At 69.4% G+C, this 57,671-nt stretch carries 48 protein-coding genes (1 of these 48 running past the window's edge); 20 read left to right on the top strand and 28 right to left on the bottom strand.

What is annotated here, in order from left to right:
- Both H305_RS54775 and H305_RS0114820 read right to left on the bottom strand, forming a co-directional pair.
- Window positions 1-593: the start of an FAD-dependent oxidoreductase gene (locus tag H305_RS54775; RefSeq protein ID WP_037763947.1), read on the bottom strand. The gene continues 1,102 nt to the left of window position 1, outside the view; the window shows 593 of its 1,695 coding nt (coding positions 1-593); it begins with the start codon at window positions 591-593; the stop codon falls past the left edge of the window.
- Window positions 594-648: 55 nt separating this feature from the next.
- Complete coding sequence (locus tag H305_RS0114820; protein ID WP_234020816.1) at window positions 649-3,063, bottom strand: SpoIIE family protein phosphatase; 2,415 nt, start codon at window positions 3,061-3,063, stop codon at window positions 649-651.
- Window positions 3,064-3,311: 248 nt separating this feature from the next.
- Between H305_RS0114820 and H305_RS49385 the strand changes: the two genes are divergently transcribed.
- From H305_RS49385 to H305_RS0114800, 4 genes are all read left to right on the top strand, one after another.
- Window positions 3,312-4,301 carry a helix-turn-helix domain-containing protein gene (locus H305_RS49385; RefSeq protein ID WP_051370590.1) on the top strand — a complete coding sequence of 330 codons (990 nt, stop codon included), beginning with the start codon at window positions 3,312-3,314 and terminating at the stop codon, window positions 4,299-4,301.
- A gap of 284 nt (window positions 4,302-4,585) precedes the next feature.
- Window positions 4,586-5,104 carry a (2Fe-2S)-binding protein gene (locus H305_RS0114810; protein ID WP_078629051.1) on the top strand — a complete coding sequence of 173 codons (519 nt, stop codon included), beginning with the start codon at window positions 4,586-4,588 and terminating at the stop codon, window positions 5,102-5,104.
- Window positions 5,105-5,106: 2 nt separating this feature from the next.
- A complete protein-coding gene (locus H305_RS0114805) occupies window positions 5,107-6,096 on the top strand; it encodes an FAD binding domain-containing protein (RefSeq protein WP_028801074.1) in 990 nt (329 codons plus the stop codon).
- Window positions 6,093-8,303 (top strand): xanthine dehydrogenase family protein molybdopterin-binding subunit, encoded by a 2,211-nt coding sequence (locus H305_RS0114800; RefSeq protein ID WP_028801073.1) that lies wholly within the window; start codon window positions 6,093-6,095, stop codon window positions 8,301-8,303. The genes H305_RS0114805 and H305_RS0114800 overlap by 4 nt, the downstream gene beginning before the upstream one ends.
- A gap of 132 nt (window positions 8,304-8,435) precedes the next feature.
- On the opposite strand, the gene H305_RS49780 is transcribed toward H305_RS0114800, so the two are convergent.
- Both H305_RS49780 and H305_RS45905 read right to left on the bottom strand, forming a co-directional pair.
- Window positions 8,436-10,400, bottom strand: coding sequence for a SpoIIE family protein phosphatase (locus H305_RS49780; RefSeq protein WP_063611333.1), 1,965 nt, complete (start codon window positions 10,398-10,400; stop codon window positions 8,436-8,438).
- A gap of 249 nt (window positions 10,401-10,649) precedes the next feature.
- Complete coding sequence (locus H305_RS45905) at window positions 10,650-11,591, bottom strand: helix-turn-helix transcriptional regulator (RefSeq protein ID WP_051370589.1); 942 nt, start codon at window positions 11,589-11,591, stop codon at window positions 10,650-10,652.
- 485 nt (window positions 11,592-12,076) lie between these two features.
- Here H305_RS45905 and H305_RS45900 point away from each other — a divergent pair, with 485 nt between their 5' ends.
- The gene (locus H305_RS45900) at window positions 12,077-14,554 is read left to right on the top strand and encodes a SpoIIE family protein phosphatase (protein WP_234020812.1); all 2,478 of its coding nucleotides are present in this window, start codon (window positions 12,077-12,079) and stop codon (window positions 14,552-14,554) included.
- Window positions 14,555-14,708: 154 nt separating this feature from the next.
- Here H305_RS45900 and H305_RS0114780 read toward each other — a convergent pair whose 3' ends face one another.
- The 3 genes from H305_RS0114780 to H305_RS0114770 form a co-directional block, all read right to left on the bottom strand.
- A complete protein-coding gene (locus tag H305_RS0114780; protein ID WP_234020809.1) occupies window positions 14,709-15,770 on the bottom strand; it encodes an ATP-binding protein in 1,062 nt (353 codons plus the stop codon).
- Window positions 15,771-16,132: 362 nt separating this feature from the next.
- Window positions 16,133-17,269 carry a serine hydrolase domain-containing protein gene (locus H305_RS0114775; RefSeq protein ID WP_028801071.1) on the bottom strand — a complete coding sequence of 379 codons (1,137 nt, stop codon included), beginning with the start codon at window positions 17,267-17,269 and terminating at the stop codon, window positions 16,133-16,135.
- 4 nt (window positions 17,270-17,273) lie between these two features.
- Window positions 17,274-17,861, bottom strand: coding sequence for a TetR/AcrR family transcriptional regulator (locus H305_RS0114770; protein ID WP_028801070.1), 588 nt, complete (start codon window positions 17,859-17,861; stop codon window positions 17,274-17,276).
- Between the two features lie 414 nt (window positions 17,862-18,275).
- On the opposite strand from H305_RS0114770, the gene H305_RS0114765 reads away from it, so the two are divergent.
- On the top strand, window positions 18,276-18,707 hold the full coding sequence (locus H305_RS0114765; protein WP_028801069.1) for a hypothetical protein: 432 nt from the start codon (window positions 18,276-18,278) through the stop codon (window positions 18,705-18,707).
- Window positions 18,708-18,785: 78 nt separating this feature from the next.
- Here the strand turns inward: H305_RS0114765 and H305_RS45895 are convergent, their stop codons facing one another.
- Together H305_RS45895 and H305_RS0114755 are read right to left on the bottom strand one after the other, a co-directional pair.
- A complete protein-coding gene (locus H305_RS45895) occupies window positions 18,786-19,535 on the bottom strand; it encodes an ABC transporter ATP-binding protein (RefSeq protein WP_051370588.1) in 750 nt (249 codons plus the stop codon).
- Complete coding sequence (locus H305_RS0114755) at window positions 19,532-20,620, bottom strand: ABC transporter permease (RefSeq protein ID WP_028801068.1); 1,089 nt, start codon at window positions 20,618-20,620, stop codon at window positions 19,532-19,534. The genes H305_RS45895 and H305_RS0114755 overlap by 4 nt, the downstream gene beginning before the upstream one ends.
- Window positions 20,621-20,786: 166 nt before the next feature.
- Between H305_RS0114755 and H305_RS0114750 the strand changes: the two genes are divergently transcribed.
- From H305_RS0114750 to H305_RS0114740, 3 genes are all read left to right on the top strand, one after another.
- Window positions 20,787-22,007: a sensor histidine kinase gene (locus H305_RS0114750; RefSeq protein WP_028801067.1), complete on the top strand. Its 1,221-nt coding sequence runs from the start codon at window positions 20,787-20,789 to the stop codon at window positions 22,005-22,007.
- Window positions 22,004-22,639 carry a response regulator gene (locus H305_RS0114745; protein WP_028801066.1) on the top strand — a complete coding sequence of 212 codons (636 nt, stop codon included), beginning with the start codon at window positions 22,004-22,006 and terminating at the stop codon, window positions 22,637-22,639. The genes H305_RS0114750 and H305_RS0114745 overlap by 4 nt, the downstream gene beginning before the upstream one ends.
- Before the next feature lie 337 nt (window positions 22,640-22,976).
- Entirely contained in the window at window positions 22,977-23,255 is a 279-nt protein-coding gene (locus H305_RS0114740; protein ID WP_028801065.1) for a hypothetical protein, read from the top strand.
- Window positions 23,256-23,294: 39 nt separating this feature from the next.
- Here H305_RS0114740 and H305_RS0114735 read toward each other — a convergent pair whose 3' ends face one another.
- Window positions 23,295-23,474, bottom strand: coding sequence for a hypothetical protein (locus tag H305_RS0114735; protein WP_028801064.1), 180 nt, complete (start codon window positions 23,472-23,474; stop codon window positions 23,295-23,297).
- Window positions 23,475-23,651: 177 nt separating this feature from the next.
- Between H305_RS0114735 and H305_RS0114730 the strand changes: the two genes are divergently transcribed.
- Complete coding sequence (locus H305_RS0114730; protein WP_234020806.1) at window positions 23,652-24,107, top strand: hypothetical protein; 456 nt, start codon at window positions 23,652-23,654, stop codon at window positions 24,105-24,107.
- Window positions 24,108-24,243: 136 nt separating this feature from the next.
- Here the strand turns inward: H305_RS0114730 and rph are convergent, their stop codons facing one another.
- The 6 genes from rph to H305_RS0114700 form a co-directional block, all read right to left on the bottom strand.
- Window positions 24,244-26,841, bottom strand: coding sequence for a rifamycin-inactivating phosphotransferase (rph, locus tag H305_RS0114725; RefSeq protein ID WP_028801062.1), 2,598 nt, complete (start codon window positions 26,839-26,841; stop codon window positions 24,244-24,246).
- A 385-nt stretch (window positions 26,842-27,226) separates the two neighbouring features.
- Window positions 27,227-31,501 (bottom strand): discoidin domain-containing protein, encoded by a 4,275-nt coding sequence (locus tag H305_RS0114720; RefSeq protein WP_028801061.1) that lies wholly within the window; start codon window positions 31,499-31,501, stop codon window positions 27,227-27,229.
- Between the two features lie 1,251 nt (window positions 31,502-32,752).
- Window positions 32,753-33,643: an LLM class F420-dependent oxidoreductase gene (locus H305_RS0114715; protein ID WP_028801060.1), complete on the bottom strand. Its 891-nt coding sequence runs from the start codon at window positions 33,641-33,643 to the stop codon at window positions 32,753-32,755.
- Between the two features lie 248 nt (window positions 33,644-33,891).
- The gene (locus tag H305_RS0114710; protein ID WP_028801059.1) at window positions 33,892-34,500 is read right to left on the bottom strand and encodes a DJ-1/PfpI family protein; all 609 of its coding nucleotides are present in this window, start codon (window positions 34,498-34,500) and stop codon (window positions 33,892-33,894) included.
- Between the two features lie 184 nt (window positions 34,501-34,684).
- A complete protein-coding gene (locus H305_RS0114705; RefSeq protein ID WP_028801058.1) occupies window positions 34,685-35,527 on the bottom strand; it encodes a phosphotransferase in 843 nt (280 codons plus the stop codon).
- A 153-nt stretch (window positions 35,528-35,680) separates the two neighbouring features.
- Window positions 35,681-36,706 (bottom strand): GlxA family transcriptional regulator, encoded by a 1,026-nt coding sequence (locus H305_RS0114700; protein ID WP_051370620.1) that lies wholly within the window; start codon window positions 36,704-36,706, stop codon window positions 35,681-35,683.
- 147 nt (window positions 36,707-36,853) lie between these two features.
- Here H305_RS0114700 and H305_RS0114695 point away from each other — a divergent pair, with 147 nt between their 5' ends.
- Complete coding sequence (locus H305_RS0114695; protein WP_028801056.1) at window positions 36,854-37,777, top strand: NADP-dependent oxidoreductase; 924 nt, start codon at window positions 36,854-36,856, stop codon at window positions 37,775-37,777.
- Between the two features lie 139 nt (window positions 37,778-37,916).
- Here H305_RS0114695 and H305_RS0114690 read toward each other — a convergent pair whose 3' ends face one another.
- Genes H305_RS0114690 through H305_RS0114680 form a run of 3 tightly spaced genes read right to left on the bottom strand, consistent with a single transcriptional unit; the run spans window position 37,917 to window position 42,974 of the window.
- A complete protein-coding gene (locus H305_RS0114690; protein WP_028801055.1) occupies window positions 37,917-40,673 on the bottom strand; it encodes a bifunctional YncE family protein/alkaline phosphatase family protein in 2,757 nt (918 codons plus the stop codon).
- A 4-nt stretch (window positions 40,674-40,677) separates the two neighbouring features.
- Window positions 40,678-42,036, bottom strand: a complete 1,359-nt coding sequence (locus tag H305_RS0114685) for an ABC transporter permease (RefSeq protein ID WP_028801054.1) — start codon at window positions 42,034-42,036, stop codon at window positions 40,678-40,680.
- Entirely contained in the window at window positions 42,033-42,974 is a 942-nt protein-coding gene (locus tag H305_RS0114680; RefSeq protein WP_028801053.1) for an ABC transporter ATP-binding protein, read from the bottom strand. Before H305_RS0114680 ends, H305_RS0114685 begins: the two co-directional genes overlap by 4 nt.
- A 283-nt stretch (window positions 42,975-43,257) precedes the next feature.
- Between H305_RS0114680 and H305_RS0114675 the strand changes: the two genes are divergently transcribed.
- A complete protein-coding gene (locus H305_RS0114675) occupies window positions 43,258-43,803 on the top strand; it encodes a GNAT family N-acetyltransferase (RefSeq protein WP_051370619.1) in 546 nt (181 codons plus the stop codon).
- 152 nt (window positions 43,804-43,955) lie between these two features.
- On the opposite strand, the gene H305_RS54765 is transcribed toward H305_RS0114675, so the two are convergent.
- From H305_RS54765 to H305_RS0114660, 3 genes are all read right to left on the bottom strand, one after another.
- Complete coding sequence (locus H305_RS54765) at window positions 43,956-44,315, bottom strand: peptidoglycan-binding domain-containing protein (protein ID WP_234020805.1); 360 nt, start codon at window positions 44,313-44,315, stop codon at window positions 43,956-43,958.
- Between the two features lie 1,261 nt (window positions 44,316-45,576).
- Window positions 45,577-46,383 carry a DUF1963 domain-containing protein gene (locus H305_RS0114665; RefSeq protein ID WP_028801050.1) on the bottom strand — a complete coding sequence of 269 codons (807 nt, stop codon included), beginning with the start codon at window positions 46,381-46,383 and terminating at the stop codon, window positions 45,577-45,579.
- A gap of 137 nt (window positions 46,384-46,520) precedes the next feature.
- A complete protein-coding gene (locus H305_RS0114660) occupies window positions 46,521-47,030 on the bottom strand; it encodes a DinB family protein (protein ID WP_028801049.1) in 510 nt (169 codons plus the stop codon).
- A gap of 475 nt (window positions 47,031-47,505) precedes the next feature.
- On the opposite strand from H305_RS0114660, the gene H305_RS0114655 reads away from it, so the two are divergent.
- Entirely contained in the window at window positions 47,506-47,748 is a 243-nt protein-coding gene (locus H305_RS0114655) for a hypothetical protein (protein WP_234020803.1), read from the top strand.
- A 325-nt stretch (window positions 47,749-48,073) separates the two neighbouring features.
- Here H305_RS0114655 and H305_RS0114650 read toward each other — a convergent pair whose 3' ends face one another.
- Both H305_RS0114650 and H305_RS0114645 read right to left on the bottom strand, forming a co-directional pair.
- Window positions 48,074-48,688 carry a 2'-5' RNA ligase family protein gene (locus tag H305_RS0114650; RefSeq protein WP_028801047.1) on the bottom strand — a complete coding sequence of 205 codons (615 nt, stop codon included), beginning with the start codon at window positions 48,686-48,688 and terminating at the stop codon, window positions 48,074-48,076.
- Window positions 48,689-48,901: 213 nt separating this feature from the next.
- Window positions 48,902-49,447 (bottom strand): GNAT family N-acetyltransferase, encoded by a 546-nt coding sequence (locus tag H305_RS0114645; protein WP_037763939.1) that lies wholly within the window; start codon window positions 49,445-49,447, stop codon window positions 48,902-48,904.
- Between the two features lie 136 nt (window positions 49,448-49,583).
- Here H305_RS0114645 and H305_RS0114640 point away from each other — a divergent pair, with 136 nt between their 5' ends.
- Window positions 49,584-49,763, top strand: coding sequence for a hypothetical protein (locus tag H305_RS0114640; protein WP_028801045.1), 180 nt, complete (start codon window positions 49,584-49,586; stop codon window positions 49,761-49,763).
- Window positions 49,764-49,876: 113 nt separating this feature from the next.
- Here H305_RS0114640 and H305_RS0114635 read toward each other — a convergent pair whose 3' ends face one another.
- Entirely contained in the window at window positions 49,877-51,160 is a 1,284-nt protein-coding gene (locus tag H305_RS0114635) for a phosphatase PAP2 family protein (RefSeq protein ID WP_028801044.1), read from the bottom strand.
- A 506-nt stretch (window positions 51,161-51,666) separates the two neighbouring features.
- Between H305_RS0114635 and H305_RS0114630 the strand changes: the two genes are divergently transcribed.
- Window positions 51,667-52,317, top strand: coding sequence for a CatB-related O-acetyltransferase (locus H305_RS0114630; RefSeq protein ID WP_028801043.1), 651 nt, complete (start codon window positions 51,667-51,669; stop codon window positions 52,315-52,317).
- 155 nt (window positions 52,318-52,472) lie between these two features.
- Here H305_RS0114630 and H305_RS45890 read toward each other — a convergent pair whose 3' ends face one another.
- Window positions 52,473-52,730 (bottom strand): calcium-binding protein, encoded by a 258-nt coding sequence (locus H305_RS45890; RefSeq protein WP_028801042.1) that lies wholly within the window; start codon window positions 52,728-52,730, stop codon window positions 52,473-52,475.
- Window positions 52,731-52,887: 157 nt separating this feature from the next.
- Between H305_RS45890 and H305_RS0114620 the strand changes: the two genes are divergently transcribed.
- Window positions 52,888-54,009, top strand: a complete 1,122-nt coding sequence (locus tag H305_RS0114620) for a PP2C family protein-serine/threonine phosphatase (RefSeq protein WP_051370587.1) — start codon at window positions 52,888-52,890, stop codon at window positions 54,007-54,009.
- A gap of 33 nt (window positions 54,010-54,042) precedes the next feature.
- Here H305_RS0114620 and H305_RS55760 read toward each other — a convergent pair whose 3' ends face one another.
- Window positions 54,043-54,168, bottom strand: coding sequence for a hypothetical protein (locus H305_RS55760; RefSeq protein WP_267880794.1), 126 nt, complete (start codon window positions 54,166-54,168; stop codon window positions 54,043-54,045).
- 127 nt (window positions 54,169-54,295) lie between these two features.
- On the opposite strand from H305_RS55760, the gene H305_RS45885 reads away from it, so the two are divergent.
- Window positions 54,296-54,757, top strand: coding sequence for a cytidine deaminase family protein (locus H305_RS45885; protein ID WP_051370618.1), 462 nt, complete (start codon window positions 54,296-54,298; stop codon window positions 54,755-54,757).
- A gap of 7 nt (window positions 54,758-54,764) precedes the next feature.
- On the opposite strand, the gene H305_RS0114605 is transcribed toward H305_RS45885, so the two are convergent.
- Window positions 54,765-55,619, bottom strand: coding sequence for an alpha/beta fold hydrolase (locus H305_RS0114605; protein WP_028801040.1), 855 nt, complete (start codon window positions 55,617-55,619; stop codon window positions 54,765-54,767).
- 109 nt (window positions 55,620-55,728) lie between these two features.
- On the opposite strand from H305_RS0114605, the gene H305_RS0114600 reads away from it, so the two are divergent.
- From H305_RS0114600 to H305_RS0114590, 3 genes are all read left to right on the top strand, one after another.
- Window positions 55,729-56,685: an alpha/beta fold hydrolase gene (locus H305_RS0114600; RefSeq protein ID WP_028801039.1), complete on the top strand. Its 957-nt coding sequence runs from the start codon at window positions 55,729-55,731 to the stop codon at window positions 56,683-56,685.
- Window positions 56,686-56,759: 74 nt separating this feature from the next.
- On the top strand, window positions 56,760-57,113 hold the full coding sequence (locus tag H305_RS0114595) for a hypothetical protein (protein ID WP_028801038.1): 354 nt from the start codon (window positions 56,760-56,762) through the stop codon (window positions 57,111-57,113).
- A gap of 97 nt (window positions 57,114-57,210) precedes the next feature.
- Window positions 57,211-57,459, top strand: a complete 249-nt coding sequence (locus H305_RS0114590; protein WP_028801037.1) for a hypothetical protein — start codon at window positions 57,211-57,213, stop codon at window positions 57,457-57,459.
- Window positions 57,460-57,671 lie beyond the last annotated feature (212 nt).

Here is a 57,671-nt window from a genome sequence, read left to right as displayed (position 1 = left end):
ACGCCGTAGCTGTCCAGAAGGGCGCCGGCTTCGGATAGTTCCGGATCCACATGGTGAACCGGATAGTCATTGCGTTCCAAGAAACTTCGAATGCGGACGACGTCTCTGGAACTGGGCGGCCCGGCGAGCACGACGGTTCCGAGCCCGAGCCGAATGTATCTCAGACGCCTCAGGATGAAGGCTTTCAGTACGATGCGAGCGATGTCCGGCTCGTTCGAGATCATCCGGCGCAGCTGTGCGGGGCGCAAGCGGATTACCTCGCAGTCCTCGGCGGCCACCGCCTCGACCAGGGACTTCTGCCGGTTGAGGAGCGACAGCTCGCCCGTGAATTGGCCAACAGCGTACACGGTGATGATCCGCTCCTCGTCCGATTCCCCCGGGCTGCCCTCCTGGTAAACGTTTATCGTCCCGTCAAGAACGAGGTAGAAATCGAAATCCTGGGCGCCTCTGGAGTACAGCACCTGACCTGCCTCCAGCCGGTCCTGAAATCCATATCGGCGGAAACAGTCCACGTGTTCGTCCGAAAGGCGGGGGAAGACACTGTCGTTGTCGACCGGTGCATCCAGATTGCCTTCGTTCTCGAGGTAGTTCATGGCACCCTCTCGGGGGCAGTCGGAGTGACGGAGGCTCGAACCGTTGCCGCCGCCCTCACCCCACAGGTTCGGGAAGGCCCTGCTCGGCCCAGACGGTCTTGCCTTCCTCGGAATACCTGGTGCCCCACCGGTCGGAGAACCCGGCGGCGAGGAGCAGCCCCCTCCCTCCCTCTTCGGTGGTGCGGGCGTGCCGCAGCCGGGGCGAGGTGCTGCTGCCATCGGAGACCTCGCAGGTCAGAGCGTGGGTGCGGATCAAGCGCAGCGTCACGGGAGGTCTGGCGTACCGGATGGCGTTGGTGACGAGTTCGCTGGCGATCAGTTCCGTCGTGAACATCAGGTCGCTCATGCCCCATGCGGTGAGCTGCCGGGTCACCAGCGACCGGGCCGTGGAGACGACGGAGGGCTCGCTCGGCAGGTCCCACGACGCGACCTGTGCCGGACCGAGCGTGTGTGTACGGGCGACCTGGACGACGGCGTCTTCGCTCGGCAGTTCCGGGAGGAAGGCGTCGGTCAGCAGGGTGCACGCCTGGCGCACAGGTCCCGCGAACCGGTCGAGGAGGGCGGCCGCACGCTCGCGCGCCGGCTCCACGGGCCACTCTTGGAAGAGACCCTGGGTGTACAAGGCCAGCGTCGAGCCCTCGGCCAGTGCCAGGTCGATCGTCTCGAAAGGCCCGTCGGAACAGCACAGGGCGGCTCCGGTGGGATGCTTCAGGACGGTGTCCGTTCCGTCGGCGTGGACGACGACGGGCCAGGGATGGCCGGCGCTGGAGGCCGAGCAACGCCCCGACACGGGGTCGTAGATCAGGTAGAGGCATGTGGCGCCGGTCTCGTTCCCCTCCTCCGACCGCCCCGTGTGATGCTCCGGCCGTGTCGTCTCCGTTCCGGGGCGCTCGCCCAGGGTGAGCCGACGTGCGAGGTCGTCGAGCCGGGCGAGGAGTTCGTCCGGCTCCAGGTCGAGGTCCGACAGGGTGTGCACCGCCGCGCGCAGCCGGCCGGCGGCCGCCGCGGTCTGCAGGCCGCGGCCCGGCACACGGCCCGCGACAAGGGCTACGCGCGCTCCCGAGAGCGGTACGGCATCGACCCAGTCGCCGCCGGAGCCGGCTCGCACATAGGCGTGCGCCACATCAAGGGTGTCCGCCGGTGGAAGGTCTTCCGAGCGGAGGTCGCACTGCAACGCGGCCAGCGCATTGCGCTCACGCAGGTATCGGCGGGTGTTGTCGAGGCAGGCGGCGGTGCGCAGGGCTAGCTCTCCGGCCAGGACCAGATCGTCCGGTTCGAAGGGCCTGCGGTGCCTTTCGCGGCCGAACACGGCGAGCCCGAGGGCCCTGTTCTGGGCGACCAGGGGGACGAGCATCAGGGAGTGGACCTCTTTGCCGCACCCCGGCAAGGCGTTCAGTGACTGGCGTCCGACAGCGTCGAGCGGGTCGAGGATGCGCGGTTCGAGGTCGGCGAGTACCTCGGCGGCCGCGGTCACCAGTGGGATCGCACGGTCGAGGTGGGCCGTCGTCGGAGCACTCTCGTCACGGGACCGCGAAGCCGCACGACGCAGTACGGTGTCCGGTCGCACCGGACCGGCTTCGAGTTCCTCCCCCACCAGGACCGGTTCCAGTATGTCCACGGCCATGGTGTCGGCCAGTCCGGGTACGGACACTTCGGCCAGGCCACGAGCGTTGTCCAGCACGTCCAGCGTCGCCCCGATCCGGGTGCCGGCCTGCGCGAGCACCTGCAGCCGCCGCTGTGCGAGGTGGCGGTCGGTCACATCGACGGTGGCATCGGCAAGGCCCAGGAGCCGGCCTTGATCGCTCACCAGCGGGAAGACGGAAGCCGAATAGACGTGCTCGTGATCGGGGTCTCCCGGTGGGCACATCCGCTTCTCGACGCCGAGCGCCGGCCGGCCGGTGTCGAGCACCTGCTCCATCACGCGCTCCATCGCCTCGACGGCGACGCCGGGCCATGCCTCGGCGGGGCGCTTGCCGACGGCGTCCGCGAGGGAGGTGTTCTCCATGCCTTCCGCCGTGGAGTTGAACCGGATGATCCGCAGATGAGGGTCGAAGAGATACAGGCCCACGGGCGAGACCGTGAAGAGTGTCTCCAGGAGGGCCTGATGCAGTTCCGACGTCGCATGCTCCCCGTCCACCGGAGTGAGCGTCACCTCCCATCGCGCCTCGCCGTCGCCCACGCGATCACGACGCACGTCCAACCGGCATGACAGGCACGGTCCGTCCGTGCGTTGCAGCCGAACCGTGAGGCCGTCACCGGCGCCGAGAGCCCGCTCCGCGGGCACGACATCGGCGAGCAGATCCCCCGCCGAGCGCCCCAGCACCGCGCGAGCGGGATGGCCCAGCAATCGTTCGGCCGCGGGACTCCATCCGACGACCACGCCCGCGTGATCAATGAGGATATGGGCCGGCTCTTCCGCCCGGACCACCGTGTGATCGCCATCGCGCTGGGTGGCCTCAGATACACCCATGGTCGTCAGCTCTCATTCGCTTCAGAACTCGGTACGCCCCCAGTGTCCTCCGAGACCGTGACAGGTCGCACGCTCGTGTTCGCGACGGGACGGCACCCGAATCCGCACGTCCCGACTCTCCGCATGCCGGACGCCGACGCTCGCGCAAGTGCGCCGAGCTTCACACGTCCGTAAATTGGTGAGTCTCGATGCCCCCCATGCCGCTGCGGCCGGACACGTCAGGACGTTCAGGCGCCGCGAGGACCGTCATGGAAGCCGGAACACCACCCCACTCGTCCAAGAGCAGCCCACTCCCGCTGGCGTCACTGAACATCGCGCCACAGCCACTGGAGGGAGCGCGTCGTCTGCTGCGCGAGTGGAAGCCCCGGATCTGGCAGCACTGCACAGGACTCTGTATCCCGGCGTACTCGGGCGTCAGGGGCTTCCGTTTCGAAGCCTTCGGATTCGTGCTGAGAGACCTGTCCTATGCCCACCAGCACACCGACGAGATCACCGGAGTGTCGGGGGGCGGTTGCACGATCGATCCGGTCGTCCTTCAATACGTCCTCACCGGATGGATCCGCTTCGAGAACAAAATCAGCGCCTTCACCCTCAAACCCGGCAAGCTGTTGATCCGCGACACGGCCACGCCGTGGCGCTTCATGGTCGGGCACGCGACCGTCTCGCGTTGGATGACGGTCCCCAAGCCCCTGCTCGCCGACCACCTCGGCGGCTCGCACGTCCTCCGCCCGTACATGCTGTGCGACCTCGCCGATCCGCAGGCCCGTGTCCTGATCTCGTACCTGGAGACGCTCCGGAACGGGGACGCGGTACACGCGCTCTGCCCCGCCGGGCAGCGGGCTGCTCAGGAAGCAGCCCTGTGCCTGCTCGGTGGAGTCGTCACCGGGCAGGGTACGACCGACGCACAGCAACTCGGCAACGCGATTGTCGCCGTGGCGAAGCGAACCATCGACCGGCACCTCGGTGATCCTTCGCTGTCTCCCGCCGCGGTCGCGGCGGCACTCGGAGTGTCCGTCCGCACGCTCCACCGTTCCTTCGCCGCTGAGGGCGAGACCCCGATGGCGTACCTGCGGCGACGCCGGCTGGACGCGGCACGCGACGAACTGGCGCGGGCCGGCACGGGGGCGAGGATCGCCGACGTGGCCGCTCACTGGAAGTTCTCGGATGCCAGCCACTTCACACGGCAGTTCAAGGAGGCATACGGCACGACGCCCACCGTCTTCCTGCGACACGTGTGAGCCCCGACGGCAACATGTGCCCCGGTCAGGGGCACACTTCAACTTCTGCGGGCCGGACGGAACGTCGTTAGGCTTGGGCGACGGCAATGACGGGTTGGTCACGTTCTCCGGTGGACGTCTCCATGACAGGGCCCTCGCTCCCGGTAGGCACTCGCATCCGTAGTGTCCCGGCCGGGACACTACCGACGTGGTGTGGGGCACGGTGCGGCACATCGACGGACGGGTCGCGTGTGGAACCCCTGGCTCAGCAGACGTTCCGCCCGAGGGATCGGAATCGAGGCGCCATGAAGCATGTGGAAGCCGAGGCGCGGACGGCAGGGCAAGCGCCGCCGGAAGTACCTGAGGTCGACGTGACCTTGAACGTGAACGGCACATCGCACCGGCTCCGCCTGGACACCCGGGTCACACTGCTCGACGCGCTGCGTGACCATCTGGGCCTCACCGGGGCGAAGAAGGGGTGTGACCAGGGTGCGTGCGGGGCCTGCACGGTCATGGTCGACGGGAAGCGCGTGGTGTCGTGTCTCGCCCTGGCCGCTCAGTGCGAGGGACGCGAGATCACCACCGTGGAGTCGCTGTCCGTGGACGGTGAGCCGCACCCCATGCAGGAGGCGTTCGCCCGTCACGACGCGTTCCAGTGCGGTTACTGCACGCCGGGGCAGATCATGTCCGCGGTGTGTCTCATCGCCGAGGGACGAGCGAACTCGGAAGAGGACATCCGTGAGTTCATGAGCGGCAACCTGTGCCGCTGCGGCGCCTATCCGAACATCCGCGCCGCAATTCGCGATGTGGCCGCGGAGGGTTGACGATGCATCCCTTCGAGTATGCCCGCGCCACAGACGCCGACCAGGCCGTGGCCACGGTCAGTGCCGATCCGGACGCGACGTTCCTGGCCGGCGGCACCACCCAGCTGGACCTGATGAAGGACGGCGTTCTCCACCCCGACCGCCTCGTCGACATCACCCGCCTCCCCCTCGGCGGCATCACACACACCGACTCGGCCGTCCAGGTCGGAGCGTTGACGACCATGGAGGAACTGGCCGCCGACCCGGTGATCGCGGAGAGGCTGCCCTTCATCCGCGAGGCACTTCTGCTCGGTGCCTCGACCCAACTGCGCAACATGGCCACGATCGGCGGCAACCTGCTGCAACGGGCCCGGTGCCGCTACTTCAGAGACCCCACCGTCGCCGCCTGCAACAAGCGCGACCCCGGCTCGGGTTGCGCCGCGATCGCCGGCATCCAGCGGATGCACGCCATCCTCGGCACCAGCGACCACTGCATCGCCCTGCACGCCTCGGACGTCGCGGTGCCGCTGACAGCACTCGACGCGATCGTCCACACGCAGGGCATGGACGGTTCACGGTCGATTCCCATGACCCAGTTCTACCTGCCGCCGGGCGACACACCCCATATCGAGAACGTGTTGCGGCACGGAGAGTTGATCACCGCGGTCGACATCCCGCTGCTCGACGCCGGAATCCGGTCCCACTACGTCAAGGTCCGCGACCGCGCCTCCTACGAGTTCGCGCTCACCTCGGCCGCGGTGGCTCTAGTGACCGAGGACGACGTCATCCAGGAGGCGCGCGTGGCGCTGGGCGGAGTCGGCACCATCCCCTGGCGGGCCTGGGACGCGGAGGACGTCCTGCGCGGCAACCCCGCGGGCACCGACCTCTTCCGCGCCGCGGCGGAGGCGGCCCTCGAGGGCGCCAGGCCGCTGCCCGGCACCGCCTTCAAGGTGGAGTTGGCCAAGCGCACTCTCGTACGCACCCTCGAGACCGTTGCAGGAGCACCATCATGACGACTCTCGAAGCCGGCAGGATCGTCGGTGCGGGCCTCGACCGGGTCGACGCCCCACTCAAGGTGACCGGAGCGGCCCAGTACCCCAACGACTTCACCCTGCCCGGCATGACACACGCCGCCCTGGTGGGCAGCACCATCGCCGCGGGACGCATCACCGGCATCGACGCGTCCGAGGCGCTGGCGGCTCCTGGTGTGCTGACCGTCATCACCCATCTGACCGCGCCGAGCCTGGAACCCGGCCCGATGACCCTGCTGGGCGGATCGCCTCCGGCTCCGCTGCGGGACGACCGCATCCTGCACCACGGACAGCACGTCGCGATCGTGGTGGCCGAGAGCGCCGAACAGGCCCGGTACGCCGCGCGGTTGATCCGCATCCAGTACGAAGCGACGAAGGCCCTGCTCGACGTGGACGACCCCCGGGCCGAGATCGTCGTGAACCCCTGGGACATGGACACCGAACGCGGCGACGTGGGCGCGGGATTCGCCCAGGCGGACGTGGTCGTCGAGGGGACCTACACCACCCCGGACAACACCAACAATCCGCTCGGTCTGATGACCACCGTCGCGTCCTGGCAGGGTGATTCGCTGACCGTGCACGACTCCACTCAGTGGCCCCACAACGTCCGTTCGACACTCGCCGCGGTCTTCGGGATCCCCGAGAGCGGCATCAGAGTCCTGGCCCCCTTCGTCGGTGGCGGCTTCGGCGCCGGACTGCGGGTGTGGTCCCATGTGATCCTCACCGTGCTGGCGGCCCGTGAGGTCAAACGCCCGGTCAAGCTGGTGCTGACCCGGCCCGAGATGTTCACCTCCGTCGGGCACCGGCCCAACAGTGTCCAGCAGATCAAGATCGGCGCGACCCGCGACGGGGACCTCGTCGCCATCGAGCACCACGGCATCTCCTCCGTGGCGATGGAGGACGACGACTACGAACCGGTCTCCGCCGGTTCTGCCGTCGCCTACGCCTGTCCCAACGTCCTGACCCGCGACCGCCAGGCGCGCCTGAACATCCCCTGCCCGGGCTCCATGCGCGCACCGGCGGAGGGACAGGGCAACTTCGCCCTGGAGTCGGCGATCGACGACGTCGCCCACGCCGTCGGCATGGATCCCCTCGAGTTCCGCCTGCGCAACTTCGCGGACGAGCACCCGCTGCGCGGCCTCCCGTGGTCGAGCAACGCCCTGCGCGAGTGCTACCTCGAAGGCGCCGAGCGGTTCGGCTGGTCGCGACGCGGCCGGGAACCGGGCTCCATGCGCGAAGGAAACCTGCTCGTCGGCTACGGTCTGGCGGGCGTCTCGTACCCGTTCTACCAAGTACCGTGCCAGGCCCGGGTATCCGTACGTCATGACGGCTCGGCGTACGCGCGCAGCGCCGCCACCGACATCGGAACGGGCACCTACACGGTCATGACCCAACTGACCGCCGAGCTCCTGGGCCTGGACGTCACCCGGGTGCGTTTCGACCTCGGCGACTCCGACATGCCGTACGCCCCCCAGGCCGGCGGATCCGGTCTCACCGGGGCCCTCGCCAACGCCGTCCACGCCGCCTGCCGGCGGCTGACGCGGGAATTCCTCGATGTCGTGCGCGACGACACCCGGTCCCCCCTGCAAGGGGCCTCCGCCGAAGACGTGGCGGTCTCCGACGGACGCATTCACCTCGTCGAGGATTCCGCGCAGGGCGAGTCCTACGTGGGCATCCTGGCCCGTCACGGCCTGGAGGAGCTCAGCGCCGACGGCAGAAGCACCCCGCCTCGTGCCGAGGACCTCGGGATGGCCCCCGCAGGTGCCTTCGGCGCAAAGTTCGTCGAAGTGCGCATCGACCCCGCGCTGGGTCTACTGCGGGTGGCACGGGTGGTCTCCGCCATCGACGGCGGTCGCATCCTGAACGAGAAGACGGCGACCAGCCAGATCATCGGCGGCACCGTGGGCGGCATCAGTCAGGCCATGTTCGAGGAGACGGCCACCGACGCCGTCACCGGGCGCATCGCCAACGCGACCTTCGGGGACTACCTGATGCCGGTGAACGCCGACGTCCCCGACATCGAAGTCCTCTTCGTCGGCGGCCCCGACCGGGCGACTCGCACGGGAACCAAGGGAATCGGCGAGGTCGGCCTGGTCGGTCTCGCCGCGGCCATCGGCAACGCCGTCTTCCACGCCACCGGGCACCGCGTCCGCTCGCTGCCCATCACGATCGACCAGCTCATGCGCTGAGCAGGGCGGCACGCGGAAGGACGGCCGCTTGGTGATCTCGGCTACGAGGGCGCGCCCGCCGTCCTGCGGGCGACAGTCGGTGGACGTCGGACTTCGCTCTCCGCACCCTGAACAGGGGCCCGCAACGGGGCGTCATATGCGCCTAATGACCAGTACGGCCACGTCGTCGAGATGGTCCACCGCGACCGCAGCATGGAGGATTCGGTCAGCGATCGCCTCGGCGTCGAGTCCGTCGTGGAGGGCTTCGGCCGCCGAAGTACCGACCCGCTCCAGCCCTGCCTCCAGCGTCAAGCCCGGCCCTTCGACCACACCGTCAGTGACCATGATCAGCGCGCTGCCCTCCTCCAGCGTGAATGTCTCCCCGAGGTAGTCGGTTCCGGACAGGACTCCCAGCACCGGACCACCCGGTAGCTCACGGATGTCACTGGTGCCGTCCTCGTGCACACACACCAACGGCACGTGGCCTGCGCTCGTTCCGGTGACCTGCCCTTCGCGTGGACCGATGTACAGCATGGTGCAGCTGGCGAATCGTGTGGCGTTCATCGTGACGAGCAGTTCGTTGGTGCGCGTCAGCACGGTGCCCGGCTCCGTCTCGTGGGGGGCGATCGCGCGGATGGAGGTACGCACCTGTCCCATGAAGGCGGCGGCATCCACGTCGTGTCCCTGGCTGTCGCCGATTTCCACGGCCACCGCACCGTCGGGCATCACGAAGGCGTCGTACCAGTCCCCGCCAATGTCGAGCCCGTCTCGGCTGGGCCGATAGCGGGCGGCGACCTCCAGCCCCGGGAGATGCTCGGGCATCCTCGGCAGCATGCTCTGCTGGAGCGCCGCGGCCAACTCGATTCGGGCCTGCTGCAATCGGATCCGCCTGAGTGCCTGGCCCGCCAGGTCGGCCAGCGTACTCATGAGGGCACGCTCGTCCGGCGATGAGTGATGCTCGCTGTCGTAGGTCACCGCCCAGGCCCCGAGCGGCTGATCGCCGACCGGGCTGAGCGGGGCGATCGATATGGCGATGAAGGAGCCGAGCCACGCGACACCGGCGGACTGCGGCCAGTCACGCAGGAGTTCTTCGTGGTTGGGGACGAAGTACGGCGTGCCGGTTCGGATCGCGCAGGTCAACGGTTGCTCTTCATCGAGGGACACGCCCTCCATGGCGTCGCTCTGCTGCGGGTCGACCATGGCATCGGAGGAGGCGTGCAGGAGCCCGGTCTCATCATCGAGGAGCGTGAGCACGGCGCCGGTGCCGCCGAAAGTGGAGGCAACCCGCGTGAGAACGGCCTGCTGCAGTTCCTGCTCGGTAGCGGCGGTGATCAGCGCGGCGGAAAAGGCGGCGATCTCGTCGGCCCGCTGCCGTTCGGCCCAGAGCGAGGCCAGCGCATTCTGTCGGCCCGCCTCTAGCAGAGTGTCGTCGCGGATCACCCCGAAGACCTGCTCAGGGCCCTGATAGCCCAGCTGGATCCGCCGGACCTGGCAGGCGATGTGACTCCACCCATCGTTCTCGGTACGGAATCGCAGGCTGACCCAGGGCGACTGGGCTGCGGTCGAATGCACAAGTCGTCTGAGGGCCGTCCGGTCATCTCGGTGAACGCTCCGGATCACCCTTGACAAAGAGGTCGAGGCCTGCGGGAACAGAGAGGCCAGGGCGGGCGCGCCACCCAGCCAGTCGAGCCGGTGCTTCCGCGGTGCGTACATCCAGAGGCCAAGATCCGCGGCTGTGGCAGCCAGCCGGAACGGGATCAGCAGGCCGCCCGGGTCGTTTCGCGCATCCACCGAATGCACCCAGACCAGCCGCTCGCGACCTGCGTCATCCTTCACCGGCCGGGCCTCGATGAGGCTGACCACGGACGCACCACCCGGTGCACAGAACTCCAGCACACGCATCGCGACGGTCTTCGTCGTGGCCCCGTGTATCAGCAGACTCTCCGCCGAGGCTCGCTGAGTTTCGGGCAGCAAGCTGGGGAAGTCATAGCCCACGCACTCCTCAGCCGCCCTGCCCAGTGTCGCGGCCATCGGGTCGTTGAGGGAGTGGATGGTGCCATCCAGCGTCAGAAGAGCCGATGGGGTGGCCCACCGGAGGAATTCGTCCCGGGCATCCATCTGTCGCTCCCTGGCAACCCTCGAGCGATCACCCTTATGATCCTCCTCCATCGTATTCCGGTATTTTCTGCGCAGCCCGTGAACCTGCCGGACGTCAACACCTGTATCGACGCCTGGGTGACGCAGTGCTGCAGTTGACAACTGAGGGTTTCAGTCGGCCACTCCTGCCCTAGCAGCTTTCTCGCCAGGAGAGCTCTCGCTGCATCGGATCCGCCCACGATTCGGAGCGGCGAGAGCCGAGGACTCACATCAATCCCGTTTCCTGTGAAGTCGGAGCTGACGGTCGGCCAGTCGCTCATGACTGCTCGCGGAACCGGCCTGCACCGAGATGTCCGGGTCATCGAGCCGGCCAGCGAGGGCGCGCAAGGCCTCCGAAGACGGAGATCCGAAGGGCGCCGTACTCACGGACAGCCACTGGTCCGGGTCACCGGGAAAGATGAGATTCTCATAGTTCAAGGCGACTTCCCCGAGCAGGGGATGCCGGTAGTGCCTGGTGCCGTGAGAGAACTCTTCCACATCGTGCGCGGCCCACCAGCGGATGAAATCTTCGTCAGCGGTCGACAATTGATCAGTCAGCTCAGCAAGTTCGGAATCCTCCGGATGCCGACCTGCATAAAGATGCAAAGCGGTGACAATCATGCGGGCAGCCATTTCCCAGTCGATAAATAGCTCACGCGCGACCGGGTCCAGAAATATGAACCGCGCCAAATTGCGTTCACGGGCCGGCACGGCCTCGAAATCGATGAATACTGCGCGCGCCATCCGGTTGAGGGCGAGGATGTCCATGCGGCCGTCCAGAATCATGGCAGGGGTGTCCTGTAGAACCTCAAGCAGTGCGTACGCACCCGGACGCACCCGCCGCGGAAAAGCAGACTGGCTCGCTCTGGCCACGGACTGTGGCCTGGCCAGATTAAACAGATGCGCACGTTCGACGTCGTCGAGACGCAAAGCCCGGGCCACTGCCTCCAGAACTGCTTCCGAGGCGTTGGCGACCCGGCCGCGTTCCAGACGGATGTAGTAGTCCACACTCAATCCGGCCAACAACGCAACTTCCTCCCGCCGGAGCCCGGGGACACGGCGACTCCTCCCCGGCGTGACCCCGACGCTCTCAGGAGTCACGCGGGCACGCCGCGAGCGCAGATAATCGCTCAGCTCTTTGTTGTCGTATGAACCGGACGACCCCTTGACCATATGTTGAGGCTAACCTCGGTGCGCCACCCCGGCAAGTTGCCTGAAGAGCAATGTGGGGCGCCACTGAGTGGATTCAGCGTCAGAGAAGAATGACCCCTGAAAGTGTCGTCCGGCAAAACAAAACGAGGCCTCACCACTTGCCTCGGGGGCCAGCGAGTGACGGCCGAGGAATAGAAACTTTCCGAACATGATCTCGACGGTGAATAAACAGGTTCGAGATCGCCTCAATGCCGCACCGCATTGTTGCGGAAGTGGGCCGTAGAGGACGCTCCGCGAGGGAAGGGGGTCCTGTCAGTACCTGGACCAGCAGGCCATGGCCGAGGCGGGCCCCCTTGACCGCCCCCGACTGCCCTGCCGGCTGGTTCCCTGGACGGCAGGTCAGCAGAAGCCCGCGCTCACGCAGACCACTACGACCTTGATCCCTGGCGTCGGCTTCTCCTCGCACCTACGCAGCCATGCACCTGATGGGAAGAACCATGATGATGATGAGCACTGGCCAAACCGCACTTGTCGAGCGGCTGAAGCCCCGCGAGATGTCCGACGCAGCGATGGCAGTGCTCGACGAGCAAGGGACAGTGGTCGGGTGGACGCCGACCGCTGAGAGTCTTGTCGGGCACTGCGCTCAGGACGTGGTGGGCCGGTCGGCCGCGCGCGTGCTGCCGTGCGATGAGGAGGAGCTGCAAGTATCCGCGTTCGCCCGGCAGTGTCGTGCCCAGGGTGGCTGGTCCGGCACCGCCGCGGTCCGCCACCGCGACGGCCACACGCTCGAACTGAATCTGCGCATCTCGCTGTTGCGGGGGCAGGACACAGCCTCGCGGTGGCTGATATCCCTGACCGACGCAGCTGTGCTCTCCTCGGGGACGGCCGATGCATCGCTGCGCGAGCCGCTCCTTGTCCCCCCGCCCATCGGCATCGTCGTTCATGATCCGCAGCTTCGTTGTACGTGGGTGAACGACGCCATGGAGCGCCACGACGGCGTGCCTCGTGAACGACGGTTGGGACGTCCGCTCACCGATTCGATGCCCGGCTTCGAAACCGAAGCGTTCGAAACAGCGATGCGGCGGGTGGTGCAGAACGGCACCAGCACGGTCCACGAGTACCGGGCATGGCGGGCGCGCCGTGAGCACACGTTCTCGGCGTCGTTCTTCTGCCTTCAGGACGCGGACGGGGAGGCGTCGGGAGTGTGCTCCGTGATCGTTGATGTCACCGGCAGCCAACGGCTGTGTGAGCGCCTTGCCGTCCTCAGCGAGGCCAGCACGCGCATCGGCAGCACCCTGGACGTCCTGCAGACCGCGCAGGAACTGGTCGACGTCGCCGTGCCCCTGCTGGCCGACTACGCCATCGTCGACCTGGCAGATTCGGTTCCGCTCGGTGAAGAGCCCTCTGTCCGAACCGACACCATGAGCGATCGCCCCTGCATTTTTCGCCGCTCTGGTTTGGCCTCGATCCACCAGGGAGTGCCGGAGTCACCGTGGGTTCGAGGCGAGTCGGTCCTAGTCTCGCCGACCTCGCCGTTCGCCAGAGTCCTGCGCACGGGGAGTTCTCACTTGGAGGCGGTGCTGGACACCTCTCCGGGGACATGGATCGACCACGATCCATGTCGGGCGGAGAAGATCCGCGAGCACGGGATGCACTCCCTGATGGTCGTGCCCATCCGCACGCGCAGCGCCGTGCTGGGTGTGGCGTTGTTCGCACGCACCGCGGACCCAGCGCCCTTCCAAGAGGATGACCTGCTCCTGGCCGAGGAACTGGTCACCCGGGCTGCCCTGTCGCTGGACAACGCTCGCCGATACGCGCGCGAACGCACTGCCGCTCTCGCGCTGCAACGCAACCTGCTTCCGCACCGCTTGAGAGGCGGCACGGCAGTCGAGGCGGCCTCGCGCTACCTGCCGGCCGACATGGACGCCGGTGTCGGGGGCGACTGGTTCGACGTCATTCCGCTGTCCGGCGCACGGGTGGCCCTGGTCGTCGGTGATGTGGTCGGACATGGCATCAACGCCGCCGCGACCATGGGCAGGCTCCGCACCGCGGTGCACACGCTCGCCGACCTGGAACTGCCCCCCGACGAGCTGCTGGCCCAGCTCGATAACACCGTCCGGCGGCTCACCGAGGGAGACGCCGACTCTCCGGACCACACCCCCGCGGTTGTCGGCGCCACCTGTCTGTACGCGGTCTACGACCCGGTCACCCGGAAGTGCACCATGGCTCGAGCCGGTCATCCCCCGCCCGCGATCACCGACCCACAGGGCCATGTCACCTTCCCCGACCTGCCCACGGGAGCCCCGCTCGGCCTCGGACTCGGCCTGGTCCCCTTCGGCGCCGTGGAAGTGGAACTGCCCGAAGGCAGTCTGCTCGCGTTCTACACCGACGGCTTGGTCGAGTCCCGTGACGACGACATCGACGCCGGCATGCACCGCCTGGGCGCCGCCCTCGCACGGACCGGTCAGTCCTTGGAGGACCTGTGCTCCTCCGTGATGGAGAGTCTGCCGACTCAGGCACCATCCGACGACGTCACTTTGCTCCTTGTCCGCACTCGCACAGTCAACGCGACCCAGATCGCCTCATGGGACCTGCCGCCCGAACCGACCGTCGTCCGCGCCGCCCGGCACATGACCGCCCGTCAGCTCGGCGAGTGGGGGCTGGAACATCTCGTCTCCAACACGGAACTGATCGTCAGTGAACTGGTCACCAACGCCATCCGCCACGGCGCCGGCCCGATCCGTCTACGGCTCATCCGGCACCAAGTCCTCACCTGCGAAGTCTTCGACAGCGGAGGCTGCTACCCGCGCCTGCGTCATGCTCGCTCGGTCGACGAGAACGGCCGGGGCCTCTACATGGTTGCTCAGTTGTCCAGCAGATGGGGCTTCCGTTCCGCAACGGGCGGCAAGCTCGTCTGGGTCGAACAGGATCTCCCCTCTGCCCCCTCGCACGCTCAGGAGCCGGGCCTGGCGCCGCACCGGTAGAGCTCGGCGAGCGGCAACGTGCGTTCCGTGAGGAGCCTGGGCCGCGGCTCACGCCGGCACCGGCGTGGTAGTGACCTGGATGGCGCCGGCGTCGGCGAAGGCCGCGAATCCCGTGCTCACCGACTGGATCTGTCGGTCAGCCGCGGCGCGTCGCTCAGGTGATCCTGCCGATGACGGCCGCGGCCAGTTTCGGATGTTCTTCCAGCCAGGTGCCCATGTGCTTCCGGACGGCCTCCTGGACGCAGGCGTGCACCGCGGCACCGCCGAGCAGGCCGCGCGTGGCGCCTTCGAATTCGGGCCGGTCGAGTTTCACCGAGATGACCACCGTGAGGCACTCCATGATCCGGTCGGCACCGATATCGGGTTCTGCGGCTTCGAGCAGCTGTCGCCCCCGCGCGAACGCGTTGACCGCGGCCGCCGCCCCGTCGCGGAACCCCGCCACGTGCGCCCCGCCTTCGGGCGTGGGTGAGCTGTTCGCAAAGCTTCGGACACGCGCTGCGGCGGTGTCGGACCAGCCGAGTGCCACCTCCATGGTCCCCGCCATGCGTGGGTCCTCGTGCTCGAAACCGATGATGTCCGCATGGGCCGCCGCCTGAGCGTCGAGGGAGGCGACGAGGTCGCGGACTCCGCCCGGGTGGCGAATGCGCAGTGACCGTGCCTGGCCCGTGGGGCGCCGATCGGTCAGTGAGAGGGTCAGGTTCCGGTTGAGGAAGACCAGTTCACTGAACCGCTGCGCGAGCGCGTCGAACGAGCACTCCACCGTGCTGAATATGTCGGCGTCGGGCTGGAAGGCGATGGTCGTGCCGGTGCGGGTCGCCGGCCCTTTCCGTGTGGGCGGCGCGACGGCCTCGCCGCGCGCGTAGTCCTGCACCCAGTGCATCCCGTTGCGCCGGACCTCGGCCGTCAGGTGACGCGAGAGGGCGTTGGTGACACTGGGGCCGATACCGAAGAGCCCCAAGGTCACGGTGTGACGGCCGGCGGGCCGTGCCGCTGCGGGCATGCGGGTCAGCAGCGCTTCGAGGCTGGGGGTCTCGGTGTCCCCTGCGGCTGCGACGGGGATTCCCGGCCCGTCGTCGGTGACCCGTACGGAGCCGTCGGGGGCCAGCGTGACGTCGACGGACTCGGCGCGGCCGGCGAGCACTTCGTCGACCGCCCGGTCGACGACCTCGAACACCAGCTGATGCAGGCCGCGTTCGCCGGTCGACCCGACGTACATGCCCGGTCGCTTCCGGATGGCTTCCCTCCCTTCGAGTACCTGGATATGAGTGGCGTCGTACGTCGCGCCGTCCCCGCCCATCAAGCCCCCAACGAGTGTCCAACAGTGCTCGCCAGCTTAGGCCGATCCTTGGAAAGCGCCAGGTCAGAGCCGCTTTGTCGACGGCATGGACGGGCGGCTGAACGCCTGTCGGGAGCCGGTCGACCAAAGGGGATTCACATCGCGCCCGCACGGCGACGACGACCCCGCCGAAGCCGTGCGCGAGCCTGTCTTCGACGACCGCTGGGTGCCCAATTCAGTTGGATCGCATCACGGTTCGGAGTCCCCTTGCAGGGGCACGATGAGGGCTCTACAGCGAGGTCTCAAGGGTGTACCGCGCCGTACAGCGCGTCCAGGAGATCGAGCGGGCGCCGGTCCGGGAGGTCCGCGCGGATCAGGTTCATCGTGTAGGAGAAGCCGATCCCTTCGGAGGGCCAGGCGCCGTGCCGCGAACCGCCGGCACCGGCATGCCCGAACGTGTCGGGTGGCGGACCGAACAGCGCCAGTTCGGTGCGGAGTTCGAATCCCGTGCCGTACGCCATCGGGCTGCCCCACAGTGGCGCGATTCCTCGCCGCAGTTCACGCCGCCCGAGTTCCACGGTCGCCGGTGCCAGTACGCGTACCCCTTCGAGTTCGCCGCCCTGTGCCAGACAGGAGTAGAAGCGAGCCATCGAACGGGCCGTCACATGCGCACCGACCGCGGGGAATTCGGCGCGTCGGAAGGCGGGGCTGTTCCAGAGTGCGGGGGCGTGGGGGGTGAGCAGGGGGTTGCGGATCAGAGCGAGGAGCGGGTCGTCGTCCTCGGCGTGCGGTTGCAGGACGTCCGGGCCTGCGAGCGTCGTCGCGGCCCGGTGATGCTCCTCGTCCGGCAGTCCCAGCCAGACGTCGAGCCCGAGCGGGCGGGCGAACTCCTCGGCGAACAGGGCCCCGACGGTCCGTCCGTCGACCCGGCGCACCAGCTCGCCCGCCAGCCAGCCCCACGTGAGCGCGTGATAGACGAACCCGGCCCGCGGGTCCTGCGTCGGGGCCTGCGCGGCCAGGAGTTTCGCCATGTGCTCGTGGTCCAGCAACTCCTCGGCAGTGAAGGGCGCTTGTACGCCAGGCAGTCGTGCCTGATGGGACAGGATCTCGCCGACTGTGATCCGGCCCTTGCCGGCGGCCGCGAACTCCGGCCAGTAGCGCGCGGCGGGCGCGTCGATGTCCAGCAGTCCGCGTTCCGTCAGCAGGAGGACGCAGGCGGCCGTCAGGCCTTTGGCACCGGAGAAGACCAGCTGGAGCGTGTCGCTGTGCCAGGGGCGTCCGCTCGACGGATCCGCGGTGCCGCCCCAGAGGTCCACGACGGCTTCGCCGTGCCGGTAGGCGGCGAAGGCGGCGCCCACCTCGCCGTGCCGCTCGAAGTTGCGGGCGAAGACCCCGGCCACCGCCTCGAAGCCGGGTGCGGTGAATCCCTGAACGTCCATCTCGTCACGCCCCCGCCGCCGAAAGCAGCGCGAGGGCCGCCTGCTTGGCGTCCTCCGCGGCCGAACCATCGGGGTCGTGATGGTCGGCGACCACGGTGGCGCCCTCCAGCAGGATCAGCAGCTGGCGTCCCAGGCGGTTCGGATCCCGGGCTCCGGATCGCTGGGCGATGTCCGTCAGCAGCTGGCGGTAGCGCCCCAAGTGGCGGTCGGCGACGGTGCGGGCGGGCGGTACGTGCCGTTGGGTCGCAGCGTTGACGATGGCACAGCCGCGAAAGCCGGGCTGCCGATACCAGCCGCTCAACTCGTCGAAGACTGCCGCCAGTTGGGCGTGCGGGTCGGGTCCCGCCGCCTGTACCGCGTCCGTGAGCCAGCGTACGACACGATCGCTGCGCTCCGCGAGCACCGCCTGGACGAGGCCGTCCTTGGAGCCGAAGTGCCGGTACAGCGTCTCTTTGGAGGCGCCGACCGCACGGCACAGCTCGGTCACGCCGACACCGTCGAGGCCGCGCTCGTAGAGGATCCCGGTCGCGGAGGCGAGGAGCGTCGCGCGGGTTCGTTCCGGATCCAGGGAGCTTCCTTTGGGTACGGGCATGCGCGAGATGGTACCGATCGGTTCGATGATAGTCCAGGGCTCAGCCCGCCACCTCAGCTCCAAGGGGCGGGCGGTTCGTTCACATGACCTCGCCGGGAAACCGGTGCGCACAAAGGCCGGGACCGTACAGACCGGATGGGAGTTGCGGAAAATAAGCGTTCGTTTTATTTTTAGAGGGTGGGCGCTCGGGGACAACCGCCCACGGCCCGCCCAATTGAGCGAAGAGGCGGGCGGCCCCGTCCCTGCGGAAAACTTGGAGCGGTGACCGCAGGGCGGGGCCTCGGGGTGGGCCTTCGAGCTTCGACGCCCTTCACGCATACGCGACGGCGACGATTCCCCCCGGCAATGCGGGGCCCCTATGTCTTTGGTCAAGTTGGTCGGGTGGCTGTTCGGGGCGTCTGGAACGATGTGTCCGTGCATGCTGATGATCAGGTTGGCGGGGGTGTCCCTGCGCAGCTCGCGACGTTCCTGCGGGGTGCGGTCGACGGCCGCCCGGTGAAGATCGCTCCTTCCGTCTGCGAGGGCTGCGGCGGTCGAGTGTTCTTCGTGCTCGTCAATGCGTCCGGTGCGGAACGGGAGTGTTCGCGCTGCGGGAGCCGTGCGTTCATCGCGGATAGCGAGGAGTACTGGAACGAGGAATCCTGGGAGGACGACGAGCCCGGTGCGGCCGGCTGCCCATGCGGGAGCGAGGAGTTCGAGGCTGCGGTCGCCTTCTCGCTCGGCAACGACGCATCAGTCCGCTGGGTGACCGTGGGTTTGCGATGCGCCAAGGACGGGTTTTGCGGGGTCTATGCCGACTGGAAGATCGACTATGGCCCCACGGATCACCTCCTGACCATGGTCTAGGTCTGGGCGGCGGCCCGAACGGGCTGGGGTTCGTCGTCCTCAGCGACCTCATGGCCCGGGTGTGACCACGGTTCGGCCTCAAGTGCCGTCGCCACGGATGTCGTCCACGCGCCCCTCTCCGTCCGCGCCCCCTCGACGGGGCGTGCCGAAGGCCGGTGTCGCGACGCTGAGCCTCCCGTCGCGCACCGCGGCGACGCGGTCGGCGGCGGTGAGGTGGGTGCGGTCGTGGGTGACCAGGACCGTGGCGGTGGCGCGCTCGTGGGTGAGGCGGGTGATCAGGCCGATGACGGCGGCGCCGCGTTCGTGGTCGAGGGCGCTCGTGGGTTCGTCGACCAGGAGGACGGTGGGGTCGTTCATCAGGGCGCGGGCGATGTTGACGCGCTGGCGCTGGCCGCCGGAGAGCCGGTGGGGACGTCGGTGTGCGTGATCGGCGAGCCCGACGGCGTCCAGGAGTTCCACGGCCGGGCCGTACGCCTTCCTCGGTGAGCGGCCGTCGATCTGTGCCATGACCTGGAGTTGTTCGGCGGCAGTGAGCGAGGGCAGCAGGTTGGGCTGCTGGAAGACGATGCCGATCTTGTGGCGGCGCAGCTCGGTCAGCTCACCGCGCCTCATGCCCGTGGTGGGGGTGCCGTCGACGGTGACGGTGCCGGCGTCGGGCATGACGAGGGTGGCGGCGACCGCGAGGAGACTGGACTTGCCCGAGCCGGAAGGGCCGACCACCGCCGTCAGGCTGCCCCTGGGGACGTCCAGGGTGATCCGGTCCAGGGCGGTCAGCCGGGCATCGCCGTCGGGATAGGTGAGGGTGATGTCGGTCAGGTGCAGGCTCATCGGGCACTCCCCAGGGCGGTCAGCGGGTCGACGGAGGTGATGCGGCGGACGGACAGGGCGGCCCCGAGCGCGCCGAGCAGGATCATCACCGCCGCCGGGACGAGGACCGTGGCGGGTTCGAGGACGAAGGGCACCGCGGAACCGGCGACGGCGGCGCCGAGAGCGCCGGCGATGCCCGTACCGAGCAGAGTGCCGCCGGCGAGCAGGACGACTGCCTGGCCGAGGGCGTCCTTCAGCAGGCCGGCCGTGGAGGCACCCAGCGCCTTCAGCACGGCGACGTCGCCGCTGCGCTGGATGGTCCACACGGTGAAGAACGCGCCGATGACCAGGGCGGAGATGGCGAACAGGAAGCCGCGCATCAGTTGCAGGGAGCCGTTCTCCGAGGTGTAGGAGCCGATCGCGGACAGGGAGTCGTCCCGCGAGAGCGTCTTGGTGCCCGCCGCGTGGTCCGCGGCATCGACGTCGGCGTCGGACGTGGTGCTCAGGGCGATCACCGTCGCGGACGGCGCTTCGCCGTCGTCGGTGGGCGGTGCGGTCCTGTGCCAGACGTCGAGAGAGGTCCAGACGACCGGAGTGTGACTGAAGTGGGCATCGCCCCGCACGGAGGCGACCGTCAGTCGCTGCCCGGCGACGGTGACGGTGTCACCGGGCCTCAGGCCGAGGTCGTCCGCGGCCGTCACGGACAGCACCGCGCTGTGGTCGTCGAGCTCGCCGCCCTCCGGTGCGAGCGAGGAACCGGGCCGCACTCCGAAGACGGACACCCCGGCGCTCTTGTCCTCCGCCGCGGCCCGGGTGGTGGCGATGCCCAGCGGTTCGGCGCGGGTGACGCCGGGCGTGGAGGCCCAGTACCGCCACTGCCTCTCGGTGACGGTCGAGTTGGCGTACGACAGGTCCTGCCCGCCGCCGGGCGCGGCGAAGGCGATTCTGTCGGCGGGCAGGGAGGTGATCGCGGAGACGTTCCGCTGCCCCAGCCCGGCGGTCAGCCCGGACAGCAGCCCGACCAGCAGGGTGATCAGTACGATGACGGTCCCCATCAGGGCGAAGCGCCCCTTGGCGAACCTCAGGTCTCTCCAGGCGACGAACACGGACCTGTCCTTTGCGGTGGCGGAAGCGGTACTCCCCCACCGTCGCCGTCGGCGCCCCGCGCAGGCATCTGGCCCAGGACCGCACTTCGCGGATCAAGAGAGGGGCCGCCGGTTGTAACTTTCGGCAGAGGCCCGGTCCGGTCCTTTTCCTTAGCCTGGGAGGACCGTGAACACCACCGCCCCCACCCTGACCCCGACCACCCGGGCTCTGACGTGGTGCCTGCACCTGCTGGTCGTCGCTCTGCTCGCCCTCGCCGCGGGCCGCGCCGTCACCGGGCACCTGCCGCACGCCGGAGCCGTAGTCGCCGTATCGGCGCTCTGCGCGGGGATCTACGCCGCCGGGCCGCTCCTGCCCCGTGTCCGCCGCTCGCGGCGCGCCGCCGCGCTGTGGCTGGCTGCTGTGGGCGCTGTCTGGCTGGTGCTGCTGGCTCTGTCCGCCGACGCGGTCTGGGTCGCATTCCCGCTCTACTTTCTCCAGCTCCACCTGCTGCCCCGCCGCGCCGGCCTCGTCGCCGTGGTGGCCACCGCGGTCGCCGCCATCGCCGGTTTCGCCGCCCACCAAGATGCCTTCAGCCCCGCCATGGCCATCGGCCCCGCTCTGGGTGCCGCCGTGGCCGTCGCCGTGGTGTGGGGCTATCAGGCGCTCTACCACGAGAGCGAGCAGCGCCGCCGGTTGATCCAAGAGCTGACCGCGACCCGCGCCGACCTCGCCGCCGTCCAGCACACCGCCGGCGTACTGGCCGAACGCGAACGCCTGGCCCGCGAGATCCACGACACCCTCGCCCAGGGGCTGACCAGCATCCAGCTGCTGCTGCGCGCCGCCGAGCGCGCCCTCCCCGACCGGCCCGAAGCCGCCGCCCGCCACGTGGACCAGGCCCGCCAGGCGGCCACGGACAATCTCGCCGAGGCTCGCCGCTTCGTCGCCGCCCTCACCCCGCCCGCCCTCGAAGACACCACCGTGGCCGACGCCCTGGCACGCCTGTGCTCCATCGCCAGCGCCCGCCACCCGCTCACCGCCCGCTTCCACCTCACCGGCGACGCCGTACCGCTGCCGACCGGACACGAGGTCGCCCTGCTGCGCATCGCCCAGTCCGCGCTGGCCAACACCATCCGCCACGCGCGGGCCACCGCCGCGGACATCACCCTCGAATACGCCGACGGCCACGTCGCCCTCACCGTCGCCGACGACGGCACGGGCTTCGACGCCGGCCGGCTGCCCGACCGCGACGCCGGCGACGGAGGCTTCGGCCTGACCGCCATGCGCTCACGCGCCCACGACCTCGGCGGCACCCTGACCGTCGTATCCACCCCCGGCCACGGCACCGCTCTGACCGCCCGGCTGCCCCTGCCCGCACCCGACGAGACCGAGCCCGAGGACCGCCCGTGACCGACAGCACCATCCGCCTCCTCCTGGCCGACGACCACCCCGTCGTACGGGCCGGGCTTCGCGCCGTACTGGAGACCGAACCCGGCCTCACCGTGGTGGCCGAGGCCGCCACGGCCGAGGAGGCCGTCGCCCGCGCCGGCGAAGGCGACATCGACGTCGTCCTCATGGACCTGCAGTTCGGCAAGGGCATGGGCGGCGCCGCGGCGACCGCCGCCATCACCGCCCGGCCCGGCGCACCCCGCGTACTGATCGTCACCACCTACGACACGGACGCCGACACTCTGCCCGCCATCGAAGCCGGCGCCACCGGCTACCTCCTCAAGGACGCACCGCCCGAGGAACTGGCCGCCGCCGTCCGCACCGCCGCCACCGGCCGCACCACCCTGTCCCCCACGATCGCCGAGCGGCTCATGAACCGGCTCCGCGCACCCGGCACCGCCCTCACCCCTCGTGAGACCGAAGTCCTCACCCTGGTCGCCCAGGGCCTGTCCAACCAGGCCGTCGGCGGGCGCCTCCACCTCACCGAGGGCACCGTCAAATCCCACCTCGCCCGCGTCTACGCCAAGCTCGACGTCGACTCACGCACCGCCGCCGTGGCCGCTGCCACGAGCCTGGGCCTCATCCGCCGCTGATCGGCGCACTGCTCCGGCGCCGGACCGCCCGTCCGTCATCATCTGCCGCCGGGAACAGCCCGGCGAAGGACCACCGCGAACCGTGACGGATGTCCGGTGCCCGACCGCGGCGTATCGTCCGGAGACGTGGACACGCAAGGCCGGCACCCAGGCGTGCCGCAGGCACAACGAAGGGCCGGTTGCACTGACTTGGAGGCGACGTGTCACAGGCGGACGGCGACGAACTCGGGAGGGGAAACCGCAACTGCTCCGAGTCGAGGACCCATGGCCTCCCAGCGAAGCGGGATTCGGCCTGCAGCTTCGCGTCTGGCGCCTGGACTCCGGACGGCTGGCGGTCATGTTCGCCGACTACACGCCGGCCGACGACCGCCTCGTTCCGCTGGTCGGCCAGATCATGGCCGAGTACCCGGCCGACTCGATCGACTTCTTCTACGAGGAAGTCCTCAATCCGCTCTCCATCGGCTACTTCGCGAGCCTGACGCTCGGCAACGACGGCCGCCTGGCCGAGACCGCGCTGGACGGCCCCGGCGTCACCGCTCTGTACGAGACGCTGGGCCCCACCCTCAGGGAGACGAGCCGCCCGGAGGACGATCGCCCGCTGTGGGGAGGGCCCTGAACGCGGACAGGCTGTCACGACGTGTCGACACGCCTCGGCTCAGGCGGCATTCAGACCGAACTTGACGCGCAGCGCGTTGGCGACGATACGGCCACCATTCAGGGCCACGTTCTGATCGGTGCCGTAGTACGTCCATTGGGTGAGGTAGCCGTTGCTGGTCTTGACGACGACCGTGACGATGTTGACGCCGTCGCCGTCGCGCTGCAGATGGAGGGTCACGCTCTTTTCGGTGGGCCCCAGTTCATACGGCGGCCGGTCGCCGCTCCCATTTCGGGGGTCGATACGCTGATCGCCATGGGGTACGAGGGGACCGGAGAGCCGGTAGAGGTCAGGTGTCCGGGGTGCGGCAGTACCGAAGTCCGGACGGTCGAGCAGGCCCGCGGTGGCAAGGGTGCGATGCGTGACGACCTGTACGGACGTCTGGCACCGGGACCGGACAAGACCGGCGACGGATGCATGCACTTCGTGGAGGGCATGGTGATGACCGGCATCGGGATCGCAGTCGCCTACACGGGTGTTCAGCAGGAGAAGCCGCTGTATGTGATCGGCGGTGTGGCGCTCGCCCTGCTGTGTTTCATCGGGACCTTCGTCGTCGTGCGGGGTGATGGGCGAGAGAAGGCGGCCGCGGAGGCCGGGTCACCGCGTGCGGAGCTCGTGTGGCAGCCAGCGCACTACTGCTACGGCTGCACCTCGGTGTTCTGCCCGGGTGGCGTCCCATGGCAGGGAACACTCACCCCGGAACAGTTCAAGAAGCTGGTGTGGACCGAGGCCGGGTACGCCGATCAGCTCCCGGCAGGGGACAAGGCGCGGGACGTGGAGGTCCCGTCGCAGGTCCGGCCGGGGACGTCGTAGGGCTTAGGTCGGCGGGCGAGCTCGTCCCCCTGCAGTCGGAGAGGGCTCGCCGATGCCGGTGAGGTGGTCGGGTGGTCGTCAACTGCTCGGCGTTGTCCGACCGGCAGCTACGGATGGGGCTTCTCGGTGTGGTCGGTCAAGGCAGGATCTCGATGTACCCGTCGGTTCCGTGCACGCGGATCCGCTGCCCGTCCCGGATCAGCCGGGTGGCCTGCTCCACGCCCACTACGGCCGGCAGGCCGTACTCCCGGGCGATCACCGCGCCATGGGTCATCAGGCCGCCCACCTCCGTGACCAGGCCCGCGATGGAGACGAACAGCGGCGACCAGCTGGGGTCCGTGAAGGGCGTGACCAGGATGTCGCCCGCTTCGAGGTCGGCGTCCGCCATGTCAAGGATGACGCGGGCCCGTCCCTCGATGGTCCCGGCGGAAACCGGCAGGCCGATCAGGGCGCCGGCCGGCGCGTCGTCGCGCCGGTACGCACCGGTCACGGCCTCGCCATCCGAGGTGAGCACCCGGGGCGGTGTGAGCGCGTGGTACGAGCGGAAGGCGTCCTTGCGCTGCTGGATGAGCCGGTCGTCCACCTGCTTCGAGCGCACGACGTCGTGGAACTCCTGGAACGTGAGGTAGAAGACGTCCTCCTTCTCGCGAAGCACATCGGCCTGCACGAGGCGCTCGGCCTCTTCCAACAGAGCCTGCTTGTAGAGGAAGTAGCGGCTGACGATGCCGTACTTCGGGTACTCCCGGTACCCGATGAAGGCGCGGACCTGGTCGGTCATCCGCTTGGTCTCGTCGGCTTTCCGGTCCCCGTCCGGCAGGGCCCGCAAGCGCGCCAGCACGTCCTGTTCCTTCTTCTGCGCCTTCTGCCGCCCTTGCTCGAAGCGCCGCTCGGCGGCACCGGCCTCGAAGTTCCTGACGTTGTCGAGGATCACGGGCACGAGCGTGGTGGGGGACTCGCGCCACCGTGGCCTCGTGATGTCGATCTCGCCGACGCAGCGCATGCCGTACCGGTCGAGGTAGGTCTCGATGGCGTCGCGCGCTTGGGTCCCGCCCGCGAGCTTCGCCAGTTCGTCCAGGAAGCCCTCGTCCTCGACATCCTGCAGGAACGCCACCACTTCCGCATGCGGGCGGATCACGTCGGCGACGTCGAGCAGCTCCAGTCCCATCTCCGACGTGATGTTGTCCGGGGCGGACAGCGTCAGCGTGTCGGCCGCGTTCTTCTCGCCCAGCCACTCCCACAGCTTGTCGTTGAGCCACCAGGTGGCTTCCATCCCCGCCATGATCGCCCGCATGTTCAGCGGATCGCCGAGGACGCGCTTGTGCTCCTCGAAGGCCTCCAGAAGGAAGTCGAACAGCGCCGGTCCGCTCTTCGTCCGGATATCTCGCTCCAGGGCTGCGATGGACGCCCGGCTGCGCTCGATCAGTTCGGTGACGATGGCCGGATCGGCCTCGACCGGAGAGGACGCACTGCCCGGCGGCGGCCCGCCGGGACCCGCGTCCGGGAGTGACGGGACGAAATCGTCGTGGCCGAGGACGGTCTCCAGAGCGTCCCTGACCAGCGGATCGCCCCTCCCCATGACGTCCAGAAGGGCGGCGCGGCTCGCGGGCGAGGCCAGGCGCCGGGCGACGTCGACGAACAGTCTCCCGCCGGCCTCGTGCATCGGCACCATGGCCGTCAGCTTCCACATGGAGAGCCCCAGGGGCTTCATGGGGTCGGTCATCATCTGCTGATGGCCGACGGAGACGTAGACGTGATTCTCCTGGTCATTGCTCTCGGGGATGGGGAACAGCGTCGTGATCGGCCGGCTCTGAACGATCCGGAAACCGCCGTCGACCAGGCACCATTCGATGTCCTGCGGGCTGCCGAAGTGTGCTTCGATCCGCCGCCCCAGCTGCACGAGGTCCACGGCCTGCGCGTCGGTCAGCGCCGGCTGCTCCTGCCGCTGGCGGTCGATCACCACTTCCTGCGTGCCGCCGGCCGGCAGGGCGTGAACGGCACGCTGTTTGGCGGCGATCGTCCTGGCGACGACTTCGCCGTCTCGCACCTTGAACACGTCCGGGTTCACCAGGCCGGAGACCAGGGCCTCACCGAGACCGAATCCGGCGTCCACCGTGGCGACCTTCCGATGGCCCGTGACGGGGTCGGCCGTGAACAGGATGCCGGACGCGTCCGGGAAGACCATCTGCTGCACGACCACGGCCATGTGGACCGTACGGTCGTCGATGCCGTTCCGCCGGCGGTAGGTCACGGCCCGCTCGGTGAACAGCGAGGCCCAGCACCGGCTGACGTGCTGAAGGATCTCCGTCGGCCCCACGACGTTCAGATACGTGTCCTGCTGGCCGGCGAAGGAGGCCGTCGGCAGGTCCTCGGCCGTCGCGCTGGACCGGACGGCGTACGCGGCCCGCTCGCCGAGCCGGGCGAGCGCGCGGGTGATCGCCGCCGCGAGATCTCCCGGGACGACAGTCTCTTCGATGCTCCGGCGGATCTCCGCACTGAGCGTGCGGATCGCCTCCCGGTCGTCCGGGTTCGCGCGCGAGAGCCGATCGAGCCGCTCGTCGATCGACGGCGCCTCCGCCATGATCCGCCGGAAGGCGTCCGTCGTCACGCAGAAGCCACCCGGCACGCGGATGCCCTCGATCCGCGACAGTCCTCCCAGGTGCGCGCCCTTGCCGCCGACCACCGAGACCTGCGTCTCGTCGACCTCTCGCAGATCCAGTACGTACTGCTCGGTCATTGCGATTCCTCCGAGGCAGCCGTGCTCCGTCGCACCATGGTGGCCGATCGATTCACCGGCGCCTCCAGATCTGTCGTTCTTCTTGTCGGGAACTGGCTCGACGTCACCGTGTCCCTGTACGTCGACAGCACCACGCGCATGTCGTGTCCTCGTCTGCGCAGGTGTTCGCGCAGGTTGTGGCACCGGCCGACGATTCTGCGCCATGACCCGGGCCTTGCCGCAAGCCCCCCGGTGCGCTATAAGTTGAGAGTGGCAAGGAGAGAGTTCTCCTTGCCTTTGTCTTTTTCCGCCCGCTGAGCCGTCCAGGTACGCCGGGGGCGGACACGACGGGTACGGAGCCGCCCTCCACGAAGGCGACCCCGTACGGTTCGGTTCCGTTCAGGACCTACTCGATGTTGATCTTGAATGTGCTGGTCGTGTTGCGGACGTCCTGGGCGTTGCCGCTCATCCGCAGGTTGCGGAAGGTGGCTTCGCCGACCGCGGGGCCCTGGCCGGGTTCCGGCAGCTCGTTGGCCCAGATGCCGAATCCGGACTTGGCGTCGAACGCGTCTCCGCTCTTCTTGGAGTCGGTGATGGAGATGTCGGTGAAGATGGTGTCCTTGACCGGGAACTGCGGCTGGCCGCCGACGTAGTTGGTCTGGAACATCACGCCTCCGTAGGTGGAGTCGTCGATGTCGACGTCGTTGACCCGGATGCCCTGGAAGACCTTCGAGGCGGAGAACGCCCAGATGGCGGGGAAGACCTGGGAGCCCCAGAAATGGCCGCCCGTTCTCTCCAGGGAGACGTTCTCGATCGTCGTGGGTTCGGTCCCGAAGCCGTTCATCGGGTAGCCGAAGTCCAGCGAGGAGATCGTGATGCCGGAGTACACCAGGGTGTCGGCGACGCGGATGTTGCGGAAGGTGTTGTTGTAGCCGCCGTAGACGGCGATGCCGGCCGCCCGCCAGGTGAGTGTGGACGTCAGGTTCTCGTAGAGGTTGTTCTTCTCGTCGGCGCCGCCCGCGTCGATCGCCGAGAAGAGGGCGAAGCTGTCGTCGCCCGTGGCCCTGGCGTCGTTGTTGACCACGTGGTTGTCCGTGGAGCCGTTCGTCATGTTGATGCCGTCGGCGAACGTGTCACGGATGCGGGAGTTCTTGATGGTCATGTCGTCGGTGTTGGCGCCCCAGTAGAGGCACACCATGTGCTCGACCCAGACGTCGTCGATGGTGATGTCGGAGACGTTGGAGAAGTCGAACACCTTGCCCGGGCCGTCGATCCGGGACGTGTAGTTGCCGAAGTAGGCGAAGCCGGCGAACGTCGAGCCCTTTGCGGCGGCCTCGGCCCGGAAGCCGACATCGGTGTTCTCCTGTGAGGCGGGGGCGTGGAAGCGGGTGAACCACGGCCCGGCGCCGACGACCTTGACGGCCTTGCCGTAGACCTGGAACTTGCTGGATGTCTCGTAGTCACCGGCGGGCAGGTAGACGCCGACGAGCTTGCCCGTCGTGTCCATACGGACCTTGTCGAGCGCGTTCTGCACGTCCTGGTGGGCGAATCCGGTCGGGACGGCGTAGGCGGCCGGGTCCGGGTTGGGGTTCGCCGTCGCCTGCTCGGTGTTGATGAAGTCGATGGCGTAGCTGGAGGTGTTGGCCGCGTCCTTCTGGAGCCGGATCGTGGAGCCGGCCGGAACGGTCCTGCCGAGCAGCAGATTCGCCTCGTCGTAGATGTGGCGCGGGGCCCCGGTGCCGGGCGAGTTGCCGGGCGAGGTCTCGTTGCCGTAGAGCCAGGCGTACTTCGAGGTGAGGTCGATCGCCTTGAGGAACTGGCCGTCGACGTAGACGTCCAGCGTCGTGTTCGTGCCGTCCGGGATCGAGAAGCGGGTGACCAGGGTGTTGGCCGCCGCCCGAGTGGTCCACTCGACGTACTGGCCGTTCCCGGTGAGGGTCACCGCCTCGCGGCCGCTCGCCTCGCCCGCGATGTCGCCGATGGTCCGGTTCGGGCCGACGACCTTGGCGCCGCCTCCGACCGTGCCGTCCTCGGCCTCGTACATGTCGTACGGCATGTCCGCGCCGCGGCCGACGAACAGGGGCTGCGTGGTGGTGTTGTTGGCCCGCTTGACCGGCAGTTCGTTGGCGTCGTCGGCGATGACCGTCTTCACGGTGTACTTGCCGTTGGCGGCCGTCCACGATCCGAGGGTGACCGGTGCGGTCGTCTGCCCCGCCGCGATGGCGCCGTTGTAGGAGCCGCTGAGCGCCTTGACGGTGGCGCCCTTCGAGTCCTGGATCGTCAGCGTGACGCCGTGGGCGCCGGCGGCGGAGGCCACCGACCCCTGGTTCTTGATCGCGACGGTGAACTTGACCTCGTCGCCGGACGAGGCGCTGGAGGGGGTCCAGGACACCGGTGCGGCGAGCAGGTCGGAGCTGGAGACCGGCTTGACGACGAGGGCGTCGGAGCGGGTGAAGGTGTCGTTCGCCTCGTTCCGCTCGATGACCTTGTTCGAGGGGTCCACCTCGGCGCCGACCGGGTAGCTGCCCGCGTCCCGGGTGCCGATGCTCGCGGTGACGGTGTTCGACTCACCGGCGGCGAGGGCCGGGACGTCGGCCGTGGCGGCCTTGGTGCCGCCGAGGGTGAAGTCGAGGTCGGTCGCCTTGGCCGCCTTGCTGCCGCTGTTGGTGACGGTCGCCGTGAGGCTGATGGCGTCCGACTCGACAGGGGCCGCGGGCGTGTTCGTGATGCCGGTGACCTGGAGATCCGGGTTGGCGGCCGGGGTGCCCATCACCTGGAACTCCGCGACCTGCGCGCCGGGGGCGCCGGAGTTGGCGGTGAACTTGAGCTGGATGTCGGCGGCGGAGCCGGAGACCGGGATGGTCACGGTGTTGCCGCTGGACGGGTTGAACGTGTAGTCCTTCGCCGCGACGAGGCTGGTGAAGGCCGTCGCGTCCTGGTCGCGGCCGAGCACCTGGATGTTCTGCGTGCGCGTCGACCAGGCGGCGTCCGGGTTGAGCTCCACGACGACCTGGCCGAGGTCGGCGTTGGCCCCCAGCCTGGTGGTGAGGGTGGCCGGGTAGGCACCGCCCGCACTCTCCCAGTAGGTGCTGGTCCGGCCGTCGTTGGCGTTGGTGGCGACGTACGTGAAGGTGTAGGAGGACGCCTCGATGGGTTTGCCCTCGGCGAGGTTGGAGCCGGAACCGGTCGAGCCGGTCCGGGTGACGCTGTTGCTCGCCGCCGACACGTTCCCGGCGGCGTCCTTCGCCTTCACGTAGTAGGTGACCGTGGCTGTCGCCGACGGTGTGTCGGTGTAGGTCGTGAGGTCGCCCGCCACGGACTTGAGGAGCTGGTCGCCCGCGTAGACGTCGTAGCCGGAGACCTTGACGTTGTCGCTCGACGCCTGCCAGGTGAGCTTCACGTCGCTGCCGGACTGTGTGTAGACGAGGTTGCCGGGCGCCGTGGGGGCCTGGGTGTCGCCGCCCGATCCCTTGCGGGTGACGCTGTCGCTGTTGGAGGAGACGTTGCCCGCGGCGTCCTTGGCCCGCACGTAGTACGTGATGTCGCTGCCGGCGGGCTGGGTGTCGGTGTACGTCAGGACGCTCCCTGCGACGCTCGCCCGCAGCTGGCCGTTGGCGTAGATGTCGTAGCCGGTGACGCCCGTGTCGTCGGTGGCAGCGCTCCAGGCGAGCTTGATCTGCCCGGTGGCCGGTTCCGTGTAGCTCAGGTTCGACGGCGCTGTGGGCGCCTGGGTGTCACCGGTCGCCGGTCCGTAGACCTCGAGCTCGGACAACTGCCCGGCGGGCCAGCCCGTGTTGGCGGTGAAGAGCGCGCGCACGTACCGGGTCGTGGTGGTGTCGAAGCTGATGGTCGCCGACTGGTCGTTGCCGCTGTCGAAGGCGTAGGCCTTCGAGGCCGTCAGGTCGGTGAAGTTCTGGTTGTCGGTGGAGCCCTGGACCTTGAGGGTCTGACTGCGGCTCGGCCATCCGCCGGGCAGCCGCAGCGCCACCTCGTTGACCTTCACCGAGGATCCGAGGTCGACCTGGAGCCACTGAGGGAAGGCGTTGTTCTTGCTCTCCCAGTAGGTCGCCCGGTTGCCGTCACCGGCGTTGGCCGCGCCGTAGACATCGGCGTGGCCGCTCTCGCTGAACGGCTTGCCCAGGGCGAGGTTGGGGGTCGAGGCGGCGGATGTGAGGACCTGCATCTCGGCGAGCTGGGCGGTGGGGGCGACCGAGTTGCTGGTGAAGTCGGCCCGCACGTACCGGGCGAGGGTCGCGGGGAAGGACACCTTCACCGTGTTGCCGTTGCCGGGGCTGAAGACGTACTGCGCCGACGACTTGAGCGTGGCGAAGCTCTTTCCGTCGGCGCTGCCCTGGAGAGCGAGCGTCTGCCTGCGGGACTTCCAGTGCTCGGGCAGACGCAGCACGACCTGGCGGACGCGTTTGGTCCGTCCGAGGTCGGTCTGCACCCACTGGGCCGACTTCTTTCCGGCCTGCCAGTAGGTGTCGGCGTCGCCGTCGGTGATGCTGGCGGCCGCGTGAGCGCCGAGGGCGCTGCCGGCCTTGGTGGCGGCGTCCGCTGCGGCGTCGGGACCACCGGCCGCGTGCGCGCCGACGGCGGGCAGGCCCAGAACCATGACGGCGGAGGCGAGCGCGGCGGCTGCTGCGCGTGGTCTCCAGGATCTCGGCTTGTGTCGATTCATGTGGGGTTACTCCCTGAGGAGGTTCGCGCGCCGAGGGGGGCGGCGAGGGCGGCTCGTTCCTGGGCGGAGCGGTGGCGCGGTACGACAGGACGGCAGGAGCCGGCCGGACGGAGAGGCACGGTCTTCATCCGTGCGCAGCTTCTTGCGTTGTTTCATCGCAATATTGCAGAGGTCTATAAGTCCGTCTACGGCTCGGGCGGCACAAGTTTCACCGGCCGCACCCTCGCCTCAAGGGCGGAGGCCGCGCGTCCGCGACGTCCTCGCCGCTGAACAGCCCGATGAGCAGGCGCCGGAGAGAGGTGAGTCCGGGCCACCACGGGTGCGTCAAGTCCCGTCCTGATTCAGTCTTTCTGCGCGTGGAACACCTCCAGCGCATTCCGGGCGGCGGCTCCGTACGGGCTCGCGTCCTCCCTCGCACGACTCCGCGCGCGTGCGAATCCGGGCTCGGCCCACGTAACGCAAGTAAACGCAAGTTACGCAACTTCTTGCGTGATTCTGTTCGTCTGATGACATGGGCTTACGCAGTGTCCAGCTCTGCCGGACGGCGCCCCGGTGCCGTGACGGCACAGGTTCGCTGGTGGTGGGCGACTGGAGCGGTTCGACGGGCGATGACGTCCGGTGGGCAGTCATGAGAAGGCGCCGCACCCCCACCTGTGTCACAGCGGTCCCAGCGGCCCGCCGCCGCGACGACTCGCGGTCGAGCGCCGAACGCGCCCGTGTCCGCGGCGAGAAGGGCTTCCGCCGATGCGGACGCCGACCGCCCGATCACAGCCCGACGCGCTCCCTCGCACGAGAGCGGCTCAGCGACGCCGTCGCCCCGGGAAGAGCGCGGTGAGCGTCGCGCACACGATCGCGCCGAACAGCAACCCGCCCTCTAGGCCGAACCGTCCACAAAGTGATGCCTCGTCCTTTCGTGGACGAACCAGCTGAGGCCGCCGCCCACGGGGAAGAGCAGGAAGCCTCGCAGCGCCGGCCGCCATCGTGCTTGCCGGCATCCGCCAGGGCCGCGATCTCGCGCAGGATCTCGCCATGACGGGCGCGCCCGTTCCCCGTGAGCATGGGCAGGAGTGTGAACACACCCGAGTACGTCGCGCCCTTGAACGACAACGGCGCCAGGGCGTGAGTGCCCCAGCCGAGGCACTGATCACATGGCCGGTTTAGGGGCGTACCGCTTCGAAGGTGGCGTCCAGCACATGACCCCCGACGGTGTCGAAGACGATGTCGAACCTCGTTTCGTACTGCGGCTCGGAACTAGCTCAATTCCAGGGTGGCCGCGAGCCTGCGCCATGCCTCGCGGGGAAGGCCGTCCCCAGGGCTTCCGTCCACCATCTGGAGGGCAACGTGGTCCGCGCCCGCCTCCAGGAAGGCGTTGACCTGGTCACGGATCCGGGCCTCGTCACCCCACGCGTACAGAGCGTCCACCAGGCGGTCGCTTCCCCCGGAGGCCAGGTCCTCCTCGGTGAAGCCGAGGCGCAGGAAGCTGTTCGTGTAGTTGGGCAGGGTGAGGTACAGGGCGAGATGCGCGCGGGCCAGGGTGCGGGCGCGGGTCGGGTCGGTCTCCGGGACCACCGCGAACTCCGGTGCGAGCAGCGGGGCTTCGCCCAGGATCTCGCGCGCCTGGGCGGTGTGCTCGGGGGTGACCAGGTAGGGGATCGCACCCGCCGCCCGGTCGGCGGACAGGGTGAGCGTCTTCGGCCCGAGCGCGGCCAGGACCCGACGGTCCGCGGGCACCCCGAGGGCGTCCAGCGCGTCCAGATAGCCGACGAGCGACGAGTACGGGCGGCGGTACTGGTCCGCGAGCTTGGCGTGGCTCACTCCGAGGCCCAGCAGGAAGCGGCCGGGGTGAGCCGCCTCGACCTCGGCGAAACCGGCGGCGCTCTCGTCCGTGTCGTACTGCCAGATGCTCTGGATGCTGGTGCCGACGGTCAGGCGCGACGTCGCTTCGAGCAGGGGTGCGGCGTGCCGGGCGTGGCTGCTGCCACCCAACCAGACCGCTCCGTAACCGAGCTGCTCGATCTCGACGGCCGCCTCGGCGATGTCGGCGCGCCGGGCCGGGTCCTCCGAGCGGAGGCCGACGCTCCAGAGGCCGTACCGGCCGACCGCGGCCTTGGCGTCGTACGGGGTGTCCGTCGTGTCGCTCATACGTTCCGATCCCTCCGGGCGGTGCCGTTCCATGATCGCCGTCTGCTGCAGCAGTCACAACCGAGGCGGGCCCCGGGTTATGCCCGGCGGCAGCCGGCCCTTCATTGCACCCCGGAACCGCGGGCCGGGGCGACTCGCGCGACGCCGGACGCACCACGCGATCCACCCCCGTGCCCCCAGGCTGTCGCCCCTCAGGACCGGCCGGCGTGCCGGATCCGCTGCGCCGGGCGGCCTCGATCCTCCGAGCGTCAGTGGAGGGCGGCCTCGCCCGAGCTGACGGCACGCAGGGCGCGCTCGACGGTTTCCTGGTTCTCTCCGACCGGAGCCACGTAGTCGAGGACTCCGCGCGCGGAGTCCTCCCCCACCAGCCGGGTCATCACCCAGGTGGCCAGGTACTGCGACGCCAGGCAACCGCCTGCCGTGGCGATGTTCCCCTCCGCGTGGAACGGCGCGTCGAGCACGGTGATGTCACAGGCTTCGACGAAGGGCCGGCTTTTCATGTCGGTGCACGCCGGCATGCCGTCCAGCAGCCCGAGCCGGGCGAGCACCAGCGCACCGGAGCACTGGGCGCCGATCAGCTGTCGCGACGGGTCGAGCCGAAATGTGGAGAGCAGCCGGTCGTCGGCGACCACGTCACGTGTCCTGACGCCGCTACCGATCAGTACGGCGTCGGCCTCGGCCAGGAAATCCATGGGGCGCTGTCCGGACACCTCCACACCGTTCATGGAGGTGATCACGGGCGTCGGTGTCGTGATGAAGGCTTCCAGGCCGTCCCCGCGGCACCGGTTGATCATGGCGGAGGCGATGAAACTGTCGAGCTCGTTGAACCCGTCGAAGGTGACTACGGCTACCTGCATGACAACTCCTCCAAGGACGGCACCAACTGTCCAGCCTCCGCCGGTGCGTCGTGCCGGCGCGAGAGCCAATCGGCGGCCGGTGGCACTCCTGCCGCCGCTTCATCGCCCGCTCGGCCTGCCCGGGGCCTGCGCGCCGTACGGGTGCGGGACCGCTCCTGCCCCGGGGAGCCCCACTGTCTCGAGTTCAGCCCGGTCCGCAGCGATCAAGTGCCGCACGAACCTGGTCGAGCCCCTCCGCTCGCCAGTGGTTCCGGTCCGGCATCTGGTCGTCTCGGCGCCAGCGCCAGGCCGAGAACATCGCCCAGTTCAGGGCGCGGCACCGGTGAATCAGGTCGTGGTCGGCTCCCGCGTAGTGCTTTCCCACTTCTTCGGGCGCATGGGCGAGGTCGAATTCGACCGGCCCGCGGCAGCACGTGGCGAGGTCCACGAAAAGCGGCCCTCGCCTTGTGTTCAGAAGGTTGCCCGGATGCGGCTCGCCGTGCAAAAGCTGGTCGTCGGCGTTGTCGACGCTGATCTCGGCGCTCAGTCCACTGAGTGTGTCGCTGAGGAGTTCGCGGTCAGAGCCGGGCAGGTCGGGTGACTGCGCCCGGTCGTTCACCACGCGCAGTGCCACGGCGATTCGATCGGTGAAGTGCGGTGCGTCGAGTTCGATCTGACGCAGGGCTGCGTGGTGCCGCATGAACACGTCTGCGTAGTCGGACGGCGCGATCTCCGATCCCACAGATTCGTAGTAGGTCCAGAGCGAGATGGCGAAGGCATCACGCACATGGACGCGCGGGCCGCCCCGGGGGTCGAGCTCGGCCACCGGAGCGCCGACGTCGGTGAGACGGTGAGCAACCTCTACTTCGAATTCGGAATCAGCCATTTGCCGCGAAGGCGCGACCCGGGCCAGAACATCGCAAGGGACCAGGCGCAGCGCGACGCGGTCCGAGTTGTGGATGACGATCACATCGTCGACCTGAAGTCCCAGCTCCGAAGCGGTCGCCCGTCCTGCCTCAACTGCGCGGCGGAGTTCCGATGGCTCCATACCGTCCTCTTTCATCGTCGAGTTCACATCCGCATCCGCGGGCAGCAGCGCCACCCCCGATGCCTTCATGGACATCATTTCGCGGCCGGATCCCGCGGCCGGCATCACCGCCGCCGCCACCGCCCCGACGACCTCGCCAGTTCCGACGCGGTATCAACTACCGGTCTCCACAAGGCCATGGGGGCTGAAGGTGCGGCGGTAGGCGGCGGGTGAGACGCCGAAAGCCGTTCGCATGTGGGCGCGCAGGGAGTTCGCGGAGCCGAATCCGGCCCGGTGCGCGACCAGGTCGATCGACAGGTCGGTGGTCTCCAGCAACTGCTTGGCCAGCTCAAGGCGTTGGGCGGTGAGCCACTGCACCGGGGTCATGCCGACCTCGTCGCGGAACCGCCGGGTGAAGGAACGCAGACTCATCCGGGCGTGTTCGGCGAGCCGGGCGAGGGTCAGCGGCTCGCCGAGGTGTTCCAGGGCCCAGGCCCGGGTGGCGGTGGTGCTGGCGACGCTGGGTTCGGGGACCGGGCGGTCGATGTACTGCGCCTGCCCGCCGTCCCGCCAGGGCGGCACGACACACATGCGGGCGGCCCGGTTGGCGGCGGCCGCGCCGTGGTCGCGGCGGATCATGTGCAGGCACAGGTCGACACCCGCGGCCACGCCCGCGGAGGTCAGTACGTCGCCGTCGTCGACGAAGAGGACCTCCTCGTCGACCTTGACCTTGGGGTAGGCGCGGCGGAACTCCGGGGCGAGGTTCCAGTGGGTGGTGGCCGGCCGGCCGTCGAGCAGCCCGGCCGCGGCGAGCACGTAGGACCCGGAGCAGATGGACACCAGCCGGGTGCCGGGACGGATGCCGGCGATGGCCTCGGTGACCTCCAAGGGCAGCGGGCCCCCTTCGCCCAGCTCGGGCATCGCGTGGGTGGGCGGGAGGATCACGGTGTCCGCGGCGGCCAGCGCTTCGGGGCCGGCCGCGGGCTGCACGAAGAAACCGGCGTCGCTGAGCACGGGGGCACCGTCGGCGGTGCAGACGGTGACCTCGTAGAGCGGGCGCCCCTCGGCGTCCTCCACGCTGCCGAAGACACGGGAGGGGATGCCGAGCTCGAAGGGCGGGACCCCGGGCAGGGCGAGCACGGCGATCCGGTGCCTGCGAGGGGCCTGCGCCGCGCTGTCCGGCTCGTTTTCCCTGGTCATCCACTGCGTGGCACTCATGGCCAGATCCTGTCACATCATGGCCAAACGGCCAACACCACGATGGTCCGGGCTGCCGGATCGTGGACTGCGTCGCGCCGGGGACCTCCCGGCGACAAACCGGTCGATACGGAATGTGAGGCGGACGGCATGCGTGCGGTGGTCGTGGAGCAGTGGGGCGGACCCGAGAACCTGGTCGAGCGTGAGCTCGAGCGCCCGGAGCCGGGACTGAACGAGGTCCTGGTGCGGGTCCACGCGGCCGGCGTGAACCCGGTGGACTGGAAGACCCGCGCCGGCGGGGCCCTGATCGAGTGGGGCACCGTACCGGCGGTCGGCTGGGACGTGTCCGGCACGGTCGAGGCCGTCGGGCCCGGTGTGGGCATCTTCCGTCCCGGTGACGAGGTCTTCGGAATGCCGTTGTTCCCTCGCCAGGCGAGCGCGTACGCCGAGTACGTGGTGGCACCCGCCCGGCACCTCGCCCCGAAACCGGCGGGCCTGACGCACGTGGAAGCGGCGGCTCTGCCGCTGGCCGCGCTGACCGCCTGGCAGGCTCTGGTGGACACGGCGGACGTGCGTGCCGGTGAGCGGGTGCTGGTGCACGCGGCGGCCGGCGGGGTCGGACACTTCGCGGTGCAGATCGCGAAGGCCCGCGGCGCGTACGTCATCGGCACGGCCAGCGCCGGCAAGCACGGCCTGGTGCGGCAGCTGGGCGCGGACGAGGTGATCGACTACCGCGCGGTGCGGTTCGAGGACGCCGTGAGCGACGTCGACGTGGTCCTGGACGGGCTCGGCGGCGAGACGGCCGAGCGTTCCCTGAAGGTGCTCCGCCCCGGCGGCCTCCTGATCACCCTGCCCGGCCCGGACGACGTCCCCGCCGCACAGGACGGGCTGCGTGCGACGTGGGTCCTTGTCGAGCCGGACCACCTGGGGCTGCGCGAGATCGCCGCCCTGGTGGAACAGGGCGCGCTGAAGCCGGTGGTCGAGACGGTCCTGCCGCTGGAGGAGGCCGCGAAGGCCCACGAGATCGGCGAGCGGGGTCGCACCACCGGCAAGATCGTCCTGACGATCGCCTGATCCGCAGGGCTGCCGTGGGCGAAGAAGCGGGGCGGGAGCCGCTGCGGCTCCCGCCCCGCGGCGGCCGCGAACCGGGACGAGGGCTCCTGACCGGCGACGGCGCCGTCGGTCAGGAGCTCCGTGACGGGAAGAGCCCGTGTCAGCCGTCGGACTCCGACGACGGGATGTAGGCGCCCGGCACGTCGTCGGGCGCGAAGATCTTCTTCTCACCGGGATACGGCTTCGTCCACCCGTGTGTCTCGTACCACGTGAAGTGGTTCATCTGCGCGGGGTTCGCGAAGTCGGGCACGGCGTGGGGTCCGGTCAGCCGCTGCTTGGACTTCCACTTGGCCCACTGGTCCGCGAGCGCCTGCTTCTCGGCCGGCACCTTCGCCGACGGCACGGCCGCGGCATTCGGGTTCTGCGGTGCCGGGGTGTCCAGGCCGCACGACGGCGGAGTCTTCAGGCCGTCGGTCAGCGAGGTCCGGTTGGGCAGCGCGGTGAACGGGCTGTAGTCCGGGTGCCGGGTGAACACCGCGCTCATCGGGCTGGCCGCGCTGTCCTTCTGGTTCATCGGGTGGATCCCGAGGATCTGCTCGATGGTCCGGATCATCGTGATCTGTGTGTAGTAGCGGCTGTCGACGGTGCCGTGCCGGGCCCAGGGGCTGATGATCTGGATCGGGGCACGGTGGCCGTCCACGTGGTCGAGGCCGGCCTGGGAGTCGTCCTCGAGCACGAAGATCGCGGAGTCCTTCCAGTACTTGCTGTGCGAGATCTCGTCGACGATCTTCCCGGTCGCGAGGTCGTTGTCCGCGACCTGGGCGGCGGCATTCGCCGGTCCGCCGGTGTGGTCGCTGGAGAGCCAGAACATGTTCAGGTCGGCCGGACCGTTCTTCTCGAAGTCACGCTTCCAGATCTGGTACCGGTAGACGTCCGGGACGCTGGTGTCGAACTTCGGGAAACCGTGCACCGACACGTCGTTGAGCGACGGGATCGGCGAGGACGAGTCGAGGGTGTAGGCGGTGTCCTGCCCGGTCGCGTCCATGTTCTTCGCGTCGCAGTACAGGTTCTGCCAGCTCGCGCCCGACGGCTTGGTCAGGAACTGCTGGAACTCACCGAAGTCGCGCACGGACTTCCCCGCCGCCTGCGCACCGGTCCAGATGAAGCCGGTGCGCTGATGGCCGAGAGCGTCGTCCTCGGTGTCGTAGCTGCGCGCGTACTCACCGGCCGAGGACTCCGTGTACTCCGGGTCGTCGGCCTGCATCAGCCAGTTGTGGCCCTCGGCGGAGTTCGTGCCGATGTCGTAGGTGTTGTCGTACAGCCCGAACTGCCGGGCCAGCGCATGCTGGTTCGGCGTCACGTTCTCGCCGAACTGGGTCAGCGACGGGTCGCCGTTGCCCTGCGCGATGTCACCCAGGACCTGATCGTAGGTCCGGTTCTCCTTGACGAGGAGGAAGACGTGCTTGATCGTCGACGGGTCGCCGATCCGTTGCGGGACCGGTATCGGCTTCGCCTTGCTGGTGCCCTTGGTCTGCTCGACCGAGCCGTGGGTCCAGCCGTTCTGCTGGAAGACCTTGGCCGTCTGGGCCCTGACGACGTTGTCACCCGGCAGCGTGAACCGTTGCAGGCTCGACGTCGTGTCGTGGGTGCCGTGCGCGGCGCTGGTGGTGGGCCGGCGGGCGTCGATGCCACGGGTGTTGGAGACGAGCACTTGGTCGCCGTCGGCTGCGATCTCCGCGGGGAAGTAGTCCGTCGGGAGCAGACCGATATAACTGACGGGCTCCTGAGGGCTCTTGTACCGGTAGACGGCGACCGCGTTGGCGCGGCCGAGCGTCACCAGCAGGTGGCCGTCATCCGTGAGCGTCACCGCGTCGGGTTCGTAGCCCACCGACGCCTCCGGCCAGGGCCGGGTGGCGATGGTCTGTACGACCTTGTCGGTGGCCGTGTTCACGACCGACACGTCGTTGGTGGCGGTGTTGGTGACGAACAGTGCCCCGTTCTTGGCGTACAGGGCGGTCGGGTGCAGGCCGACCTTGATGCTCGTGACGGCGGTGTCGGGCTTCGCCAGGTCGATGACGCTGACCGTGCCGGTGGTGGTGGCGGCGGTCACCGGATCGGCGGGTACCTGGGTGTTGTACGAGTTGATCGTGGTGTCGCCGGGCTGCGCCGGGCGGCCGCCCTCGTTGCTGACGTACAGCTTGTCGCCGACACGGACCATGTCGCGCGGAGCGTTGCCCACGGCCCAGCTCTGCCGTACGGCGCCGGTCGCGGCGTCGATGGCGACCACTCGGTTCTGGCCGTTGACCGCGGAGTACACGGTGGAGCTGTCGGTCGAGAACACCGGCTCGCCCACCAGCGCGTGTTTGGCTCCGTCCGCCGCGATGGGGACGGACGTCGGGCTGGTGACGCTGCCGTCCGGGTTCACGGCGAAGCGGGTGTAGCCGTCGGTCTGGCCGAGCCACAGCTGCGAGCCGTCGGGCGAATACGTGGGGCCTTCCTGGCCCACGGAGTTGCTCGTCAGGCGCGGGTTCGACGTCGCGGCGGTACCGACGAGCTGCTGCACCTTCCAGCTCTTCAGGTCCACGATCGACAGCGCGCTGCCGCCGTCGGTGAGCGAGGCCGCGAGGTGGGTTCCGTCCGGGCTGACCGACGACGACATGATCTTGCCGTTGTCGACGACGAGGCGGTCGCCGTACGGGGCGATGTACTGGTCGCTGGAGACGACCTGCCCCTGACGGGTCGTCTGGCCGACCTGGTCGGTGCCGAACTGGTGCGTCTGGGCGAAGGCGGCGCCTGCGGCGACCAGAGCGAGAGCGGTGGTACCTGTCGTCAACAGGGGGATCCGGCGGCTGAGGCGTCTGCCGAGAAGTCCGGACGGGCCCTTCTGTGCACGTCTGCGACGGCGTGTTACCTGCATGGAGTCATCCCTTCGAGGAGGCAAGCAGTTCGACGTTGCCGTCGAACTGCCAGAGCGGGTTCGGTGCGTCTCCGGTCGGAGTGCGGACGAGGAAGTAGCCGTTGACCTCCTTCGGTCCGTCCCCGTCGGCCATGAAGCGGCCGTCCGGGGCGACATCGAGCTGGTAGATGGCCGTGCCCGCGGCTTCGACGCCGGGCAGATGCCAGGTGACGACGCAACGCCAGTCGTTGCCGGGGCCTTCGGCACTGACCTTGACGCTGCCCTTGTCGCAGGCCGCGGAGGCCTTCAGCCGGTCTTCGGTGACGGCCGGACGGTTGAGCTCGTCGGTCTGCACGCGGTAGAGGTGGGCGAACGCCGTGGCGAGCGAGGCCTGCACCTTGTCCTGCTCGATGCCGGAGCCCGTGGCCCCGGTCGTCGCGGCGACGACCGCGACCGTCACGGCGAGCAGCCCGGCCAGCGGGAGGACCCCGCCGGTGACTACGCGGCGTCCCGAGCCGTCGTAGCCGGGGTTGGTGAAGTCGCGCCGCAGGAAGAGCAGCCAGGCGAGCGCGGTGGTGGCCACGGCCCAGACCAGAGCGACCACGATGCCGATCACAAGCTGGTCGAGCTGCGCCGGATCCGCGAACAGGCCGTTCCAGGCGATGAAGGCGTAGCCGGGCAGGGCGAGGCGGACGGCGACGGGCAGTGGCATCATCTGGGCGAGCTGCATCGCGAGCGCGACGAGCGCGGGCAGCAGCAGCCCCATCGGGGAGCGCCCCAGCGTGACCGACCCGAGCAGCCCGATCCCGGCGAGAGCCAGGGTCGGGGCCAGTACGCACGCCCAGGCGAGGAACACCTTCCCCGCGGCGTCCCCCGGTGCCAGCAGATGGCCGTCGAGACCGACCAGCGGCTGGTTGCCGACCGTCAGGACGCCTCCGGCCGCGCCGGAGCAGGCGAGTCCGGCCACGAGCAGCAGGATGACGGTGAGACTGGACAGCGCCTTCGCCGCGAAGATCCGGCGGGGTGAGCGGACCGCGACGAGGAGGTGGCGCCAGGTGCCGAGCCGGTCCTCGGAGGCGAACGCGTCGCCGGCGATCACGGAGGTCAGCAGAGGAAGCGCCCAGGTGCCCGCGAAGCCGAGCACCACCAGCGGTCCGGCCCATCCCGTGGCGTGCATCCAGCGGCCGAAGAGGGTGTCGCTGGGCAGCGTGCTCTGCCGGCTGACCGCGGCGACGAAGAGCGCCGGTGCGATCCAGCAGGCCAGGAGCAGCAGGCGGATCCGCCATTGCGACACCAGTTTGAGCAGCTCGAAGCGGTAGCTGCGGGCGACGGTGACACGACGGGCTCTGGCGTCGTGGTCGACGGCGACGGTCGCGGTCGTCATCCGACGGCCTCCTGCTGTTCGGTGAGAGCGAGGAACGCGGCTTCGAGCGGCGACACCACCGGGGCGAGCTCGCGCAGCGCGATGCCCGCGCGCACCAGTCGGACCACGAGTTCGTCGAGAGCGGGCACGAGGGCGCGTACGACGAGCCGCTCGCCGTCACGCCGTGCGCCTGTGTCGTCGACGAGGTGGATTCCGGCGGTCTCGGCGGCCAGCAGGCGAGCGGCCTGCGGGTCGGAGGTGATCAACCGGTAGTCGAGTTCGCGGTTCTCGGCGGCCAGCTTTCCCAGCGGGCCGGAGAACACAACCCGTCCCGTGGCGAGAATGGTGACGTCGGAGCACAGCGCTTCGAGGTCGTCCATGCGGTGGCTGGAGAGGACGACACATGTGCCGTCTGCCGCGAGCCGGTTGAGGACACCGTGCACGTGATTCTTGCCGGCCGGGTCCAGGCCGTTGGACGGCTCGTCGAGCACGAGCAGCCGGGGCCTGGTGAGCAGGGCGGCGGCGAGTCCGAGCCGCTGACGCATGCCCAGGGAGAAACCGCGGGCCCGGTCGTCGGCGACATCGGTGAGTCCGACCTGGTCGAGCACGTCGTCGACCCCGGCCGTCCGCGCGTCGCGTCCTCGCAGAGCCGCGAGCGCGGCGAGGTTCTGTCGGGCGGTGAGCGAGGGGTAGAGACCGGGCCCGTCGACGAAGCCTGCGACACCGTCGGCAGCCGCGAGCGCCCGCCCGACCGGCGAGCCCAGGATCTCCAGTTCCCCGCTGTCGGCGACGGCCAGCCCTAGGAGAAGGCCGAGAAGAGTCGTCTTGCCTGCGCCGTTCGGTCCCACCAGGCCGTGGATCTGACCTTGTGTCACGTCGAGATCGACATCGTCGAGCGCGACGACATCGCCGAAACACTTGGTGATCCCGCGAGCCCGGACCGCTAGGAGTGCGTCCATGCGTCCCTTCCTTAGAAATCTTCAGGGACCCTAAAGACTGCACACAACACGCTCACAGACCTCTGGCTTAACGCCGCTGGAACGGATCGTCAAAGGGTCGGCAAGTCGGTGCGCGCAAACTAGCCTTCATCGAGCCAGAGTTGGACAACCGGACGTCGCAGTAAGCCCTTACGCGGAGCACGAACGACGTACCCGGCCCACCTTCGGGCTGTCCGGAATCGAGCTGTGGCAGGATGCCGCGGTGATCACTTCAGCCGTCCCACCCGTCGTTCCCGCGGGCCGCATGGCCGCCATGGACCAACCCGTGCTGACCCTCGACCGCGGCATGGAACTGCGTCCCTGGCGCGCCGACGACGCCGACGCCCTGGTCGCCGCCGGCCAGGATCCGGCCATCCGCAGGTGGAACCGGCTGATCGTGCCCTCACCGGCGGAAGCACGCACGCGCATCGACCGTATGCACGAACGCTGGCGGCATGGACATGGCGCGATCTGGGCCATCGCCCCGCACCACGGCGGCCGGGCCGTGGGTTTGATCGGCTGGGGTGACATCGACCTCGCCGACGGCAGCGCCGAGATCGTGTACTGGATCCTGCCGGCCGGACGCGGTCGAGGCGTCGCGGTCGAAGCCGCAAAGCGCCTCAGTCAGTGGGCGTTCGACGACCTCGGCCTGCACAGGCTGCGGCTGTGCCACTCGGTCGCCAACCCCGCGTCGTGCCGCGTTGCGGCGAAGGCCGGCTTCTCCGTCGAAGGCACGATGCGCAGCGCGCTGCTGCACGAGGACGGATGGCACGACCAGCATCTGCACGCGATGATCAAGGGCGACATCTGACGGTGACAGGCGGTCGGGCCAGAGCCTGAGGGGGAAGGGGCGGCTGTCTCGGCCGGTGCGCTGTTCGAGCGCCTTGACGCGCTGGCTGACCGCCGACGGACGGACGCCCCCCGCCGGCCCCTCACGCGCACCGTCGCGTACAGATCCGCGGGCTATTCGGTCCGCAGCATGAGAGCGTGTCGGGTCTCGTCGCCGTACACGCCGGTCTCGTCCCCGCGAATGCCGTACCACTCCTGGAATCTGGCCACCGCCTCCCGGACCTCTGTGCCGTAGCGGCCGTCGATCGCACCGCCCTCGTAGACGTTCGGAATCTGAAGCAGACGTACCTGCAGCTCGTACACTCCGTGGCCGCTGTCCCCCTGACGCAGCACACCTGTCCCCGGGATCTCGGGAAGCGAGGGATCCGGCGTGTCCGGCACCGGCTGGTGCAGCCGTTCGGCGGGCGGCGAACTCTCCTGCGGCGCAGGGTGATTGCCGACCAGGAACGAGGACGCGAGAACCAACCCGCTCACGGCACCCACACCGAAGACACCGGCGACGCGGGCTTCCGGCCGATGGACGAGGCGCCGCCACCCAAGACCTCTCTTCGCCGCGTGCGCGGGGCCTGCGTGACGCGGCGCCGTCGGCCTGCCCTCCGGCGGGACCGGATCACCCTCCGGACGTGGACCGGGCGGCCACAGCTGTTCGACCACAAGGTCCTGCTGAGCTCGGTGTCGACCTGGTTCGGCGGTCCGCGGTGGCTCCTCGGGGTGCGATGGGGCGCCGTGGGAGCGTCCCTGGTCCGGGACGGGGACACTCCCCGGCGGTCGCATCCGTGGGCGCGGAGGCAGTGCCGGAGGCGGAATCGGGGCCGGGGTCGGCACGGCGACCGCGACCGGGGCCGGGGTCGGCACGGCGACCGGGACCGGGACCGAGACCGGAGTCGACACGGCCAGGCCGGAGCCCGTGGCCGGTCCGCCGTGCGGGGCCCCGGGCGGTGACGGCACCCCGGCATGCTCCAACCGCTCCTCGCCCGCGTAGAGGTCTGCGCGGGCGGCGTCCAGGGCATCGAACACGGCTTGAAAGGAGTGCTGTATCTCCTGCGCGATATCGGGTCCGGAACCGGGAGCCTGCTGCGGCTCGGGGTCGTTGAGTCCCACCGGCAGTCCTCCTCGATCACGTGCGTCCGCGGTGACGGCCGGCGTCCCCGACGTGGCTCCCATGGAGCGGAGTTGAGTCGCACGGAGCAGACCGCGCCCTGCTGTTTCGTCGTGATGCGATACGCAACGCGCGCGGCCTTGTCTCATTCGAGAGGCCGGGACGTACGCCACAGCGCTCGCGGGCCCGGCGCAGTCGCACCCACGCGACCACCTGCCGATCACTGTCCCGTTCTCGCGCACTCCTCCAGGATCGCCTGGTCATCGCCGTCAGCTCGGCGACGGTCGGCGGCAGGGTGACGACCTGCCGCCGTCCCTCGGCGCTGAGTTCGACCCGGGGACGGAACTCCTGCCGCCGATCGTCCGCCGCCTCGCCGATCAGCTCCAGGAGACGACACCACCCGGCGGCAGAGGTGTCCTGGCGGCGTGGAAGCCGACACGCGCCCGCGGGTGCGCGTCGGCCTGATCGAAGGACCCGCGGACATCACGGGGGGCACCGTGCCCCGGGGATGCCGGGGCCGATGTGTCGCCCCACCGGTTCACAAAGACTCCCGGTTCGCCGTGGGCAGCCATCGGGGCACGGCAGGGGTCCGTGTTCTGGTCGCCCACTGCTTGACGACTGATCCGACCTCAGCCGTCAGTGGCAGTCGAAGCGCCAGTCCCAAGGGTGGTCGGGGCACTGGCCGCAATGGAAGAAGTAGACGCCGCCGCAGTCGCCAAGCTGGATGTCGCCCGTGATGGTCAGCAGGTGCTCCATGCGGTGTCCGCTCTCGCAGTCCGGCCAGTCGGCAGGCTGTGTCCAGGCGGGCCAGCCGCCGACCTTCGTCCCGATGACGTTGGAGTCCGGGGGCCACATGGAACCGCCGGACGGCAACCGGAGGCGAGGTTCCCAGGTGTCCCAGATGTCCTTGGGCAGATCGCGCCACCTCGGATGGTCCTCCGCGGTCGCCGGGGACAACGTGGACGGAACCGGGATGTTGTCCGGGTCGTACTCCCCCTCGCTCACCGCGGGGATCTCGAGCAGCGGCCCTCCGGCCACGACCTCCGCCTCATTGCGCCAGTACAGCTTCGGAACGACCAGCCCGGCGTCCTGTTCATGGATCAGCGCGCACCACACCAACTGGAGCAGATCCTTCCCCTCCGGGAACTCCAACCCCGGGACGTCCCGGGCGAACAGCTGGAGGATCGGCACCATCGGCACCGCCCCCGGGACGATCTCGGTGCGGTTGCGCCAGTCGGACCCGAACGTCCAGTGGTCGTCCTCCGCGCAGTACGGCCACGGTTCGTCCGCGGGCCACAACACCGGGCCCCCCAACGAGCTCTCCCGCACGCCAGGGGCGCCGGGCTCCGGGTTGAGGAGGGTGGTGTCCCGGACAAAGCCCGCGTACTCCGGTATCAGTGTGAGCAGATCCTTCGCGGGCAACTCGGGTGTGGCGCCGGTCATCATGGCTCCTCGAACGTACAAAGATCGACGGGACGTTGCGGCACGTTAGTACCAGCCACTGACAACCCCCGTGCAGCGACCGGCCACCCGCGGGTCCGCGCACGCGACGCGTCGCGTGCGCGGCGGTTCGCACGGACTCAGGCGCCCACGGTCCCGTCGACCCCCTCACGCAGAAGGTCCGCATGTCCGTTGTGGCGGCCGTACTCCAGGAGCACGTGCACCATCACCATCCGCAGCGACACTTCCTCTTCCCATCTCGGCTGGTAACCGGCCTGTTCCAGGGACTCCGCCTCCCGCTCGATGCGGCGCGAGTGCTCCACCTCGGCCTCCCATTCCTGGAACGCCTCGTCCCGGGTCGACGTGCTCGCGTCGTACGCAGCCTGAAAGTCGATCTCGTCGGACCACACCATGGGAACGTCGTGATCCTCGAACACGCGGCGGAACCAAGCACGCTCCACCTCGGCCATGTGCCGCACGAGACCGAGCAGCGACAACGTGGACGGCGGCATCGACTGCCGGCGCAGTTCCTCGTCGGTGAGCCCTTCGCACTTCATGGCGAGGGTCGCGCGGTGGTAGTCGAGGAACGCGCGGAGCATGTCGCGTTCGCTTCCGAAGTTGGGCGGTCCTATGCGGGTGTCGCCGGTCACTGGCAGGCTCCTCGTGCGTGTTCTGTGTGGGGAGCCAGTATTCACTCTTGGCCGCAGCGGCCGTGCGTGTGCCGTCGATCAAGCGTGGCTGTCACCAAGAAGATCGCGGACCGGGTCGGTACCGCCTCACTGCGCGTTCACGACATTGGCTCTCGTCCCGCTCGACGGCAGCGGGCAAGTGGCCGGGGCACCGTTCGAGTTGCAGCCGACCAGTGCGCGGCGCCCGAATGAACCAACCACGGGCCGGCGGGCAGGTCGTGGTCGTCAGGAGGCGGCCACCGAGGCGCTGTCCCGTCCGCAAGCGTGCACGACCGCGACCACGGGACCGTCGTCGCCCCGACCCGTGGCCGCCCGTGTCGACCCGCGTGCCGCATCGGCGAACAGGCGCGCGAAGCACCGTTCTCCCCCGCGCCGAAAACGGATTCCGCCCGCAGGTCGCCGCCGGAGCCTTCTGCCGTCGGCTTAGGATCCCACCGTGACTGACATCCCCGACGGCCTGATCAGCCTGGAATGCGCGGCGGAAGCCGAGCGGGCCAAACTCGCCGGCCTCACGGGCGAGGCGTACGACACGCAGTGGCACGTGTGGCGGTCGGCCGCCGATGCGGTGCAGGCGGCGGTATCGGCCCACGCCGAGGCGGCCCAGGTGGACCCGCAGGAGGTGGAGCGGGCGGTCAAGGCAGCTGTGCGGCGAGCGCAGGAGGACCCGGCCGTGGAGTAGCCGGACGACGGGGCGCCGGCTGGTTGTCGCGCACGCCACCGTTCCCGTGGGCGGCTCTCCGACCGCACGGCCTTCGCGACGAGGGCCCGGACATGCGCGCGTTTCGAGATCTCCGTCCGGTCTTCTGCTCCGCGGCGCACCCGCTGATCGGGGACGACGACGCGAACGTACGCGCAGCCGCTCTTGTCGCCGCCCTCCCTCTGTCGGAGCCCCCGCTCGTCACGCCGCGCCGAGACAAACTGGTCGACCATGCCCGATGCCTTGAGCCCAGCCGCGGTCCGCGACGAAGTCGGAATCGAAGTCGGAATCGAAGTCGGAGTCGGGGTCACACGGGCGCACCTGGATCCTCCGGCACGCGCAAGACTTCTCCCGTGCCCAGCCTGACCACGATTCGGGCTCGCATGGGTGCCGCTCCGCGCCGACTGAGCAGCACCACGTCCTCCACCGCGGCCGACAACACGCCGATCCGGGCGGACAACTCGGGGGCCAGACGCTTCGGGTCCTGGGTCCGGCCGAGGGACAGATGCGGGGTGAAGCGGGCGCCACGGCCGCGGCACAGCGGGAACCGCATGGCCAGCGTCGTCTGCAGCCGGGCCCAGGGCGCCTGGTCCGCGGCGGCCGGATCGAGCCACACCGTCGCGTCGTGCCGGTGCCGGAAGTACCGCACGCCGGCCAGACGCACGGTGAACGCCGAGTTCTCCGCCGCGGCGGCGCGGAGCAACGGCACAGCCCGCTCGAACTCCTCCTCCGGCACGAAGCCGAACACCAGATTCACGTGCGGCGGCCACCGGCGCACCTGTGGATCGTGCTCCCAGCGAATGTCCTGGATCGGCGGCCACAACTCCTGCGGCGGGAGCCACGCCACCGCCGTCCTGGCCGTCTGCGCCACCTCCAGCGTGTCCACCGGGGCCGCCCCACCGAAGTCCTGGTATTCGTCCACAGTGCAATGGTCCGGGCATCACGGGTCCGCGCCAGTCGACTCACCATGCCGGCTGCTGCGCCCTGACCGTCACTGCTCTCCATGTTCTTGACCTTGACCAAAGGTGAAGGCCGACAGTGTGCGTGGCGGTCGGGTCGGCGCGTCGGGCGCGTTCGGCTCCGTCCGAACCGGATGAGAGGAACTGCCCATGGAGGACGATGCTCTCCTACGGTGTCAGCCCCGCCCCGCCTGCCGAAGCTCCTTCTCCAGCAGCGTGAAGGACTTGGGTGTACCGCTCGGCTGTGGCTTGCCCTCCTTGTGGCCCACGATGCGGTAACCGGCCTTCCGGTAGTAGGCGTTGAGTTGTGCGTTACCGGCCAAGCAGTCCAGGCGCACACTTGTCCGCCCCGCCGCGGCCACTCGGTCTTCCGCAGCGCTCAGCAGCAGCCGCCCCGTCCCGGGAGCAGCGGCGCCCCGGTCCACCATGAGCCGGTGCACGTATCCGGCCACAGGTGGCTGCGGACCCCAGGCGGCCTCGTCGTCCCACCACAACTCCCAGGCACCGACGACGCACCCACCCGCCTCCGCGACCCAAATCTCGCCGTCTCCCATGATCCGGCGGAAGTGGCCCTCGTCCAGCTCTCCCGGCCGCCACTGCCCGGTGATGCCTCGGGTCAGCATCCAGCGTGCCGCGTCGTCGCGAAGGCGGACGAGGACGGCCAGGTCGGCTTCGCGGGCCAGGCGGACGCGTAGATCATTCACTCGGAGATCCTTGCACATCCGTCCCGCGACGAGCTCGGCCAGACCTGTTGCTGCTCAATCTGGTGATCGGCAAGTCGCTCCCAAGGACATACCACCTCTCCCGTTGCGGAAGTCGTGCCGCACACATCGCAGCCGCCGGCGGCGCGATGTCATCGTGATCCCCGAGTCCGTCCGCGCCGACCGCATGGCGGAGAACCGCGACGTCCTCGACCTCGCGCTCACCGAACAGGAGATGGCCGCCGTCGCGGCCTTCGGCACGGGCGCCTCGCTGTTCTTCGACCACCGTGAGCCCGCCGTGGTCAGCCGGCTCGGCCAGGTCCGGCACGACCACTGACGGGGCACCGGGACAGCCGGCGGCACCCTATACGGCGCGGCCGCGACCCGATGTCTCGGGTCGCGGCCGCGTGGATCAGGCGGGAGCACCTGCTGTCCGGACCGGTGTCGCCCTCACGCCGGTTCGGGTTGAAGTTCCGGCTGCTGCGCCGGTGCGGCCTTGGGCTCCCACAGCTTGGTGGTCCGCACGTAGCCGTAGATGACGGATGCCATCGCCAGAAGGAGGACGGGCCCGAACACCTCGGGGTGCTTGGCCATTTCCGACGGCAGATAGCGATAGGAGACCAGGAGAGCGGCGAAGACGGCCGTGCCGTAGGCGACGAGCTGGGTTGCCTGGCGGTCCCAGCCCCGGGCGATCGCGCGCATCGCGGACTCGATGGTGAGGGCGAACACCACACCGGCGATGAGGTCCGCGCCGTAGTGGTAGCCGAATCCCAGGGTCGCGGTGAGCGTGGCGATCAGCCAGAACGTGCCGGTGTATCGCAGCACCCTTGGGCCCTTGCGGGAATGGAGGAAGAGCGAGGTGGCCCAGGCCGTGTGCAGGCTGGGCATGCAGTTGCGTGGGGTGATCTCGTCGAACGAGATCGAGTGCAGGGCGATCGGCGGCGGGGTGTGGGGCCACAGGTCGGCGATCGCCCACTGCTGGCCGCCGGTGCCGAACGCGCCGGTGCCGTAGGCGAAGACGGGGCCGACCACGGGGAAGAGCATGTAGATCGCCGGTCCGAGCAGGCCGATGACCAGAAACGTGCGCACCAGATGGTGGCTGGGAAAGCGACGCTCGACCGCGACGTTGCGCAGTTGGTAAAGCCCGAAGATGGCCGCTGCCAGTGGGAGCTGGCCATAGACGAGGTGGAGGGTGTGGGCGCCGACCGGGCCGGTGGCCTCGACCATGCGGCCCACCAGCCACGACGGGTTTCCGAGCGCGTGATCGGCGGTTGCCACGTACGGGTCGAGCACCGCCGGGCGGGTCTTCGACGTGATGAGCAGCCAGGTGTCGCCGGTCTTGTGGCCGGCCACCAGGAGCAGGCCCAGTCCGACGCCTTTTAGCAGCAGGGCGCGTTCCCGGCCGGTGCGCCGCGTGACGGCGATGACGGCACAGCCCAGGATCACCCACAGCGCGCCGTTGCCGAAGTTCGGCCTCGCGTCGACGACCAGTCTCACGAGGCAGAAGACGGCGTCGATGCCGATCGCGGTGCCGAGCGCGATGAGCCGCTGCCGCCAGGTGAGGACCACCATCATGAGCGCCAGACCGCCGTACAGCAGTGGTCCCGAGCGCGGGCCGAAGATCACCTCTTGCGCCTGGTTCGTGATCGGCCCGGGCAGGCCGTAGTGGCGGGCGGCGATCTCCAGGGCGACGAGGAATCCGAGAACCGCCACGCCTGTCGCGGTCCACAACATCGTCCGCGGTCGGCGCCACGCGGCGAACGCAGTTCTGCTATCTATTCGCGAAGGTGCACGCGACGCTCTAGGTATCAATTGTTTGGCCGATTTGGTAGGTATTGGTTAATAAGTCACTCCTCGCGCCAGACAGCACAGTTTTCCGTAAAGGGTGGGCGATCAGGGCACTCGTCGTGAGTTCGATCATGTTAGCGGAGCCGCGCAAGCGACTTCAGCCGGTGACGGACAGATTGAATCCCGGCGAATCCCGCGCTTCAAGAAGCGTGACGGAAATGGCGAAGTGACCCTGGACGCCCGACGGACATCGAGGACATCGCGCGTACTCGAGATCACCAAGAGGGGGTTCATTGACTTATGCCCCTTTACTGTCGATTTTCCTTGGCTCGGGACCGCGATGCCGGTGAGGCTGCCCGCGCACACGCGAGCGGTGAATCGCTGAGCTTCACGGCTCAGTGCCGCGATCATGGAGTGATCCCCGCCCGGCAGCCCCTGAGGAGTCCCTCGTCATGCCCGTCCCCGCTGACCCGACAGAGCTCCATCCGATGCCTGAGCAGCCGCGAGTGGTGCTTCTCAAGCCATTGGTGACGTCTCCGCTGATCGAGGTCGGGGAGTACTCCTATTACGACGACCCGGACGACCCGACGGCCTTCGAGACGCGCAATGTGCTGTACCACTACGGGCCGGAGAAGCTGGTCATCGGCAAGTTCTGTGCGCTGGGCACGGGCGTGCGGTTCCTCATGAACGGCGCCAACCACCGCATGGACGGCCCTTCGACCTTCCCGTTCCCCACGATGGGCGGTTCGTGGGCCGACCACTTCGACCTGCTCACGGGCCTTCCGAACCGCGGGGACACCGTCGTCGGCAACGACGTCTGGTTCGGTTACGGGACGACGGTCATGCCCGGCGTGCGGATCGGGCACGGCGCGATCATCGCTTCGGGTGCCGTCGTGACCGGCGACGTACCCGACTACGGCATCGTCGGCGGGAATCCGGCCCGCCTCATCCGCACCCGCTACGACGACCGGGACGTCGCCCGGCTCCTGGCGGTGGCCTGGTGGGACTGGCCGGCCGAGCACATCACCGAGCACGTACGGACGATCATGTCGGGCAGCGTCACCGATCTGGAGAGAGCCACACCTGACGCCCGGGAGCTGTGAGGGGTTGAAGTGGACGGAGCGCGGCGGCCCGGTTCGCACACAAGGTCGCCTTGCGTGCGAACCGGGCCGCGTCGTCCGTCAGCCGCGTGCGGGAGCGGGTCGCCCGGCGCTGCCGCGCAGGACCCCTGGAGCACCCCGGCTGCGGCGGTGGGCCCTCACATCGTGCAGCCGGAGCCGGAGCGCGGTCGGGTGCAGACGTTGAGGCCGGCACCGCCGTCGCTGGTGTCGGTGCCCGTTCCGCCGTCCAGGACATCGGACGCCGGGCCGCCGAAGAGGGCTTCGTCGCCGTCGTCGCCGGTGAGGAGGCCGGCACCGTCCTGGCCCTCGACGCCGTCGTTGCCCGGGCCGCCGGAGACACGGTCGTTGCCGGTGCCGCCGCACAGGATGCCGTTGCCGCCCCGGCCGTCGAACACGTCGCCGCCGAGGCCGAAGACGACGTCGCCGCCGGGCGTGCCGACGAGGACGTCGGCGCGTCCCCGGCCGCGCTGGGCGCATGTTTACCGCACGGCCGCAGCCCGCGGCGCCAAGGCGGCGAAGGCCGCACTCGGAGGCAAGTGCAAGGCTTGATGCATGGATCTTCGACGGTGGACGGAGCTCCGGCAGTCCTGGCGGCCGGGACACGCGCCCGAGCTGATGGTCATCCCGCTGGGCCTGATCGTCGCGGTCTGTGTGATCGACATCCTGGCCCCGGCACACATCCACCTCGGCCCTCTGCTCGTGGCGGCCCCCGCGATCACGGTGGCCTTCGCCGGCGCTCGGATGACGGCGCTGATGGGAGCCCTCGCGGTGGGGGCCCAAGTACTGATCGGTGCCGCGAGAGGGGTCCTGTCCACCGCGAACGTCATGGCCCAGATCGCAGCCCTGGTCGTCATCTCCGTCCTCTGCGTCGCCTTCTCCTTCGTGCGCCGGGGACGCGAGCGGCAGTTGCACCGGGTGCGGTCGGTTGCCGAAGTCGCCCAGAGCGTCCTGCTGCAACCGCTGCCCGCACGCAGTGGCCCGCTACGGATCGCCGCCCGGTATCTGCCGGCCGAGGAAGAAGCCGATCTCGGCGGAGACCTGTACGCGGCCGCCCGGACCGCCCACCGCAGCACCCGGCTCCTCATCGGTGACGTCCGCGGCAGCGGTCTGGGCGCGATCGGCAACGCCGCCCTGCTGCTGGGGGCCTTTCGCGCGGCCGCTCATCGGCAGGCGACTCTTCCCCGCCTCGCCGTCCACCTGGACGCGGCCTTCCGCTGGGACGCCGACCAGTGGCGCGTCGAGACCGAGCAGGACACCGACGAGGACTTCGCCACGGCGACCCTGCTGGACATCCCCGACCACGAAGCGGTCGTGCACCTCATCTCCTGCGGCCATCCGCCGCCGCTCCTGCTCCGCGGCCGGAGCGTGACCACGGTCGCGCCCCGGGCGAGCCACCTGCCGATCGGTCTCGGCGGGCTCTGCGACCCCGACGACTACGACGTCGAGACCTTTCCGTTCGAGGTCGGCGACCTGCTGCTCCTCTACACCGACGGAGTCATCGAGGCACGCAATGCCGACGGGGTCTTCTATCCCTTCGCCGAGCGGGTGCCCAAGTGGTTCGAGGAGGATCCCGAGGGCCTTCTGCAGCGCCTGCAGGACGACCTGCTCGCCCACGTCCACGGCCACCTCGACGACGACGCTGCCGTGGTCGCGATCCGCCGCCTGGGCGCCTGACCTGCCTCCCGGCCTCACCCCTCCCCCTCGCCGTCAGGCGAGGCCTTCGCGGTCGGCGATGATGTCGGTCTCGTACTGGTCGATGATCTGTTGCGGGCCGCGGCCGGTGGGGCGTGCGAGGTCGTCGACGGCCGTAGGACCCCGAACGGCAACGCCCACGCCGACCGCAAGCAACGAAGCAGCCCGACCCGGCGCGACGAGCACCTGAGGGGCCCGACAACCCCTTGCACCCCTTTGCCGCTCGGATCGCCGTTGCCCGACATCTCGAGAGGTGGAGAAGACGACCATGCAGACCGACCCCGTCGACCGCGAACTCATCCAGGCCGCGGCCCACGTCGCTCGAACCCGCTGCCGGGGCGACAACCACACGATGGCGGCCGCGGGCCGCGCCCGGGACGGCCGGATCGTCACGGCGGTGAACGCCTATCACTTCACCGGAGGGCCCTGCGCCGAACTGGTCCTCATCGGCGCGGCAGCCGCCCAGGGCGTCTACGAGCTGGACACGGTCGTCGCCGTGGGCGATCGCGACCGCGGCGTCGTGCCCCCGTGCGGCCGGTGCCGTCAGGTCCTTCTCGACTACTTCCCCGCCCTCAAGGTCGTCGTCGGCGGGGAAGACCGCGTCCGAACCGTCTCCATCACCGACCTGCTCCCCGAGAGCTACGTCTGGGCCGACCACCAACTCGACGCCGAGGAGGACACCGCTCGGCGCGATCCGGCACCGTCGGCCGACCGTGGGAACGGTCCCTGACGCGGTACTAGTCGGCGGTGTCCGCGGCGGTGTGTTCGAGAATGGCCGCGGCGATCGTCGACCGATCTGCACGTTCGACCCCGTGCCCGGCGTCCTCGAGCGCCAACAGCCTCGCCCCAGGTATCTGTTCGGCCAGTGCCTGACCGTGCCGGAGCGGGAACACCGGATCGGCGGTGCCGTGAATCACCAGCGTGGGCACGGCGATCGAGGACAGGTGCGCCTGCGAGAGGTCACCGTCCGGAAGTGAGTCATGATTGCGGACCGCCGCGAAATCGTGCGCGCGCTCGATGTCGTGCAGGACAAGGGCACGGGTGGCGGCCTCGTCGAAGGGGCGTCGACCACCCGCGAGTGCGCGTGCGTAGGCCACCTGATGCTCGATCACCGATTCGCCGTCCGACCAGTCGACGTGTGCGGCCGAGACGAACCGCACGAACTCCTCGGCCGGCGAGGGAAGATCGCGGTCCCCGGGCACGGCGAAGGACGTGCTGATCAGGACGAGCGAGAGCACGCGGTCCGCGTGATGCAGCGCGAGCAGCTGCCCGAGAGCCCCTCCCGCCGAGACGCCCACGACGTGCGCGGCCCGGAGTTCATGGGCGTCGAGCACGCGGACGGCGTCTTCGACGAGGTCCGCGCCGGTGTATCCGGGGCGGCCCGGCTCACAGGTGGTCGACCGGCCGGTGTCGCGGTGGTCGTAACGGATCACGAAGCACCCGCCCTCGACGAGCATCCGGCAGAAACCCTCGTCCCACCAGAGCATCGAAGCCCCGGTGCCCATGATGAGCAGGACGGGCGGATCCGACGGGTCACCGAAGGACTCGGTGCACAGTTCGACGCCGTCCACCTCGACCATGCGCTCGGTCATCGCTGCTCCCTTCTCCCGTCCCATAGTGCCCATGCGTTCTTCACTCCCCCGGCCGCAGGGGCGGGACCACGACCGCCGCCGGAAGATCGCAGCACGTACGCTCGTGCACATGATCCAGCATCGAACGGTCGAGGTGAACGGGATCCGCATGCACATCGCCGAGCAAGGCGATGGCCCTCTGGTGGTGCTTCTGCACGGCTTCCCCGAGTCGTGGCATTCCTGGCGGCACCAGTTCGGCCCGCTCGCCGAGGCGGGCTTTCGTGTCGTCGCTCCCGACCAGCGGGGCTATGGACGCACCGACCATCCCGACGACGTCGACGCGTACACCATCCTCCACCTGGTCGGCGACGTCGTCGGTCTGATCCATGCCCTGGGCGAGGAGAAGGCGTTCGTCTTCGGGCACGACTGGGGCGCGCCCGTCGCATGGCACACCGCGCTTCTGCGGCCGGACATCGTGCGCGGGGTGGCCGGGCTGAGCGTGCCGCCGCCTTCCCGGGGAGCCGAGCCGCCGCTGGTGACCATGGACAAGAAGTTCGGCGGGCGCTTCTACTGGAACTACTTCAACCGCCCCGGCGTTGCCGACGCGGAGTTCGCGAAGGACCCGCGCACCGCACTGCGCAAGCTCTTCCACTCGGCCTCCGGTGACGCTCCAGGCGACACCAAGCAGCCGCTGGTCGACGCCGACGAGGGATGGCTCGCAGCCATGCCCTACCCCGAGGTGCTGCCCGACTGGTTCACCGAGGACGATCTCGACGCACTCACCGAGAGCTTCTCCGAGGGCTTCACCGGCGCCCTCAACTGGTACCGCAACCTCGACCGCAACTGGGAACTGACCGCACCGTGGGACGGCGCCGTCGTCACCCCTCCTGCCCTGTACATCTACGGCGACCGCGACCCCGTACCGTCGTTCCCGGGCACGCCTGAATTCATCGAGAGCCTCCCCGCACGGATGCCCAACCTGCATCGCAGGCCCCTCGAACTGGCAGGCTGCGGCCACTGGACGCAGCAGGAACGGCCGGACGAGGTGAACGCGGCACTCCTCGACTTCCTCCGCGCCTGCGCCTGACCCGTCTGCACGGCCCTCGAACTCACGGCACCGCCTACCCGGTTGCTGTGCACGCACGGTGGTACTCATGGTCCATGACCACCGGAGAGGACGAGAGCGGCAGCGCGTCGGAGAGGGTCGGCATGCGCCCCTGCCCCGAAGTCGAGACCGCCCTCAACAAGCTCACGGGCGGGCAGGGTGCCGGGTCACCCCAGTTCCGTGCCGGGGAAGCGGCCGCGTACGAATGGGCGTTGGGGCGGTCGGCCGGCTCCCCGGTCACCGCCCGGGCGGTCGAGGGCGTCCCCGACCTCGCAGTGCTGACCGCCGAACTGGACGCGGTGACCGTCCGGTTGGAGGACACCGGCGACCTGCCAGGCAGCAGGGACTACGTCCGCGGGCTCCACCACGGCCTCGCCTGGCTCTGCGGATACGGCACGGCGGGCGGCTGACGAGCGGCCGGGCCTCGGCACCACGGCATACTCGTGCGATGCCGATGAACCGGCGCATGTGCGGGCTTCGTCAGCGCGAAGGCCCGAGGACGCGGCGGTGGGCCCGGAGTTCCTGGTCGACGCCGCGCTCGACGAGATGCTCTCGAGCGGGCCCGGCCAGGCCTCGCACACCGCCTTGCGCCACCTCTGGCTCACCGACGACGAAGCTCACGTATTGAAGGCCCGGTTGCGCGCGATGGCCGCCGAGCCGCAGCCGACGAACTCCGCGCACGGCAAGCCGTACGGGCTTCTGGTCAGCCACTTCCGTGCCGAGGTGCCCAGCCTGCCCCCGGACGACGGGCGCTGACGGTCGGTCCTGTCCCGTCCGGACGAGGTCAGTGCCGACGGCCCGAAGGCGGTGGGCGCGCCGGCCCGGACGGCGGCGCCGTCGATGCCGACGCCGAGGGCAGCCCCCCAGGCCGCAGCCCGCAGCCCGCAGCCCGCCGACGAGTTCGACGGCACGCCCCACGAACTGCCCCCTTCACACTTCCTCCACCATCTCGTCACTCACCGATCACC

Source organism: Streptomyces sp. 142MFCol3.1 (assembly GCF_000424945.1).
In the GTDB taxonomy this organism is placed as follows: Bacteria; Actinomycetota; Actinomycetes; order Streptomycetales; family Streptomycetaceae; genus Streptomyces; species Streptomyces siamensis.
The sequence above is the reverse complement of the archived record's forward strand: the minus strand, read 5'-3'. Positions and strand labels throughout refer to the sequence as shown.

Excerpts from the sequence above, each read along its gene's own strand:
- H305_RS0114820 (WP_234020816.1), bottom strand. The coding sequence starts at position 3,063 with ATGGGTGTATCTGAGGCCACCCAGCGCGATGGCGATCACACGGTGGTC.
- H305_RS49385 (WP_051370590.1), top strand. The coding sequence starts at position 3,312 with ATGGAAGCCGGAACACCACCCCACTCGTCCAAGAGCAGCCCACTCCCG.
- H305_RS0114810 (WP_078629051.1), top strand. The coding sequence starts at position 4,586 with ATGAAGCATGTGGAAGCCGAGGCGCGGACGGCAGGGCAAGCGCCGCCG.
- H305_RS0114805 (WP_028801074.1), top strand. The coding sequence starts at position 5,107 with ATGCATCCCTTCGAGTATGCCCGCGCCACAGACGCCGACCAGGCCGTG.
- H305_RS0114800 (WP_028801073.1), top strand. The coding sequence starts at position 6,093 with ATGACGACTCTCGAAGCCGGCAGGATCGTCGGTGCGGGCCTCGACCGG.
- H305_RS49780 (WP_063611333.1), bottom strand. The coding sequence starts at position 10,400 with ATGGATGCCCGGGACGAATTCCTCCGGTGGGCCACCCCATCGGCTCTT.
- H305_RS45905 (WP_051370589.1), bottom strand. The coding sequence starts at position 11,591 with ATGGTCAAGGGGTCGTCCGGTTCATACGACAACAAAGAGCTGAGCGAT.
- H305_RS45900 (WP_234020812.1), top strand. The coding sequence starts at position 12,077 with ATGAGCACTGGCCAAACCGCACTTGTCGAGCGGCTGAAGCCCCGCGAG.
- H305_RS0114780 (WP_234020809.1), bottom strand. The coding sequence starts at position 15,770 with ATGTACGTCGGGTCGACCGGCGAACGCGGCCTGCATCAGCTGGTGTTC.
- H305_RS0114775 (WP_028801071.1), bottom strand. The coding sequence starts at position 17,269 with ATGGACGTTCAGGGATTCACCGCACCCGGCTTCGAGGCGGTGGCCGGG.
- H305_RS0114770 (WP_028801070.1), bottom strand. The coding sequence starts at position 17,861 with ATGCCCGTACCCAAAGGAAGCTCCCTGGATCCGGAACGAACCCGCGCG.
- H305_RS45895 (WP_051370588.1), bottom strand. The coding sequence starts at position 19,535 with ATGAGCCTGCACCTGACCGACATCACCCTCACCTATCCCGACGGCGAT.
- H305_RS0114740 (WP_028801065.1), top strand. The coding sequence starts at position 22,977 with ATGTTCGCCGACTACACGCCGGCCGACGACCGCCTCGTTCCGCTGGTC.
- H305_RS0114730 (WP_234020806.1), top strand. The coding sequence starts at position 23,652 with ATGCGTGACGACCTGTACGGACGTCTGGCACCGGGACCGGACAAGACC.
- rph (WP_028801062.1), bottom strand. The coding sequence starts at position 26,841 with ATGACCGAGCAGTACGTACTGGATCTGCGAGAGGTCGACGAGACGCAG.
- H305_RS0114720 (WP_028801061.1), bottom strand. The coding sequence starts at position 31,501 with ATGAATCGACACAAGCCGAGATCCTGGAGACCACGCGCAGCAGCCGCC.
- H305_RS0114715 (WP_028801060.1), bottom strand. The coding sequence starts at position 33,643 with ATGAGCGACACGACGGACACCCCGTACGACGCCAAGGCCGCGGTCGGC.
- H305_RS0114710 (WP_028801059.1), bottom strand. The coding sequence starts at position 34,500 with ATGCAGGTAGCCGTAGTCACCTTCGACGGGTTCAACGAGCTCGACAGT.
- H305_RS0114705 (WP_028801058.1), bottom strand. The coding sequence starts at position 35,527 with ATGGAGCCATCGGAACTCCGCCGCGCAGTTGAGGCAGGACGGGCGACC.
- H305_RS0114700 (WP_051370620.1), bottom strand. The coding sequence starts at position 36,706 with ATGACCAGGGAAAACGAGCCGGACAGCGCGGCGCAGGCCCCTCGCAGG.
- H305_RS0114695 (WP_028801056.1), top strand. The coding sequence starts at position 36,854 with ATGCGTGCGGTGGTCGTGGAGCAGTGGGGCGGACCCGAGAACCTGGTC.
- H305_RS0114690 (WP_028801055.1), bottom strand. The coding sequence starts at position 40,673 with ATGCAGGTAACACGCCGTCGCAGACGTGCACAGAAGGGCCCGTCCGGA.
- H305_RS0114685 (WP_028801054.1), bottom strand. The coding sequence starts at position 42,036 with ATGACGACCGCGACCGTCGCCGTCGACCACGACGCCAGAGCCCGTCGT.
- H305_RS0114680 (WP_028801053.1), bottom strand. The coding sequence starts at position 42,974 with ATGGACGCACTCCTAGCGGTCCGGGCTCGCGGGATCACCAAGTGTTTC.
- H305_RS0114675 (WP_051370619.1), top strand. The coding sequence starts at position 43,258 with ATGGCCGCCATGGACCAACCCGTGCTGACCCTCGACCGCGGCATGGAA.
- H305_RS0114665 (WP_028801050.1), bottom strand. The coding sequence starts at position 46,383 with ATGACCGGCGCCACACCCGAGTTGCCCGCGAAGGATCTGCTCACACTG.
- H305_RS0114645 (WP_037763939.1), bottom strand. The coding sequence starts at position 49,447 with ATGTGCAAGGATCTCCGAGTGAATGATCTACGCGTCCGCCTGGCCCGC.
- H305_RS0114635 (WP_028801044.1), bottom strand. The coding sequence starts at position 51,160 with ATGTTGTGGACCGCGACAGGCGTGGCGGTTCTCGGATTCCTCGTCGCC.
- H305_RS0114630 (WP_028801043.1), top strand. The coding sequence starts at position 51,667 with ATGCCCGTCCCCGCTGACCCGACAGAGCTCCATCCGATGCCTGAGCAG.
- H305_RS0114620 (WP_051370587.1), top strand. The coding sequence starts at position 52,888 with ATGGATCTTCGACGGTGGACGGAGCTCCGGCAGTCCTGGCGGCCGGGA.
- H305_RS45885 (WP_051370618.1), top strand. The coding sequence starts at position 54,296 with ATGCAGACCGACCCCGTCGACCGCGAACTCATCCAGGCCGCGGCCCAC.
- H305_RS0114605 (WP_028801040.1), bottom strand. The coding sequence starts at position 55,619 with ATGACCGAGCGCATGGTCGAGGTGGACGGCGTCGAACTGTGCACCGAG.
- H305_RS0114600 (WP_028801039.1), top strand. The coding sequence starts at position 55,729 with ATGATCCAGCATCGAACGGTCGAGGTGAACGGGATCCGCATGCACATC.
- H305_RS0114595 (WP_028801038.1), top strand. The coding sequence starts at position 56,760 with ATGACCACCGGAGAGGACGAGAGCGGCAGCGCGTCGGAGAGGGTCGGC.